The following is a 55,767-nucleotide window of genomic DNA, read 5'->3' as shown; positions in this document are numbered from 1 at the left end:
CTGCCTGCTGTCGGCCGCGACCGTGCCGCGCGCCTACTACCGGGTCCAGCGATGGGAGATCACCGACGAGGCGGTCTACGTCCGCTCCGGCTGGATCACCCACACCTGGAGGGTGGCGCCGATGTCGCGCATCCAGACCGTGGACACCGCGCGCGGCCCGGTGCAGCGCATGTTCGGGCTGGCCGACGTCACGGTGACGACCGCGTCGGCGGCGGGAGCGATCACGATCGAGGGGCTCGACCACGAGCTGGCCGCCGAGCTCGCCGCCAGGCTCACCGCCGTGACGCAGGCGACGAAGGGGGACGCCACGTGACCGCGCAATACCAGCACCAGGACGACGTGGCGTGGAGCGCGCTGCACCGCAGGATCCCGCTGGCCACGGCGGCCGTGTCGCTGACCGTCGCCGCGCCCGCCGCCTTCGGCGTGACGCGCCTCCTGACCGGCGCGGACCAGCCGCGCGAGCTGGTCATCGCGGGCGCCGCCGGCGTGGTGGCGCTGGTGGTGGCCGCCGCCTACGCCTACGGCGTCGCCCGGCTGCGCACCACCCGGTTCAGGCTCACCCGCGACCGGCTCGAGCTGCGGGCGGGCGTGCTGGTCCGCCAGCACCGGTCGATCCCGCGCGACCGGGTGCGCAGCGTCGACGTCAAGGCCGACGTCGTACGGCGGGCGCTCGGCCTGGCCGTCGTCAAGATCGGCACGGGCGAGCACACCACCGGCGAGCGCACCGAGCTCACCCTCAACGCGATCGCCGCCGCCGAGGCCGAGGCGCTGCGCCGTACCCTCCTGACGGGGGCGGGTGCGGCCGCACCGGCCTCACCGAGCGCCGGTCACCCCGGGCACCCAGAGCGCTTCGGGCACGCCGGGCCCGGCCATCGTGAGCACACCGAGCCCGGACACCCCGGTCACTTCGGGCACTCCGGGCACCCCGGGCACGCTGGACACGAGGAGAGCGTGCGGGTCGTCGCCGCTCTGCGGTGGGGCTGGATCCGCTACGCGCCGCTGTCGATCTGGGTGTTCGTCGGCGGCGCGATCGCGGCCGGCGCGCTGAAGAAGGTGCTCGACGTGGTCGGCATCGACCTGTTCAGCACCGCGGCGGCCACGGCGGCGTGGGAGTGGCTGATCGGCAACCCGTGGATCGCGGTGCCGATCGTGGCGGCAGGCAGCCTGCTGGTCGGGCTGGCCGGCGCGGTGGGGCTGTTCGCCGAGTCGTGGGGCAACTACCGGCTCGAGCAGGAGGCCCGGACGCTGCGGGTGCGCAGGGGGCTGCTCACCACACGGTCGCTCACCATGGAGACACGCAGGCTGCGCGGGGTGGCGGTGGCCGAACCGCTGCTGCTGAGGCTGGGCGGGGGTGCCAAGGTCAGGGCGGTGGCGGTGGGGCTGCGCAAGGCGGAAGGACAGGAGAGCGAGGAGGTCTCCGCGCTGACCCCGCCGGTCCCGCGGGCCGAGGCCTTCCGCGTCGCCTCCCACGTCCTGCACGCCTCACCGGCCGCCACCCCGCCCGGCCCCGCCGTCCAGGACGCACCCGCCACCCGCGGATTCCCCGGCACAGCGGACCACCACGCTGCCGCGGGCCGACACACCGTTTCCAGAACTCCGAACACCCATGGGCCCGACGGCGGACACACTCTTGCCGGCGCGCCGGACGCCCACGGGCTCGCCGGGGCCGCCGGTGGACCTACCGGGTCCATCGTTACGGCTCCGGTGGACGCGCGGGCGGCCGTGGCATGGGGCGAGCTGGAGCCGCACCCGAAGGCGGCCAGGAGCCGCCGCACGCGCCAGGCCCTCGGCGCGGTCGCCGTGCTTGCCGCCGCCATGGGCGTCACCGAGTGGCTGACCGGGTGGATCCCGCCGGTCGCCTGGGCGCTGCCCGTCCTCGCCCTTCCCGCCGGTCTGGCCCTGGCCGCCGACGCCTACCGAGGGCTCGGGCACCGGCTGGCCGGCGGCCACCTGCTGACCCGGGCCGGCTCGGCGGGCCGTACCACGGTGGCGCTCGACACCGGCGGCATCGTGGGCTGGCGGATCCGCCAGTCGGTCTTCCAGCGCCGGCTGGGCCTCATCACCGTGTCGGCCACGACCGCGGCGGGCGACGGCCACTACGACGTGCTGGACGTAGGCGTCACCGAGGGGCTCGACCTGGCGGCGCGTGCCGTACCGGGACTGCTGGAGCCGTTCCTGGCCCGGGTCCCGCGCCCCGCCCGGCCCAGGACCTGACCGCCCGCCCGGCCCAGGACCTGACCGCCGCGCCGCACAGACGGGCCGCGGCCCTACGCCGACAAACCGCCGCCCCGCGCAGACGGGACGGCGCGCCGCGCAGACGCCCCGCCGCCCCGCGCAGACGGTCCCGTCGCGCGGGGCGGGCGCGTCAGTCCTTCTGCGGGGTCGCCTGGGCCAGGGCGGCCAGCATCTCCTTCGCCACCGTCATGGCCGCCGCCCGGGCCTCCTTCTCGCCCAGCACCTCGACCTTCGGCGAGTTGGTCGGCTCGTCGGCACCCATCTCGGCCCCCGAGAAGGAGGCCTGGATGACGGTGAAGCCCTTCCTGACCACGACGTCGGCGGCGCCGTTGAAGACGGCGTTCTTCCTGTCGACCCGGTACTGGACGAAGGCGGCGTCACCGAGCCCCTGCGGCTTGTCGACCTTGCCCCAGGTGAAGCCGCCCAGCGAGCTCTCCGCCATGCCCACGGCGCCGGACAGCTCGGTGGAGTAGGCGCTCAGCGCCGCGGTCGGATCCCCGGCGCCCGCCCGGTTGCTGAACACCTGGACCGTGACGAGCGCGCTGCGGATCCCGCGCCGGCCCTGGCCGGCGGGGGCCTTCAGGTTGAGCCAGCGGCACTCGGTCTCCTTCACGCCGACGGCGTCGTTGCCCCTGGCCCGCTCGGTCGCGCCGGGCACCAGCTTGATCATCGCGGGCGCCATCCGCTTGCACGCCTCGGGCATCTGGGCCAGCACGGTGGGCGTCGACGACGGGGTCGGGGCGGGCGAAGGGGACGGCGACGCGCTGGGCGCGACCGTGGCCAGGACGGCCGGATGGGCCTTCTTCCACTCGGCCGCCGCCTTGGCCAGGTGGGTCAGCAAAACGCCGACCTCGCGCAGGGCGTTCTCCTCGCTGACCGACTGGACGCTCTCGTTGGTCAGCAGCTTGGCCTCCTTGCGCTGCTGGCTGGCCTGGTAGTGCACCTCGATGACGAGGTCGTCGACCCGGACGCGGCCCTCGCCGAACGAGTACCACAGCAGCTTGTCGCGCCGCCAGGTGTACTGGCCGAAGGCGCCGTCTCCCACCCCCGCGTACTCCTTGAGGGGCGAGTAGTAGTTCTTCTCCCCCGGCTTCGCGTCCTTGTCCTTGCTGGTCGCCTTGTAGGAGAAGAAGCCGCGCTCGGCCTCGTGCGCCTGCTGCGCCTCCGCCCTGCCCGTCTTGGGCCCGTCGGACCGGTACTGGGAGACGTTGATCCTGATCTCGCGGCTGCGCCAGAACTCGCCGTAGGAGATGCGGCGGTTGGTCCAGTCGCAGGAGGAGACGACGGCGTAGTCGGAGTCCCTGGAGCGCTTGTCCACCGTCGCGCCGGGCACCAGGCGCTCGGCCTCGGCGGGGGGAAGCATGGCGCAGGCGTCGAGCGTCGGCGCGGCGGCGGGCGCGGTGGCCGACCCCGTGGCCGATGCCGTGACGCCGGCCGAAGGGGAGACCGGTGTGGGCTTGGCGGGCTCGTCGGCGGCGGTGGGCCTGCCGTACAGGAGGAAGGCGCCCGCGCCGCCGGCGATCAGCACGACCGCGGCCCCTCCCGCCACCACCGGCAGCACCCATCCCCGTCGCTTCGGCGGCGGGGACGGTGGCTGCGCCGGCATCGTCGGCACCTGCTGGAACTGCCAGTCCGGTGCGCGGTACGGGTTGGTAGGCGGGGGATCGTCCTGATTCCAAGACATGGGCATGGATGCTAGCCGTCCTGATGGCGGTTGACTCGCACCTGTCAGCCTCGAAGCGAGGATGTGACCTGCCGCGCGGCCGTCTCGGCCACCCGCTGGCCAGCCGCGTCGGCCTGCCTCGCGTCCTGGATGTGGTAGACGACCTCCGCGGTGAGGTTGCTGTCGCGCAGGGCCACGCGGTACCACACCTGGCCGGTACGGCCCTGCCCCACCTGGTGGGTCTGGAAGCTGTCCTGGGCGAAGGCCGCCTCGCCCACCCCCTGGACGTCCCTGATCTTGTAGGTGGTCTTCCGGAACGACGTGCCGTCGGACGCGGCGGCGGCCCCACGGTCGGCGTCGAACACCAGCGCCGCCACCCCCGGCCCGTCGTGGCCGTCCTGCGGCCGGTGCGCGGTCAGCCGCAGGCTGATCGAGCGCTCCTCGCCGGATCCTCGCCACACCTTCCACCTGCAGCCGCCGGGCATCGGCGCGTCCCTGCGCATCTCGCCGCCCAGCAGGGCGCGGGCCTGGGCGTCGCTGAGCAGCGCGCAGGCGTCGGGCACGCCGGCGAACCTGCCCTGTCCGGCCTGCCCGGGCCCGGCGACGGCGAGGGCGTAGACCAGCCCGCCCACGGCGGCGGCCCCGGCGACCGCCAGCGCCGCGGGCAGCTTCCACCGGCGGCGCGGCCGGTAGGCGACCGGGGCGGTGTGCGCCGAGCTCGTCAGCCGCTCCCGGACCTCACGCGCGTGCGGGCGCCGTTCGGGCTGCTTGGCCAGCAGGTCGAGGATCAGCCTGCCCAGGTCGCGGCCCGCCCGCTCGGGCGGCGGCGGGTCGTGCAGCAGGACTGCGGCGGCCACCGCGGCCTGCATCTCCCGGTGGAAGGGCGGCTTCCCCTCGACCGCGGTGTAGAGGCTCGCGCCCAGCGAGAACAGGTCGGAGGCCGGGCCCGCGGGCAGGCCGTTGAGCCGTTCGGGCGCCATGTATCCGGGCGACCCGCCACCGCCGACGCCGCCCACGGGCGCGGCCACGCCGAAGTCGGTGAGCATCGCGGTGCCGTCGGCGTCCAGCAGGATGTTGGCCGGCTTGACGTCCTGGTGGAGGATGCCGTGCGCGTGGGCCACCTCCAGCGCCGACAGCATCTGCAGGCCGATGCGCGACACGATGTGCGGAGGCAGCGGCCCGGTCTCCTTGATGATCTTGTCGAGGGAGCGCCCCGTCGCCAGGTCCATGACGATCCACGGCAGGTCCTGGTCGAGCACCACGTCGTGGACCATGACGATCGAGGGGTCACGCAGCCGGCCCGCCGACCTGGCCTCGTGGATGGCCTGCTCGACGAAGGCCGCCCGGCCCGCCGCGTCGAGCTGCTGCGGGATGCGGACCTGCTTGACGGCCACCTCGCGGCCGAGCCGTTCGTCGAGGGCGCGCCACACCGTGCCCGCGCCGCCCTCGCCGAGCCGTTCGGTCAGCCGGTACCGGCCGGAGAGCAGGTAGTGCACGTCGCTAGCCCCCGCTCCGCAGCGCCTGCTCGGTGTGCCGGGCGATGGTCAGCGCGCTCTCCCTGACCTGCTCGTCGGTGGGCCTGCTGGCCAGCGTCGTGTACTCCACCTGCATGACCAGGTTGGCCACGCGGTACATGACGACGGCCGTGTGGACCCTGCCGTGGGCGCTCAGCTCGTAGGTGTAGGCCTCCTCGCCCACGCCCTGCAGCGGCTGCGCCTTGCCGATCTGCGCGGTGAACGGCCCCTTGGCGCCGATCTCCTTCCACGACCACTGCAGTTCCTTGTACTTGCCGATCCACACCCGCTGGCTCTCCATCAGCCGGTGGGCGGACTCGGCGGTCATCGCCCAGGGCTGCGGGGTGTCGGAGTCGCGCTGCGCGGTCAGCGACACGCCCCTGCCGTTGACGGTCCAGTCGCAGGCGACGCCGAGGCTGTCGTCGCCCTCCGCCACGTTCTGCGTGCCCTTGGGCGGCTGGCCGGTGCCCAGCGCCTCGCCGACCTGGGACGGGGTGAGCAGCCCGCACAGGTCCACGGGCAGTGTGAACGCGGTGGGCGTGGCCGTGGCGCCGCCCTTCCACAGGAACAGGACGGCGGCCACCGCGCCCGCGACCACCACGGCGCCCGCAGGCAGGAGCCACCGCAGGCGTCCGCGGCGCGGCCGGCCGAGCCTTCCGGGGACGGTCAGGTCCTGGCGCGTCAGCGACGGAGCCTCCTGCCCCGAGGCGATCTGGCGCAGCGCGTGGACGGTGCTCCACGGATCGGGCCGCGCCGCCGGGTGCCTGGCCATCATCGCGGTCAGCACGGGCGCCAGCGGCCCGGCCAGGTACGGCGGGCGCGGCGGCGCGGTCAGCGTCGCCCTGATCCGCTCCATCGCCGTGCCCTCGTAGGCGGAGACACCCTCGGCCGCGGCGAACAGCGTGGCGCCCAGGGACCACAGGTCGCTCGCCGGTCCGCCCGGCTCGCCTTCCAGGCGTTCGGGCGCGATGAACCCGGGCGAGCCGATCATCAGGCCGGCCTGGGTCAGCGTCGCCTGGCCCTCCTGCCTGGCGATGCCGAAGTCGGTCAGCACGACCCGGCCGCTGTCTGTGAGGAAGACGTTGCCCGGCTTGACGTCGCGGTGCTGCAGGCCGCGCGAGTGGGCGGCGGTCAGCGCCTCCAGCACGTCCGCGCCGATCCTGGCGACCGTCGCGGGCGGCATCGGGCCCTCCTGGGCGATCGCGTCGCCGAGCGTGCGGCCGCGCAACAACTCCATGATCAGCCACGGCCTGCCGTACTCGACCAGGACGTCGTGGAGCGCGACCACGCCGGGGTGCCGCAGCTGGGCGGTGGCCTGCGCCTCGCGTGCGGCCCTGGCCACGGCCTCGGCCCTGCCCTGCTCGTCGAGCCCTTCGGGCAGGGTGAGCTCCTTGACCGCCACCTCGCGGTCGAGCATCTCGTCTCTGGCCAGCCAGACCTTGCCCATCCCGCCGCTGCCCAGCGGCCTGATCAGGGTGTAGCGGCCGGCGAGTCGTCCCCCGGACATACAGGGGAGAGTAACGAATAATCTCCCATGATGAGGTCCGCCCGGATCGTCGCCCACCGCGAACCCGGGCGCGCAGATCAATCCGTCGATCGCCGGGTCGCCCCGATAACTGTCGGTCCGCCTCTCTATGGTCTTGGAACGTGGACGCGGTTCAAGGCACTCTCGACGAGCTCGGCACCCCGCTGAGCGAGGTCACCTTCGTGGTCTTCGACCTGGAGACGACCGGCGGCTCGGCGCAGGAGCACGCGATCACCGAGATCGGCGCGGTCAAGGTGCGCGCGGGCGAGGTGCTCGGCGAGTTCGCCACGCTCGTCGACCCCGGCGGTCCCATCCCGCCGTTCATCTCCGTGCTGACCGGCATCACCGACGCGATGGTGATGGCCGCCCCGCGCATCGAGTCGGTGCTGCCCAGCTTCCTGGAGTTCATCTCCGGCGCCACGCTGGTCGCCCACAACGCCGCCTTCGACACCGGCTTCATCAAGGCCGCCTGCGCCGCGCAGGGCTACCCGCCGCCCGCCAATCCGGTCGTCGACACCGTCGACCTGGCGCGCAGGGTGCTGACCCGCGACGAGATCCCCAACGCGAAGCTCTCCACGCTCGCCAGGTTCTTCCACAGCCCCGTCGAGCCCTGCCACCGCGCCCTGCAGGACGCCAGGGCGACCGTCGACGTGCTCCACGGCCTGATCGCCCGTGCCGGGTCCTTCCAGGTCCACACGCTCGAAGAGCTCAAGTCGTTCGTCCGCGCCCCCACGCCCGAGCAGCAGCGCAAGCGCCACCTGGCCGAGACCGTGCCCCACGCCCCCGGCGTCTACCTGTTCGAGGACGCCCGCGGCGAGGTCCTCTACATCGGCAAGTCCACCAACCTGCGCAACCGCGTCCGCTCCTACTTCACCGCCAGCGAGACCAGGCCCCGCATCCGCGAGATGATCGGCATCGCCGAGCAGGTCCGCCACATCGTCTGCGCCACCCCGCTGGAGGCCGAGGTCAGGGAGCTGCGCCTGATCGGCGGCGCCAAACCCCGCTACAACCGCAGGTCACGCTTTCCCGAGAAGGTGGTCTGGCTCAAGCTGACCGACGAGCCCTTCCCCCGCCTGTCGATCGTGCGCGAGCTCAAGGACGACGGCGCCGCCTACCTCGGCCCCTTCACCAGCGCCAAGGCCGCCGACGACGCCCGCACCGCGCTCCACGACGCCGTGCCGCTGCGCCAGTGCACCGAACGCCTCACCCTCAGGACCCGGCGGCCCGCCTGCGTGCTGCACGAGATGGGCCGGTGCGGCGCCCCGTGCGAGGGGCTGGAGACGCCCGCCGACTACGCCGTCCACGTCGCCAGCGCCCGCAGGGCCATGGCCACCGACGTCTCCCTCGTCTTCACCGCGCTCGAGGCCCGTATGGAGCGCCTGTCGGTCGAGCAACGCTACGAGGAGGCCTCCGTCGACCGCGACCGGCTCGCCTCCTACGTCCGCACCGCGGCCCGGATGCAGCGCCTCACCTCCCTGACCCGCATCCCGCAGATGGTCGCTGCCAGCCCCGCCTTCGACGGCGGCTGGGACATCCACGTCATCCGCTACGGCAGGCTCACCGCCGCCGCCCACATGCCGCGCGGCGCCCACCCCACGCCCTTCGTCGAGAAGCTCGTCGCCACCGCGGAGGTCGTCATCCCCGGCCCCGGCCCCATCCACGCCGCCAGCGCCGAGGAGACCGAGTGCATCCTGCGCTGGCTGGAGTCGCCGGGAGTGCGCCTGGTCGAGGTCGACGGCGAATGGGCGCTGCCCGCCCACGGCGCCGCCCGCCACAAGGCCCGCATCGACCTGGCCTACCAGCGCCTCGACCACCGCAGTCGCCGCGAGGGACGACCGTTGCGGTGACCCGATACAGTTGGTGCATGGTCACGGCAATCGTTCACATCAACGCCGAGGTCGACCGGATCCCGGAGATCGCGCAGACGATCGCCGAGATCGACGGCGTCAGCGAGGTCTACTCGATCACCGGCGAATACGACCTGCTGGCCATCGTGCGCGTCGCCGCCTACGAGGAGATCGCCGAGGTCATCCCCGGGCGGCTGAACAAGGTGCCCGGCGTGCTCGACACCTCGACGCACATCGCGTTCCGCACCTACTCCAAGCACGACCTCGACGCCGCCTTCTCCATCGGCCTCACCGAATCCGACTGACCCGAACGCCCCTTCTTCACCGGTCGACCGACCCGCGCGCCCCCTCCCCATCGGCGGCCCCCATCCGACCGCCCGCACGGCGGTCCCCTTTCTCCTCGGCGGCCCCAGCCCGAATGCCCGCACCGCCCGGCGGCACCGGGCGCCCCATGGTACGGCGGCCTCCCCATGGCGCAGCGGACCTCTCGCTCCCGGCACCCCGGTCTCCCTGGACGTGCCTTGATCCCCGGCGGGCACCGACCGTCGCCCGTCCATTCCGGCGTCCCTGACCTGCGTTGACCACCAGCAGGCGCCGGCCCTTGCGCGCCTCGACTCCTGACGTCCCTGACGTGTGCCGGTCCCCGACGAGCGCCGCTTCTCCCCGCGCTGACCCCGACGAGCGCCGACCCGTCGATCGTGGGCGCGCGTCCCTCCGCGCGCGTGCGTGAGTGCCGAGCGGGTGCCCGGCGCGCTTCGCTTCCAGGCATCCACCCGGCCCGTACGGCAAGCCGGGCCAGGCGCCACCCTCCGCACGTGGCCGGCCTCTTTCCAGGGATACGCGTCACCGAGCGCACGTGGCCGGCCTGGGAGACGGACAGCGGGCATCGCGGGCGACGTGACGGCGGCCGGCCGGAGTCCCGCTGGAGTGGCGTGATGGACGGGCCCCGGCCACGCGCCTGCGGTGGCGTTGACCCGGCTTGCCGTACGGGAGGGCGGACAACACGCCCGCGGCGAGGACACGGTGGGGGAAGGAAGCCGCCCGCGGTGGAAGACGTCGGGCGAAGGAAACCGCCCGCGCTGAAGAAGACGCCAGGCAAAGGAAGCCACTCGCCCTGAAGGGAACCGCATGCGGTGAAGGCCGCCGTGGAAGCGCCTGCGGTGAGGGGCCCAGGTGAGGGGCCCGTGGGAGGTGGTCGGCGGGAAAGGGAAACGCCCCGGCTCGGACGGATGGTGTCCGGGCCGGGGCGTTTCGTGTGGCGAGACTAGTGCGTCAGGCTGCGGTCGTCGCCGGAGGTGATCTCGGCGTGCTCGTCGCCGTGACCGTGTCCGTGACCGTCGTCCAGCGGGATCTTCTCCCCGCCGTACGCCTTCGACATGCTCCCGCGCAGCTTGCCGAGCGGGCCGCGCATCCCCTTGGGCGGGATGCCGTCGGTGTCGGCGTCGACGTCCACCTGCGGGATGGCTTCCTTGCCGCGCATGTGGGCCTCGATGTCGTCCGCCGCGGGCGTGTGGATCTCGATGAACTCACCGTGCGGCAGCCGCTTGATCACACCCGACTCCACGCCGTGCCCGATGATCGCGGCGTCGGAACGCTGCAGGCCGAGGCACATCCGGTAGGTCACGATGTAGGCGATCACCGGAGCCACGAACACCATGACCCGGCCGATGTAGGTCGTCCAGTTCAGGCTGATGTGGAAGTTGGCCGACAGTTCGTCGTTGGCGCCGAGCAGCCACAGCACGCCGTAGAAGGCGATGGCGGCCATGCCGATCGAGGTGCGGTGCGGGTTGTTGCGGGGACGGTCCGCGATGTGGTGCTCGCGGTTGTCGCCGGTGACCCACCGCTCGAGGAACGGGTAGAGGGCCAGCCCGGTCATGATGATGCCCATCGGCACCAGCGCCGGGATGATCACGCTCAGCGGCAGCGTGCCGGCCTCGCTGCTCCCGAACAGGTTGATCTCCCACGGCGGCATCAACCGCAGGGAGCCCTCCAGGAAGCCCATGTAGAAGTCGGGCTGCGAACCGGCCGAGATGTCGGCAGGCGTGTAGGGACCGAACGCCCAGATCGGGTTGATCTGCGCGAAGGTCGCCAGTCCAGCGATCACCGCGAAGGTGAACAGGAAGTACGCGCCGGCCTTGAGCATGAAGGCGGGGTAGAACGGCGCGCCGACCACGTTGTGGTTGTTGCGCGACTTGCCCGGCATCTGCGTGTGCTTCTGCACCCACATGAGCACCATGTGAGCCGAGATGAGGGCCAGCAGGATGCCCGGGATGAGCAGGATGTGCAGCGAGTAGAACCGGGAGATGACGTCCTCGCCCGGGTACTCCCCGCCGAACAGGAAGAAGGTGATGTAGGTGCCGACGAGCGGCAGCGAGATCGCCACACCCTCGGTGATGCGCAGACCCGCGCCCGACAGCAGGTCGTCCGGCAGCGAGTAGCCGGTCAGACCCTCGGCCAGCGCGAGCGTCAGCAGCAGGACACCGATCATCCAGTTCAGCTCGCGCGGCTTGCGGTATGCACCCGTGAAGAACACGCGGAGCATGTGCACCATCATGCCGGCCACGAACAGCAGGGCGGCCCAGTGGTGGATCTGCCGCATGAGCAGACCGCCGCGGACCTCGAAGCTGATCTCCAGTGCGGAGGCGTAGGCCTCCGACATCATCACGCCCTTGAGCGGCTCGTAGGGGCCGTCGTAGATGACGTGCATCATGCTGGGCTTGAAGAAGAACGTCAGGAACGTACCGCTCAGCAGCAGGATGACGAACGAGTAGAGCGCGATCTCACCGAGCAGGAACGACCAGTGATCGGGGAAGATCTTGCGCAGGTTGCGCTGGAGGAAGGTGCCCGCGCCGATCCGGTCGTCGATGTAGCTCGACGTGCCGCCGATGGCCTTGGGAACCGTCTTCAGGTCGTCGCTCACGCGTGGCCTCCCTCGGACCTGACCTTCGCCTCGGCGTCGCCGCGCTCCCAGAAGCTGGGACCGACGGGCACCGCGAAGTCGCCCTTGGCGATGAGGTAGCCCTGCTCGTCGACGCCGATGGGCAGCTGGGGCAGCGGCCTGGCGGCCGGGCCGAAGATGACCTTGGCGCCGTCGGCGGCGTCGAACGTCGACTGGTGGCAGGGGCACAGGATGTGGTGGGTGGTCTGCTCGTACAGGGCCGCGGGGCAGCCGACGTGCGTGCAGATCTTGGAGTAGGCCACGATCCCGTCGTGGGTCCAGTTCAGGTTCGTGCCCGACTTGATCTCCTCGGGACGGAACTTGATCAGGATGAGCGTGGCCTTCGCCAGGGCGTTGAGGTCGTGCTCGTAGCCCTCGGGAACCACCGACAGGATGCCGCCGGGCGAGTTGAAGTCGGCGGCGCGGATCGGCTGACCCGTGCCCTCGACGACGAGCTTGAGCGGCTTGCCCTCCTTGCTCTTGGTGCCCCACACGGTGTGGCGGAGCTCCTTCTGGAAGGCCGAGGCGGGCATCTTGGAGTTGTCGAGGTCACGCATCAGCACCAGCGGGATCAGCCCGAGCGGGGCCGAGGCCAGCAGCAGCGTACGGCGCAGCAGCGGCCGCTTGGCCAGGCCGCTCTCCTTGGCGCCCTGCAGGAACGTCTCGGCGACGTAACGCCTGGTGGGGTCGTCGGAGGCCATCGGGTGGCGCTCCTGGACCAGCGTGTACTTCGGCATGACCTGACGGACCCACACCACGATGCCGACCGCGAGGCCGAGCAGGGCCACGGTCAGCGGCGCGCCGAGCGCGAAGTTGGAGACCGCCGTGCTGTCGACGTCGCCTACCTGGAAGACCACGTAGTTGACGATGAACACGAGGGCGGCGATGAAGGTGATCGTGAAGCAGAGCGCCACGATCCTCTCGCCCTTGCGGGCCTTGCCCTCGTCGGGGAAGTAGACGCCGGGAACCTCCACGTCCACCGGCTTCTGCTCCGCGGGGATCAGGGTCTTGCCGTGCGGAGGAGTGCCGATGACGCGCTTGGGGACGCGCTCGTCCGGCTGCTCGATCTCATGTCCGTTGTCTGTCATGACGCCTGTCGCTTCTTAGCGGTGATCCAGATGGCGGCCAGCACGAGGGCGCTGATGCCCACGAGCCACGCCACGAGGCCCTCGGTGACCGGGCCGATGCGGCCGAGTCCGAAGCCTCCGGGGTCCTTCTGCTCGCGCACATCCACGATGTACGCGATCATGTCGCGCTTCTCCTTGGGAGTGATCGTGGAGTCGTTGAAGACCGGCATCGCCTGCGGTCCCGTGGCCATCGCCTCGTAGATCTGGGTGGGCGTCGCCTGGTTCAGGTTCGGCGCGTACTTGCCCTGGGTGAGCGCACCGCCGGCCCCCGTCCAGTTGTGGCACTGGATGCAGTTGGCGCGGAAGAGCTCACCACCCCTGGCCACGTCACCCTGCGCGGCGTCGACGGCGTTCTTGTCGGGCACGACGGGACCGCCGCCGAGCGACTGCACGAAGGCGCCGAGCTGGCGGGTGGTGTCCTCGTTGACCCAGGCGGGCACCGGCTTGCGCGGTGCCTGGGCACCAGGGTTGGCGGCGGGCATGCGGCCGCTGCTCACCTGGAAGTCGACTGCCGCCGCGCCCACGCCGACGAGCGTGGGTCCGGTGGAAGTGCCCTCGGCGTTGAGGCCATGACAGCTCGAGCAGTGCGCCTGGAACAGGCTCTTGCCTTCAGCGACGTCGTCGGCCTTGCCGGCCGCCAGAGCGGCGTCCGCCGGCCTGCCGGTCGGCGAGATGAGGGTATACACCCCCCCGACCAGCGCCAACGCGAAAAGCAGGACGGCGTATCTCGCGAGCGGATGCCGCCGCCGAGCGGTGATCCTAGTCACAGAGATCCCCGTTTCCTTACTGAATGATGTAGATGGTCGCGAAAAGGCCGATCCAGACCACGTCAACGAAGTGCCAGTAGTAGGACACGACGATCGCGCTGGTCGCCTGCTCATGTGTGAAGCGCTTCGCGGCGTACGTGCGTCCCAGCATGAACAGGAACGCGATCAGTCCACCGGTCACGTGGAGGCCGTGGAAGCCCGTGGTCAGGTAGAACACCGAGGTGTACGGGTTCGCGGAAAGCGTCGCGCCCTCATGAGCGAGCTGCATGTACTCGTAGATCTGGCCGCCGACGAAGACGGCGCCCATGATGAAGCTGACGAAGTACCAGAAGCGGAGCTTGCCGACCTGACCCTTTTCCGCGGCCCACACGCCAAGCTGACACGTCACACTCGACAGGACCAGGATGATCGTGTTGACCGTAGAGAACGGAATGTTCAGCTCTGCCTCGGGCCAGGCCTTGCCCTGGCCGAGACTCACTGACCGGATGGTGAAGTACATCGCGAACAGCGCCGCGAAGAACATGAGCTCAGAGGACAGCCACACGATCGTCCCGACGCTGACCAGGTTCGGTCGCCGGGACGCGTGAGCTGTCGTCGTCGTAATTGCGGATGCTGTCGCCACGGGCAGCATTATTGCGGCTCTGGTGGTCGGGTCGCCGCACGACCCCCCGTTAGGGGGTCCGCCCACACCCCCAGCCTGGGAGAATTAGTGCAAAACGCCCGCCGACCCCGGCGGCCTGGGTTTCCGCCTGAAGGCACCGGTACGATCCCAGGTGACCATACTGCTACCACTGATAGTGAGCTGTGACCGTGAGCACCGACGACACCATGAGGGTCCTCGTCTACAGCGACGACGCCAGGACCCGCGACCAGGTACGGCAGGCCATCGGGCGCCGTCCCGCAGCCGACGTCCCGCTGGTGGAGATCGTGGAGTGCGCCACCCAGCCGAAGGTCCTGCAGTTGCTCGACTCGGGCACGATCGACGTCGCCGTGCTCGACGGTGAGGCCCAGCCCGCCGGTGGCATGGGAGTCAGCAAGCAGGCCAAGGACGAGGTCTACGACTGCCCGCCGATCCTGCTGCTCGTCGCCCGCAAGGACGACCGCTGGCTGGCCAACTGGTCGCGCGCCGACGCCGTCCTGCCGCAGCCGCTGGAGCCGATCGCGGTCGCCGACGCCGTCGCGACCCTGATGCGGCAGCGCTCCTCGACCCGACTCAACGCGAAGTAGGTTCTCCCATGGACGCTCGCACCACCTGGCCCGCACTGCTGTCAGCCCTCCTGGCGGGGGAACACCTGACCGCCGACGAGACGGCGTGGGCGATGCGGGAGATCATGTCGGGCTCGGCCACCCCCGCGCAGATCGCCGGGTTCGCGGTCGCGCTGCGGGCCAAGGGCGAGACCGTCGCCGAGGTGACCGGCCTGGCCAGGACGATGCTCGAGCTGGCCACCCCGTTGCGGGTGGAGGGGCCCGTCGTCGACATCGTGGGCACGGGCGGCGACCGCGCGCACACGGTCAACGTCTCCACGATGGCGGCCATCGTCGCCGCCGCCGCCGGCGCGCGCGTGGTCAAGCACGGCAACCGCGCCGCCTCCTCCTCCTGCGGCGCCGCGGACGTCCTGGAGTACCTCGGCATCAAGCTCGACCTGCCGCCCGAGGCGACCGCGCGGGTGGCGGCCGAGGCGGGCATCGCGTTCTGCTTCGCGCCCGTCTACCACCCGGCGCTGCGCTTCGCCGGTCCGCCGCGCAAGGAGCTGGGCGTCCCGACGATCTTCAACTTCCTGGGCCCCCTGACCAATCCGGCCCGCCCGTCCGCGCAGGCCATCGGCGTCTACGACGCCCGCATGCTGCCCGTCCTGGCCGGCGTCTTCGCCGAGCGCGGCGTCTCGGCCCTGGTGTTCCGCGGCGACGACGGGCTCGACGAGCTGACCATCGCCACCACCTCCACGGTGTGGGTGGTGCGCGACGGCAGCGCGACGCAGACCGTGTTCGACCCTGCGGTGCTGGGGATCCCCCGCGCGGAGGTGGGCGCGCTGCGCGGCGGCGACGTGGCGTTCAACGCCCAGGCGGTGCACGACCTGCTGCGCGGGAAGACCGGCCCGGTGCGTGACGCGGTGCTGCTCAACGCCGCGGCCGCGCTGGTGGCCGCCGACGGTCCCGGCGACGACCTCGACTCGGCGATGATCGACGGCTACGCGCGTGCCGTACAGGCGGTCGACTCGGGGCGCGCCGCGGCGACGCTCGACCGGTGGGTCGAGGTCAGCCGCGCCCTCAGCATGGCCTGAGCCCCTTCCCCGGCCCGGTGGTGGCCGCGCCGGGCCGCCGAGGAGCCACCCGCGACGGCCCGCCCTACGCTCGGGGGTGGAGTGAAGATCCACCGCCGAGCGGATGCGCCGCACGGGACCCGCGCCTACGCTCCCGGCCATGCCGCCTCTCCTGTCATGGCTGGCCGCCGTGACCACGGTAGTCCTGTGCCCCGCAGTCGTCCTTCTGCTCCGGCTGCGCGCCCGTTCCGCGGCCGAGCTGGCCGCCGAACGGCGCGCCCGCGCGCAGACCGTACGGCGCGCCCTGATCGTGCAGGAGCTGCACGAGGTCGTGGCGCACCGGGTCAGCGTCATGACCCTCGGCATCGGCGCGGGCCGGATGACCATGGGCAGGGACGCGCGCAGGGCCGCCGACACGCTCAAGGACGCGGAGGAGTCAGGCCGCCAGGCGCTCGGCGAGCTGCAGCGCATGCTCGGCGTCCTGAGCGCCTTCACCGGTGTTCCGCCCTCGCGCACCCCGCAGCCCTGTCTCGACGACCTGCCCGACCTGCTTCAGGAGATGCGCGGGAGGGGCCTGCCGGTGGACCTCGTCCAGGACGGCTCCCCCGCGCCGGCCGCGCCGGGGGTGGAACTGTCCGCCTTTCGGATCGTTCAGGAGGCCCTCAGAGACGCCGAGGGCGCGTCCAGGGCCACGGTGACCCTGCGGGTGGCGGCGGCGCCTCCTGGAGGTCCTGGTGAGCGACGACGGGCCTTCCAGGCCCATCGGGCAGGCGGCGCGGGAGCGGGCCGCCTTCGTCGGCGGCTCCCTCACGGTCGAGGGGCACGCCGACGGGCACGCGGTGCGCGCCCGTCTCCCGCTCCACTAGGGCGACGGCGCTACAGCGCCTCGGTGGTCATCGACTTCAGCGAGCTCCACTGCAGCCACTCCTTCCAGTTCTCCTGCCAGTGGCCCCACCCGTTGGTCGGCTCGAGCGGGCGCGGGGACCCGGTGATGACGATCGGGTCACCGATCAGGGTGTTCTTGATGAACCACGCCGCGTTCTCGGGGCTGACGTTCACGCACCCGTGGCTGACGTTGGAGTACCCCTGCGACCCGACCGACCAGGGCGCGCTGTGCACGTACTCGCCCGAGTTGGAGATCCGCACGGTGTTGTAGACCGTCAGCTGGTAGTAGCCGGCCTGCCCGGGCCCGATCCCCGGCGAGGTCATGACCGTCACCGGTTCCCTCGACATCGCCAGGTGGATGCCGGAGGTGGTGTAGTACTTCCACTCCCCGCCCTGGCCGGCGCTCATCGGCATGTTCCTGACGACCTTGCCGTCGCGCTTCACCACGAGGTGGTGGTTGCCGGTGCTGCCGGAGGTGATCTGCGACCTGCCGACGGTGAAGTCGAGGGTGTAGTCGCGCTTGCCGTAGATGCCGGGGGCGCCGGGCACGTTGGCCAGGCGCGCCTCGAGGCGGACCTTGGTGCGGGCGGGCCAGTAGGTCTTCGGCCGGAAGTCCACGTGCCGGTCGTCGAACCAGTGCCAGGCGCCCTGGACCGGCTTGGACGTCTTGACGACCAGGTTCCGCTCGACGGCCACGCGGTCCGTGACGTCCTTGTCGAACGTGATCATGATCGGCATGCCGACGCCCACCGTCAGGCCGGTGTCGTCCTTGTGCGGCAGCAGCTGCTCGATGCCGAAGGTACCGTGCGCCTTGACCGTGGTGAAGGTGCTGGTGGTCCTGGTCGTCTGACCGGCGGGGTTGGCCACGAGCGCGCTCACGGTGTAGGTCGTGCCGGGGCGGCTGTACCGCTTGCTGCGCCACTTCGTGCGGTCCGCGCTGAGCTCGCCCTCCAGACCGCCGGACGGTCCGGTGACGGTGACGTCCCTGAGCGTGCCACCGCGGGCCGTGACCAGGACGGTCTGGCCGGTCGGCACGTTGCCCGACCTGTCGGCAGGGACGATCGCCACACTCGCGGGCGGTGGCGCCGCGCTGGGCGAGGCCCCGCCCGTGGTGCTGCCTGCCGAGCACGCTGCGAGTACGGCGAGGGCCAGAACTCCAGCCGATCCTTGAGTCATCCGCCCCACGGGTACTCCCCTCTCCGTCGAAGCCCTAACGCCCCCTTACTACCCGCAGTGATCGTTTCGCCACATTCGGCATGGAGTAAAAAACACCAAAAGCGGGCGCCCTCGGACAGGGCACCCGCTTCTGTGCTGGTCGGATCAGTGGGAGAAGTTACCCCGGTAGTACTGGAAGACGAAGCCGACCATCGCCATGATCACCATGAAGACGCCGATCAGGAACATCCACAGGCCGATCACGAAGCCGACGAACGCGAACGCCGCCGCGAGGCAGACGAACAGCGGCCACCAGCTGCTCGGGCTGAAGAAGCCGATCTCCCCGGCGCCGTCGCTGATCTCGGCCGTCTTGTTGTCCTCCGGCTGGTCGCCGATACGGCGAGCCGTGAACATCAGGTAGTAGCCGATCATGAAGGCGAAGCCGACCGAGATGGCCATGGCCGTGGTGCCGACGGGCTCCTTAGACCAGAACCAGTAGACGACGTCCACGCCCGCGAAGAACAGTCCGCAGAGCAGGAACAGCCAACCCTGAACCTTCATCAGGCCTCAACCTCCTGCGGCTTGGCCGACACGTGCGGGTAGTGCAGGTCGAACGCGGGACGCTCGGACCTGATGCGCGGCAGCGAGGTGAAGTTGTGCCGCGGCGGCGGGCAGGAGGTCGCCCACTCGAGCGAGCCGCCGTAGCCCCACGGGTCGTCGACGGTGACCTTGGGCGCGCTGCGCCAGGTCTTCCAGACGTTGTAGAAGAACGGCAGGGTCGAGGCGCCGAGGATGAAGGCGCCCACCGACGAGATGAGGTTCAGGTCGGTGAAGCCGTCGGTCGGAGCGTAGTCGGCGTAACGGCGGGGGAAGCCCACCATGCCCAGCCAGTGCTGGACGAGGAAGGTGGTGTGGAAGCCGATGAACAGCAACCAGAAGTGCACCTTGCCGAGCTTGTCGTTGAGCATCCGGCCGGTGAACTTCGGCCACCAGAAGTAGAAGCCGGCGAACATCGCGAACACGACGGTGCCGAAGACCACGTAGTGGAAGTGGGCCACGACGAAGTAGCTGTCGCTGATCTGGAAGTCCAGCGGCGGGGAGGCCAGGATGACGCCGGTCAGACCGCCGAGGAGGAAGGTGATCAGGAAGCCCACCGAGAACAGCATCGGCGACTCGAAGCTCAGATGGCCTCGCCACATCGTGCCGATCCAGTTGAAGAACTTCACGCCCGTCGGAACCGCGATGAGGAACGTCATGAACGAGAAGAACGGCAGCAGGACCTGGCCGGTGGCGAACATGTGGTGCGCCCACACGGTGATCGACAGACCGGCGATGGCGATGGTCGCGGCCACGAGGCCGATGTAACCGAAGATCGGCTTGCGGCTGAAGACCGGCAGGATCTCGGTCACGATGCCGAAGAACGGCAGCGCGATGATGTAGACCTCGGGGTGGCCGAAGAACCAGAACAGGTGCTGCCACAGCATCGCGCCACCGGTCTCGGAGGCGAAGATGTGGGTGCCGAGCTTGCGGTCGGCCTCCAGCGCGAGCAGCGCGGCGGCCAGCACCGGGAAGGCCATCAGCACGAGCATGCTGGTCAGCAGGATGTTCCAGGTGAACATCGGCATCCGGAACATCGTCATGCCGGGCGCGCGCATGCAGATGATGGTGGTGATGAAGTTCACCGCGCCGAGGATGGTGCCCAGACCGGACAGCGCCAGACCCATGATCCACAGGTCACCGCCGACGCCGGGCGAGCTGATCGCGTTCGACAGCGGGGTGTAGGCGAACCAGCCGAAGCTGGCCGCGCCGTTCGGGGTCAGGAATCCGCTGACCGCGATGATGCTGCCGAACAGGTAGAGCCAGTAGCTGACCATGTTGAGCCGGGGGAACGCCACGTCGGGCGCGCCGATCTGCAGCGGCATCAGCTCGTTGGCGAAGCCGGCGAACAGCGGCGTCGCGAACATCAGCAGCATGATCGTGCCGTGCATGGTGAACAGCTGGTTGAACTGCTCGTTCGTGGTGACCTGCAGCCCCGGCTGGGCGAGCTCGGCGCGCATGATCAGCGCCATCACGCCGCCGATGAGGAAGAACACGAACGACGTGATGAGGTAGAGATGCCCGATGACCTTGTGATCGGTGGAGGACATCCACTTGGCGATGGCCAGGCCCTTGCGGGTCGGCCGCGCCGAGACTGAGGGTGCTTGGATGGCGGTCACTGGGCTCTCCCAGCCTGGGTCGTCATGTACTGGTCGAACTCGGCCTGCGAGACGAGCTTGACCCTGAAGAGCATGCGGCTGTGGTCGACGCCGCACAGTTCGGCGCACCGGCCCGCGTAGACACCAGGCTTGTTCAACGTGGTGATCATGAACTTGTTCTTCTCGCCGGAGATGCCGGGGATCACGTCGCGCTTGAACATGAACGCGGGCACCCAGAACGAGTGGATCACGTCGTCGGCGTCGAGCTTGAACAGCACCTTCTTGTTCACCGGCAGCACCAGCTCCGGCGACTGGGGCGCCTGGTAGTCGCTGACCGGCATGCCGACGACCTTGGCGGTCTTGCCACCGGCGTCGGTGGTGAACCGCCAGCTCCACTGGAACCCTTCCACGTGGACCGTGACGTCAGGCTGCGCCGAGGTGTCCATGAGCACGTTCTCGTCGCGGGCGGTGAAGAAGAAGAACACCGACACCATGACGAGCGGCACGACCGTGTACAGGATCTCGATCGGCAGGTTGTAGCGAACCTGCGGAGGAAGCTCGGCCGACGCCTTGCGCTTGCGGTGGAAGGCGCACGCCCACAGGATCAGCACGATGACGACGAGCCCCGTGGCCAGCGCCGCGATCCAGGCCCCGTTCCACAGATTCGTGACGATGTCAGCCTGCTCGGTGGCACCCTCAGGAAGAAGACCACGCGACCAGTCGGCCTCGGGCACGTCATTTGCACAGGCCGTCGCGGAGGCCAGCAGCAACGCCAAACCGGCGGCGCTGGACACTCTGCGCCGGCCCAACGGACGCCGCTCAGTACGGCGGGTCGGACTCACGGATCGCCTACCCCACAGATGAAGCCCAGAAGTCTCTCCTGGGCGCTCGTATTTCCATATGCACAGCTGATTGCAGACACATTAGCGTGGGGGGTGGTCGGCTCCCCGCTCGCCCCCGTTAATGTCTCGATGTGGCTTACTTCGACGCGGCATCGACCGAGCCCCTGCATCCCCAGGCACGCGAGGCGCTGATCGCGACCCTGGACGCGGGCTGGGCCGACCCCGCGCGGTTGTACGGCCAGGCCCGCCGTGCCCACCTGCTTCTCGAACAGGCGCGCACGGAGGTGGCCGAGGCGCTCGGCGCCAGGCCGGACGAGGTCTCCTTCACCTCTTCCGGCACCCAGGCCGTGCATCTCGGCGTCCTGGGCACCCTACACGGCAGGCGGAGGGCCGGACGTCACCTCGTCACCAGCGCGGTGGAGCACTCCAGCGTCCTGCACGCAGCGTCGGTCCACGAGAGCCAGGGCGGCACGGTCACCACCGTCGGCGTCGACCTGGCGGGCCGCGTCGATCTCGACGCCTTCACCGCGGCGGTCTCGGCCGAGGGCACGGCGCTGGCCTGCCTCCAGACGGCCAACCACGAGGTGGGAACGCTGCAGCCGGTCGCCGAGGCCGCGGCGGCGTGCCGGCGGCTGGAGGTGCCGCTTTTGGTCGACGCCGCCCAGACCGCGGGCCGGCTGCCGGTGCCGGAGGGCTGGTCGGTGCTGACCGCGAGCGCCCACAAGTGGGGCGGGCCCGCGGGGGTCGGGGTGCTGGCCGTACGCAAGGGCACCCGGTTCCGCTCGTTCCTGCCGGAGGACGAGCGTGAGCGGCGCCGGGTGCCGGGCTTCGAGAACGTCCCGTCGATCGTCGCGGCGGCGGCGGCGCTGACGGCGATGCGGGAGGAGGCGGCGCTGGAGAACGCCCGCCTGTCGGCCCTCGTCGACACGATCAGGGAGCGGATCCCCACGCTCGTGCCCGACGTGGAGGTGATCGGCGACCCGGTCGGCAGGGCGCCGCACATCGTCACCTTCTCCTGCCTCTACGTCGACGGGGAGGCGCTGCTCACCGAGCTGGACAAGGCGGGTTTCGCGGTATCGTCCGGGAGTTCGTGCACGGCTAGTACGCTTCGTCCATCGCACGTTTTGGAGGCGATGGGCGTGCTCACTCATGGAAACGTCCGGGTATCGCTGCCCAGGGGCGCTTCCGCCGCCGAGGTGGACCGGTTCCTGGCCGTCCTCCCTGAGATGGTGCGCCGGATACGTCAAGACGCAGGGGTCGTATGACCGGGTTCGGGGTCGTCGTTCATGGACGCGGCACGGGGGTCATGAGACCGACGAAGGGGGCCTCGTGACCGTCGCAGCTCAGCCGACCCTGACCATCGACGCGCTCGGCAAGAAGTGCCCGATTCCGATCATCATGCTCGCCGAGCGGATCAACCACGTCCCGCTGAACGCCATCGTCGCCGTCCTGGCCGACGATCCGGCCGCCTACACCGACGTGCCCGCCTGGTGCAGGCTCAAGTCGCATCCCCACGTGGGCACCTACGAGCTGCCCGCGGGCGGCTGGGCGATCCACGTGCGGCGCAACTACTGACCTGCCGGCGTTCCCGGGGCAGGACCCGCTCGCGCGGGAACCTGCGGTCGGCCCTGAGTTCTGTGCCGACGGTGCAGGCCACGGGCACGAACGCGGCCGGCATCACCTCGTCGTACGGCACGCCCGGCACCGCCGCCGGTTCGCGCTCCTGAGGCGCCCGCGCGTCGACATGGTCTGCGCTACAAACGGTATGAGCACAGACGATCTGGTGTCAAACGAAGAGTGCTAGGCTGGACCTCCAGGGTGATGAGAGGTTTCGATGCAGGTCAGGCCGACGTACTTTCCCAAGCTGGCCGGCGAGCGGCTCGACATCGCGCTGTGCCGGGCCTCGGCCTCTGTCGCCCGTGCGGCCGACGCCCACGCGGCCGGGCAGGGCCTCGGTGTGGGCCAGCACCTGGTGCTGAAGATGCTCGACGACGTCGGCCCCTGCTCCCAGCAGGCGCTCAGCGAGGAGCTGCGCATCGACCGCAGCGTGATGGTGACGATCTGCGACGACCTGGAGCGGGCGGAGTGCGTCAGGCGCGAGCGCAATCCCCGCGACCGGCGCTCCTACGCGGTCACCATCACCGACGCGGGACGGCACCGGCTGGCCGCGGCGGAGGGGGCCGTTCCCGCGTTCCTCCACGACACCTTCCAGGTGCTCACCCCCGACGAGCGCTCGCAACTGGCGGCGCTCCTCGGCAAGCTGCTCAACCTCCCCGGCTGACGCCAGCCGCCGGGCCTGTTCCCGCGGCAGCCGACCCGAGCATGTCGGCGACATGGCGGAGAGGTGCCTTCCCAGGGTCACAAAGGGTGCAAATGGGTAGAAACCTCACGGACCACCGTCATCGACTTCAGGGGGGATCACATGACAAGCGGACATCCGCACAACACCGCGCGTGACCTCATGAACCCGGGCGTGGAGTGCATCGCCGCTCACGAAACCCTCGACCGCGCGGCTCAGATGATGCGCGAGATGAACGTCGGCGCGCTGCCCGTCTGCGGGCCCGACGACCGCCTCAAGGGCATCATCACCGACAGGGACATCGTCGTGAACTGCATCGCGTCGGGACGCGACCCCTCCCGCACGACGGCCGGCGACATGGCGACGGGCCTCGTCTGGGTCCCCGCCGACGCGACGGTGGAAGAGGCGCTGTCCCGCATGGAGGAGCACCAGATCAGAAGGCTGCCGGTGATCGACCAGCACCGCATCGTCGGCATGATCACCGAGGCGGACCTCGCCAAGCACCTGCCCGACGACAAGCTCGCCGAATTCTGCCACCGGGTCTACGCGACCTGACCGCGCCCGCGGCCACGGCGGAGACCGAAAGGTAGGCCGGGGACGGCCCGGCCTACCTGACCGCCCAGGAGGCGGGCGCCCCGGCGTGCAAGCCGGAAGGAAGCGACATGCCGCCGCAGCGGCGTGAAGGACCGACGGCCACCGGTGAACCCGGTGGCCGTCGACCGGTGGTCAGGCGTAGTGGCAGCGGAGGTGCTGGGCGACCTCGTCGGCGGCCGGCTGGCCGTACGCGGCGGCGAACCGCTCGAGGAACACCCGCTGGCCCAGCTCGTACTCCTGGCAGCCCACCCGCTCCAGGACGTGCGTGGCCGTCAGGTTGCCGATCTGGCCCGCCCGCTCCAGCGGCAGCCCCCAGGCGACGCCCGCGAGGAAGCCGGCCCTGAACGCGTCGCCGACACCCGTCGGGTCGGCCTTGCCCAGCTCGGGAGCGGGGGTCACGTGGAGCGAGGGCTCCCCCTTGCGGTCGATGACCGCGCCCTTCGGGCCGAGCGTGGTGACCCGGACGCCGACCCGGTCGAGCACCTCGGCGTCGGACCAGCCGGTCTTCTGCTCGATGAGGCCCTTCTCGTAGTCGTTGGAGAACAGGTACGCCGCGCCGTCGACGAGCTGGCGGATCTGCTCGCCGGACATCCTGGCCAGCTGCTGCGACGGGTCGGCGGCGAACGGGATGCCCCGCTGGCGGCACTCGTCGGTGTGGCGCAGCATGGCGTCGGGGTCGTTCGGGCTGATCAGCACCAGGTCGAGGCCGCCCACCCGGTCGGCGATCGGCTGCAGCTCGATGAGCCGCGCCTCCGCCATCGCGCCGGTGTAGAACGAGGCGATCTGGTTGTGCTGCTCGTCGGTGGTGCACAGGAAACGAGCGGTGTGGTGGGTCTCGGAGACGTGAACCGAGTCACAGTCGACCCGATGGCGCTCCAGCCACGAGCGGTAGTCGGCGAAGTCCGCCCCGACCGCTCCCACAAGGATGGGGCTGAGGCCCAGACAGCCCATCCCAAAGGTGATGTTTGCCGCGCAACCACCGCGCCTGACCTGCAGATCGTCGACAAGGAACGACAGGGAGACCCGGTCGAGCTGGTCGGCGATGAGCTGGTCCCCGAAGCTTCCGGGGAAGGTCATCAGATGGTCGGTCGCGATGGAGCCGGTGACGGCGATGCGCACGGGGTTCTTCTTCCTCGTTGTCAGCAAGCCAATGAGCCCCAAGAGAATACGCGAAGGTCCCGCGCGCACAAAGGCGAGCGGGACCTGGAGGCGCCGACCTAGTTGAACGAGTCGCCGCAGGCGCAGGAGCCCGTGGCGTTCGGGTTGTCGATCGTGAAGCCCTGCTTCTCGATCGTGTCGACGAAGTCGATGGTGGCGCCGATGAGGTACGGCGCGCTCATCCTGTCGGTCACGACACCGACGCCGCCGAAGTCGGACACGATGTCGCCGTCCATCGAGCGGTCGTCGAAGAAGAGCTGGTAACGCAGACCGGAACAGCCGCCCGGCTGCACGGCCACACGCAGCTGGAGGCCCTCTTCACCCTGCTGCTCCAGCAGGCTCTTGACCTTGGCCGCGGCCGCGTCGGTCAGGATCAGGCCCTGCGCCGTGGTCTCGCTGCTCTCAACCGTCATGTGCTGACTCCCGCGTCTGGATCAGCCGCAGTGTCACGGCTGTCTGTTTCTGACGTCCTACTAAGACGCTACCAACACCGGAGGCGAGCTATGCATTCCGCGTCTGCGGGGTTGTTATGGATCGTCCAGAAGAACCGGAAACCGACCCCTTCCCGTGACGCGCCCCACGGACGCGGACCGGCGCCCACCTGCTCCTCCCGATACGGCAGGCACGACCGGACCCCCTCCGGCCTGCGGCGATCACCCGAAACGGGTGGCCGGAACAAATCGCCCCAAGCCGTGTGTCATCATTAGTCGTCACTTCGACGATAAGGGGGTACGGCCATGGCCACCCAGACAGGGCTGCCGCTCTTCGTCCTCGGGCAGGGCACCGATCCGCACAGCGAGAAGGGCGTCGACTGTCCCGGCGAGCTTCCCCCGGCCTCCGACCCGGGGCTGGTGGAGCGCGCGCGCAAGGCGAAGGAGGCGCTGGGCGACAGGCTGTTCGTCCTCGGCCACCACTACCAGCGTGACGAGGTCATCCAGTTCGCCGACGTGACCGGCGACTCCTTCAAGCTCGCCCAGCAGGCCGCGGCCCGCCCCCAGGCGGAGTACATCGTCTTCTGCGGCGTGCACTTCATGGCCGAGTCCGCCGACATCCTGACCGGCGACTCCCAGAAGGTGATCCTGCCGGACCTGGCGGCGGGGTGCTCGATGGCCGACATGGCCACGTTCGACCAGGTCGAGGAGGCGTGGGAGCTGCTGGAGGACGCCGGCATCGCCGACGTCACCGTGCCCATCACGTACATGAACTCCAGCGCCGACATCAAGGCCTTCTGCGGCCGGCGCGGCGGCGCGGTGTGCACCTCGTCCAACGCCAGGCGGGCTCTCGAGTGGGCCTTCGAGCAGGGCCAGAAGGTGCTCTTCCTGCCCGACCAGCACCTGGGCCGCAACACCGCCGTGCTGGAGATGGGCATGTCGCTGGACGACTGCGTCGTCTACAACCCCCACCGGCCGCCGAGCGTGGAGGAGTTGCGCCGGGCCAAGATGATCCTCTGGAAGGGTCACTGCTCGGTGCACGGCCGCTTCACCGCCGACTCCGTCGACGACGTACGGCGCCGCATCCCCGGCGTCAACGTGCTGGTCCACCCCGAGTGCAAGCACGAGGTCGTGCTGAAGGCCGACCACGTCGGCTCGACCGAGTACATCATCAAGAAGCTCGAGGCGGCGCCGGCCGGCTCCCAGTGGGCCATCGGCACCGAGCTGAACCTGGTCAAGCGCCTGGCGCAGATGTTCCCCGACAAGGGCGTCTCGTTCCTCGACAAGACGGTCTGCTACTGCTCCACGATGAACCGCATCGACCTGCCGCACCTGGTGTGGGCGCTGGAGTCGCTGGTGCTCGGCGAGGTGGTCAACCAGATCACGGTCGACGCCGACACCACCCACTGGGCCAAGGTCGCCCTCGACCGCATGCTGGCCCTGCCGTAGACCGCCGGATGCGGGCCCTCCCGCGTGGGAAGGGCCCGCACCACCGTTCTTCGGCGGGCTACCTCAGCTCGTAGACCACCCGGACGTTGATGCCAAGGTTCTGGCGTCCGGGGTTCACCGACGCCTTGTCCTCCGCGAGCGTGGCGGAGACGTGCATCGGGATGGGGCCGCCGGTGATCTCCTCGGTGATCTCGACCACGTCGCCGAGCCGCCGTCCGGCCAGCGCCGCGTAGTGCCTTGCCTTGTCCGCCGCGTCCTTGAAGGCGGCGGCGCGGGCCGCCTCCATCAGCCTGGTGCGGTCGGAGACCTCGAAGGAGACGCCGTTGAGCCTGACCTCCTCGCCGACGGCGGCGGCCGCGTCGATGATCCGGTCGGCCTTGGAAAGGTCGCGGACCACCGCCTCGACGCCCTGGGCGCCGCGGTAGCCGGACACCTTCGGGTAGCTCTCGTACTCGGGGCCGAGCGACAGCTCGTTCGTCGTAAGGTCGTCGGCGGCCACACCGGCCCCGATCAGCGTCCTGGTGAGCTTCGCCGCCGCCGCCCTGGCCGCGGCGAACGCCTCGCCCGCCGTCGCCCTGCGGACCTCGACGCCCGCCGTCAGGCGCATGACGTCAGGAGCGGCCGAGACCGCGCCCTGCCCGACGACCGCGATCTGGTTTCTCGTCTCTTCCACAACCACCCTCGCTGATTCCGGCGCCGCATGAGCCGTACCGCCGAGCGTGCTCGTCATTCCGATCGCGACGGCCGAAGCCGCGAGCGCGACAGCAAGTTTGATCATAGGCGCCATGTCACCATCGGTCCCGCCTGTCCCCATCGACCGACACGACCACTTGACCAGATCATGGAATGGTCTGCCCACCAGATGGCGGTTCGATCCTCGAACAGGCGGCCCGGCGCGGGCGGGAGCGTCACAAACCGGGCGCGCCCCAGACGGGGAACCACCGGCCGAGGTCCTCCTCGATCCTCAGCTCGCCCGCCAGCACCCCGCGCACCTGGAGTTCGAGCGCGGTGTCCCTGGTGTGGCCCGGCAGCGGGGCGAACGGATAGAACGTCCCCCGCTTGTACAGGTAGACGACCGCCAGGCGACGCTGCTGCGGGTCGGCGAAGGACACCAGCGAGCACAGCAGGGACGGCCCGAACCCCGCCCCCTCCAGCGAGGAGTTGACCGCGTGCAGCTCGGTGACCAGGTCGCCGACCGCGTCGGGGTCGCGCCTGACCACCAGCCACGAGTACCCGTACTCGTCGCGCGTCTCCTCCACCCTGTCCCCCAGCAGCGCCTTGACGTCGGCGCTGAGCGTCGCGAAGGCGCTGCCCTCGGCCGCGCGGAAACTGACCGAGCCCACCCCCGTGGGCGCCAGACCGGTGGCGGCCTGCAGCGTGACGGCCGCCGACGGCAGCGCGAAGAGCGCGTCGAGGTTGGGCCGGACCGGCTTGGACCTGCCGAGGATCACGTCGAGCCAGCCCATCGCTCAGCCTTTCCCGAGTTGCGCGGAGATCTTCTCCAGGTTCTCCAGGCGCCGCTCGAGCGGCGGGTGCGTGGAGAACAGCTGCGCCAGCGCCTTGCCGGGAGCCAGCGCCGGCGCGAAGTAGAAGGCGTTGAACGGCTCGGCCTCGCGCAGGTCGCGCGTGGGGATCCTGGCCATCTCGCCGCTCACCTTGACCAGCGCGCTGGCCAGCACCGACGGCTGCTGCGTCAGCAGCGCGCCCGCCCGGTCGGCGGCCAGTTCCCGGTAGCGGGACAGGGCGCGGGTGAGCAGGAAGCTGACGGCGTAGACGGCGATGGAGACCAGCATCACGATCAGGCCGATGGGCAGGCCGCCCTGGTTGCTGTCGCGGCTTCTGCCCAGCCCGCTGTAGAGGGCGAAGCGGGTCATGAGGCCGGCCAGGATGCCGAGGAAGGAGGCGATGGTCATCACGGCGACGTCGCGGTGGGCGACGTGCGAGAGTTCGTGCGCCAGCACGCCTTCGAGCTCGCGGGGCTCCAGCCGGCGCAGGATGCCGGTCGTCACGCAGACGACGGAGTGCTGCCTGTTACGCCCCGTCGCGAAGGCGTTGGGCACGTCGGAGTCGGCGATGGCGACCCTCGGCTTGGGCATGTCGGCCATCGCGCACAGCCTGTCGATCAGGCCGTGAAGGGCGGGCGCCTCCTGCGGCGAGACCTCCCGCCCGCCCATCGCGAACAGCGCGATGCGATCGGACAGGAAGTACTGCACCAGCAACATGCCGCCGGCGATCAGCAGCACGCCCAGCGCCCGCACGCCCAGGGCGATGAGGGCGCCGACGAAGACGACGTAGAGCAGACCCAGCAGGAACATCGTCATGACCATGCGGACGGTGAGACCGCGGTCGGACGCGAACCGGGTGCTCACGGGCTATCCCGGGATGAGCCCCGAGTCGCCCAGCATCTCCCTGACTTCCTCGATCGAGGCGTCAGCGGGGGGAAGGATCAGCTCGGACGGCTCCAGGCTGTCGTCCGGCAGCGCCTTGCCCACATGGCGCACCTTGTCGAGCAGAGCGTGGAGCTTCTGACGGAATTCGGGCTCGTCGCCGGCCTCGATGGCCGTCTCGAGCTCGCCGTCGAGTTCGTTGAGCACGCCGAGGTCGGACTCGTCGATCTGGACCTGGCCCTCGCCCATGATGCGCACGATCATGCGGGCTCCCCCGGCTGGCGCAGCTGCTGGGTCTGCTGCTGCGGCTGGGCCTGCGGCTGCCCCTGCTCGATGGAGGCCTGGGGCGCCGGGCCCTGGCCGAGCTCGGCCTTCATCCTGGCCAGCTCCAGCTCGATGTCCCTGCCGCCGCCCATGCGGTCGAGCTCGGCCTGGATGTCGTCGCTGCGGCTGCCGCTGAAGTCGTCGAGCGCGCCGGAGGCCAGCAGCTCGTCGATGGCGCCGGCGCGGGCCTGCATCTGCGCGGTCTTGTCCTCGGCGCGCTGGATCGCCAGGCCGACGTCGCCCATCTCCTCGGAGATGCCGGAGAAGGCCTCGTTGATGCGCGTCTGCGCCTCGGCCGCGGTGTAGGTGGCCTTGATGGTCTCCTTCTTGTGACGGAAGGAGTCGACCTTCGCCTGCAGCCGCTGGGAGGCGGTGGTGAGCTTCTCCTCCTCGGCCTGCAGGTTGTCGTGCTGGACCCGCAGGTCGGCGATCTGCGTCTGCAGGCTCGAGCGACGGGTCAGCGCCTCGCGGGCCAGGTCTTCGCGCCCGACGGACAGCGCCTTGCGCCCCTGGTCCTCCAACCGGCTGGCCTGCTGCTCGATCTGGTTGATCTGCAGCTCCACCCGCTTGCGCGAGGTGGCGACGTCGGCCACACCCCTGCGCACCTTCTGCAGCAGCTCGAGCTGCCGCTGATAGGAGTAGTCAAGGGTCTCGCGCGGATCCTCCATCTTGTCCAGGGCCTTGTTGGCCTTGGACTTGAAGATCATCGAAAGTCTCTTCATCACGCTCATGCGCGTCGGCCGTCCCCTTCTTAGGTCGTGCTGTGATCACCCAGTGCAGCGCAGCCGCCTTGGGATTACCCTACGCATAACGCACGGGGGCGTCACTAAGTTGCACTCCAGGTAGGGTTGACGCTGTGTTGCGACGCCGAACCCAGACCTCAGTGGACGAATCCCCCGTCCCCACTGACGATCCTAAGCCCCAGGGCAAAGGTCGTCCCACCCCGAAGCGCCGTGACGCCGAAGGGCGTCGGCGCCAGCCGGTGACCGCGCCTGCCAACCGCAAAGAGGCCTACAAGCAGATGCGGGCCAGGCAGACGGCCGACCGGGACAAGGCACGCCAGGGCATGCTGCGCGGCGAGGAGCGCTACCTGCCGGCCCGCGACAAGGGCCCGGTGCGCAAGTTCGCTCGCGACTGGGTCGACTCGCGCCGCGTCCTCAGCCAGTACTTCCTGCCCTTCTCTCTGGTCATCCTGCTGCTGACGTGGATCCCGTTCCCGCCGGCGGCCCGCCAGTGGGTCTACTTCGGCGTCATCACGGTCGGCTGGCCGGTCATGATGGTGGGCGTGCTGGCCACGTCGTTCTGGGTGTCGTGGAAGGTGAAGAAGGCCGCCGCGGACAAGTTCCCGAACGAGGACATCAAGGGCATCGGCTTCTACGCGGCCATGCGCGCGCTGCAGATCCGCAGGCTTCGCTTCCCGCCGCCGCAGTTCCTGCCCGGCGGAAAGCCGGCGCCGCCCAAAGCCTGAGCTCGCTTCATACCAGTACGGCCCGCGTCCCGCAGGACGCGGGCCGTACTGGTATGTGCGCCTGCCATCAGGAACTTAAAATTTCCTGAAAATCCAGCAAACCTGGGAGTCGTCACGTTCGTCCCACCCGTTGGGGTCCGGTTCTTCATTCACGGGGAGACCAGGTGCGAACGACAAGACGAGGGTTCCTCGGCGTCGCCGCGGGGGCCGCGGCCGCGGTGACCACGACCACGGCGGCCGCCGCCGAACCCGAACCACTCATCGGAGACGGCCCGGAGCTGGACGGCGTCGACCGGCCGACCACCGCCACGCTCACGCCGTTCCTCGACGTCCTGCCCGTCCCTCGGGTGCTCAGGCCCAAGGACAGGGAGGTCGTGCTCGAGATGCGCTCGGTGCGCAGGAGGCTGCACTCCCAGTTGCCGCCCACACGGCTCTGGACCTACGCCGGCAGCTTCCCCGGCCCGACCATCGAGGTACGGCGCGGCCAGAAGGTCAAGGTGGCGTGGACCAACACGATCAAGGACGAGACCGTGCCGGTCACCGCGGTCCAGGTGCCGGCCGGTCCGACGATCCCGATCAACCAGCCGGGAAGGGACGGAGCCACGCCGCGCGCCGACGTGGCGGCGATCCCGCCCTGGCTGGCCGTCCACCTGCACGGCGCGATCACCAACGCGGGCAACGACGGCTGGAGCGAGAACGGGCTGCTGGCCGGTGAGGCCGAGGCCGTGGAGTACCTCAACGACCAGCCGTGCACCGGGCTCTGGTACCACGACCACGGCATGCACGTGGGCACCTGGACGGTCTTCTCCGGCCTGCTGGGCGCCTACCTGGTCAGGGACGAGGAGGAGGACGCGCTCGGGCTGCCCGCCGGCAGGCACGAGGTCCCGCTCATCCTGTGCGACCGCAACTTCGATACCGACGCGGCCGGGCTCCTCACCGGGGACCTGCTGCACAAGGTGCAGATCGCCGCGACCACGCCGAAGGTGGTGACCAGGCCCTTCGCCGGGCCGTACACGCTGGTCAACGGGGTGGTCTGGCCGTACATGGACGTCGAGCCGCGGTGGTACAGGTTCAGGGTGCTCAACGCGGCCAACGCCAGGACGTTCAGGCTGCGCCTGCTGGACGAGGCGAGCGGGCAGCCGGTGACCGGCGTGGTCAAGCAGATCGGCAGCGACGGCGGGCTGCTGCCCGCGCCGGTGGCGATCGACGGGGATCTGGTGCTGGCGCCCGCCGAGCGGGCCGACGTGCTCGTCGACTTCCGGGCGCTGGCCGGTAGGCGGGTCAAGCTGGTCAACTGCGGGCCGGGCGCGCCGGGCCAGCCCGCGCCGCAGGCGAACATCCCCTTCCCCGACGTGATGCAGTTCCGGGTGGCCGACCGCAGGCCGCACGACTCCTTCACGCTGCCCGCGGTGATCTCGCCGAGCTTCGTGCGCACCACGCACGACAACCTGCCGGCCGACCACGGGCACCGGGTGGTGCTCACGATGGTGGGCGGCGGCGACCACGCGCAGATGTGGGAGATGGCCGAGGATCCTGCGGCGCCGGTCGGCACGGAAGGCGTCGTCCAGATCAAGGACGCCTCGGGCACGGTCAGGACGTACCGGCGGGTGGCGCGGATGCCCGACGACGCCGTCAACTTCTTCGCCGCGCTGGGCGGGACCGAGGCGTGGACGTTCGTCAACGTCGCTCCCGCGATGCACCCCATGCGCATCCACCTGATGCGCTTCCAGATCCTCAGTCGCGACGTCTACGACATTTCCGGATTCAAGGTGGACAGGGGGACGACGGAGACGCCGGTGACCTTCAAGCAGGCGGGCGTGCTCGACCCGAACGAGCAGGGATGGAAGGACGTCGTCAGGGTCGGCGGGGCGGAGGTCGTCAAGGTCGCGGGACGGTTCGAAGGCGGCAGCGGGCGCTTCGCCTACCACTGCCACCTGCTCGAACACCAGGACGAGGGCATGATGCGGCCGCTGGTCGTCTTCCCGCCCGCCGTCCTGGCCCTGCGCGGGCAGCACGGCCACCACCGGCACGCCCTGGTGGACCAGGCCCGGCTGCGCGGGCGCTAGGTCACTCGGTCACTCGGACTAGGTCACGCAGACTCGGTCACTCAGACTCGGTCACCCGGACTCGGTCACCCGGACTCGGTCGCCTCCGAGGAGGGCGGCCGCTTGACCACGCCCGAGTACCACCCGTCCGGCGACTCCAGCATGTCGGCCACGGCGCTCAGCAGTGCGAGGTACGAGGGCCACCGGACGTCCCGCATGCCCGGAGCCTTGACGTCGCCCACGACGGAGTCGATCACCCCGAAGTCGGGGCGCCGGTCGGTCCCGTTGCGGGCGGCGTAGGGGATCATCCGGCCGTTCCACGTCTCGGCGCGCGGGTCGCCCCCGCTGTCGGTGGGATCCAGCGCGCACATCTGCCGCCACGCGTCGCGGATGCCCCTGATGCTGAGGTTGTGCGTGCCCTTCTCGGCGAAGCCGAAGCCGAAGGGGCCGGTCGAACCGTCGTGCCGGAGCAGGGAGGCCCGCAGGTCGTCGGGGAACTCCAGGCCCATCTGCGACTCGGCGACGGCGATCGTGCGCGCCCTGCCGGGACCGCGCAGGGAGGCGTAGCCGGCCGGGTCGTTGCGCCGCAACCACCGCTCGATGCGCCGCCACTGCGCGTTCACCTGCCGCTGGACCTGGCGGTCGAGGGGCCTGATCGTCACCGGACGCCGTTCAGGAGAGCAGGCGGGATCGGGCCGCGGCGTGGCCCCCGTCGCCGGAGACGACAGCCGGGACGGCTGGGGTGACGGCTGCGGGACGGCGGTCGCCGCGGGCTGCCCGGGGGGCTGGGGCGCCCCGCTCCTGGCGGCCTCGCCGGCCATCGGCATCCGCCCTGCCCGGACGTCGGCCTCGCGCGGCGAACGACCCGCGAGCGCGTACAGCCCGGCGGCCACCACACCGGCGACGAGCACTCCCACCAGCGCTCCCGCGAGGAAGCGGGCGTCCAGCCGCCGCCGGCGGCGCTCTGGCTGTCCCGGCTGCCCCGGCTGCCCCGGCTGCCCCGGACGTGCTGGACGCCCCGGACGCCCTTGATGCCCTGGATGCCCGGTGGCAGGGAGGCCGGGCGCCGGCTCCTGGTCGGGAGCGGCCGTCCTGGTCCTTGTGTCGATCCTGATCGCGATCGCGGCGAGCACGGCGGCGGTCAGGGCCATCCGCAGGAGCTTGAGCACGCGCGGCACCCTACCGGACCCGCCCCGGGACCGGCGCCACGGAGATCACCGCCGACCGGTCTCGGCGTCTCTCCCTGCGCCCGCGTCTTGCCTTACATCTGCGCCGTGCCCTACGTCGGCGCCGCGCCCCGCGTCGGCGCCTTTCCCTGCGTCCGCGTCTTTCGCTGCGCCTGCGCCTTCCCCGTGCCCGGCGACGCCGACATGCGGCGGCGCAGCCGTACGGCGATCGCGGTCAGGATGGCGGCGGTCAGCGCATGCCGTACAACCTTCACCACGCTGGGCACACTATCCCGAACCGATACAGTCGGGCGCATGGAATTCCGTCACCTCGGCCGCAGCGGTCTCCTGGTCAGCGAGATCAGCTACGGCAACTGGATCACCCACGGCTCACAGGTCGAGGAGGAGGCCGCCATCGCGTGCGTGAAGGCGGCGCTCGACGAGGGGATCACGACCTTCGACACCGCCGACGTCTACGCGGGCACGCGCGCCGAAGAGGTGCTCGGCAGGGCGTTGAAGGGCCTGCGCCGCGAGTCGCTGGAGATCTTCACCAAGGTCTACTGGCCGACGGGCCCCGGGCCCAACGACCGCGGCCTGTCCCGCAAGCACATCACCGAGTCGATCAACGGCTCGCTGCGTCGCCTGCAGACCGACTACGTCGACCTCTACCAGGCTCACCGCTTCGACTACGCCACTCCGCTCGAGGAGACCCTCAAGACCTTCGACGACCTCGTACGGCAGGGCAAGGTCCTCTACGTCGGCGTCAGCGAGTGGACCGCCGACCAGATCGCCCAGGCGCTGAAGATCGCCGACGAGATGGGCTTCGACCGGATCGTGTCCAACCAGCCGCAGTACAACGCCATCTGGCGGGTCATCGAGACGGAGATCGTGCCGCTGAGCGAGAAGGAGGGCGTCAGCCAGATCGTCTGGTCGCCCATCGCTCAGGGCGTGCTGACCGGCAAGTACCTGCCCGGCCAGCCCGTTCCCGCAGGTTCGCGCGCCACCGACGAGACCGGCGCCAAGATGATCGACAGGTTCATGACCGACGACGTGCTCGCCCGGGTCCAGGACCTCAAGCCGATCGCGGCCGACCTCGGGCTCAGCATGGCCCAGCTGGCGATCGCGTGGGTGCTGCAGAACCCGAACGTCGCCAGCGCCATCGTCGGGGCCTCCAGGCCGGAGCAGGTGCGTGACAACGTCAAGGCGTCCGGCGTGAAGCTCGACGCCGAGGTGCTCCAGAAGATCGACGACGTGCTCGGCCCGATCGTCGAGCGTGACCCGGCCAAGACGATCTCGCCGGCCACCAGGCCATAGCGGTTACGCATGAAAGAAAAACCCCTTGGCTCCCAAGGGGTTTTTTCATTCACTCCGTTCGCAACGACATACCCGCATATTCCACCCGGTCCTCCTCGAGCAGAGCCACCCGCTCGACCCCGGATTCCAGCAGCTCACGGTAGTTCTCACCGAGCCAGGACTCCGCGTCGGCCTGGCTGGGAAAAACCTCGCGCGGCAGCAGGCGGTCGGTCACTTCACCACCATTCGCGTTTTCATAACGCCAGCGCCAAGTCATGCCATACGCTCCTTTTCCGCGGGATCGCCCGAGCTCACATCGGCACCCGCACCATACCCCTGGAGCATGGAGGTTGATCGATGCTGCGCGCATTCGGGCTCGCCTTCGCGGCGACCCTCACCGTCTCCACCCCTGCCCTCGCCATCTCCCCCTCTATCTCTCCTTCAGCCACGACCGCTACCTCTCCTTCAGCCGCGACCGTCTCGGCCCTGGCCGCCGCTCCCCCAGCCTCCGCCTCCGCCGTTCCCTCCACCTCGACCGTCTCCACCCTCGCCGCCGCCTCCACCGCGACCGTCTCGGCCCTGGCCGCCGCTCCCCCAGCGACCGCCTCCGCCCTCGCCGCCCCCTCCGCCTTGGGTCATCCCGGCTTGGGTCATCGCGGCTCGGGTCATCGCGGCCGTGTCCTGGCCGATCCCGTCACGGGCGGGGTGGATCCGAACGCCGCCCGCCGGTGGAGCTACTGGCACAGCGACGGCACCGCATGGCTGTCCGGCGAGGCGGGCGCCGCCGTACGCGACGGGGCGGTGATCGGCTGGCGGTTCGCCGCGGCTCCCGACGGCTCGGCGCCGGAGTCCCCCCGCGGCGAGCTGCCCGCCTTCGACCAGGTCTGCGGCAAGGAGCCCGACGCCTCGGGGCACCAGCGCGTGGCCGTCGTGACCGACTTCGGCGACCCGGACCTCGACGCCTACCCCGGCGAGCGACCGCCCGCGTCGCTCACCGCGTGCGTCACCGCTCCCGAGGGAGCGACGGGGGTGCAGGCGCTGGCCCTGGCCACCAGGGTGCGCGCGGAGCCGGCTGGAACGGTCCTGGCCGTCAACGACTATCCAGCGCGCGCGAAGGGCGGCGCCGCGCCGTCCCTCCCCGCCACGCCCTCCGCCCCCTCCGTGGAGGATGGCGGACTGCCGGTGGCATGGATCGCCGGCGGCGTGGCCGCGCTCGTACTCGTGGGCGCCGGGGTATTGGCGGCGCGCAGGTCCCGCAGGCGCACCACGCTGTGACACGTGCCGCTCAGGTTCAGCGGCGGGGCGCAGGTCGCGGAGGCGCGCCACGCTGCGACGCGTGCCGCTCAGGTTCATTGGCGGGGTGCGGGTGGCGCGCGGGTTCCGCGGGCGTGCCACGCTGTGACGCGTGCTTGTCAGGTTCATCGGTACGGCGGGGCGGGACGGCTGGCCCTCGCCCGGGTGCGCGTGCGCGTCGTGCGCGGGGTTGCCGCCGGGGTGGCGTTCGCCGCTGCGTGTGGAGGTCGACGGGATACCGTGGCCGGGCGGTGGGGCGTGTCCCCCCGGCTATGCGGCGACGGGCCCGCTCCTCGTCGCCCCTGACGGCTCCCGGCTGCTCGACCTGTCCGGCATCCGCTCCCTGACCGACCTCGGCTCTGCTCTCAGCGCTCTCAGCGGTCTTCCGGCCGGCTGTCGGCACGGCGGCGGTTCTCCTGGGTCGCGTGAGGTGCCGGGATCCGGGAATCCGACGTCCGGCGGCGAGAGCCCCTCGTGCGACCTCGTCCTGGTGGACCTGCTCGACGACCCCGCCGTCCTCGGCGACCTGCGACGGCGCGGGCTCGTGACCGCCGGGACCCACGTCGTCGCCGTCGGCTTGGACCACCGTGTCAGGTCGGAGTCCGAGCTGGCCAGACGGCTGGCGCTGTGGGGGGCGCGGGCCGTACCGGACGGGACGGTCGTGGACACCGCGCAGGCTCCCCCGCCCCGCCCGGCCCCGCCGCGCCGCACGTTGCTGCTGGGCGGCTCCCGGTCGGGCAAGTCCGACGAGGCCGAGCTGCGGCTGGCGGCCGAGCCGCAGGTCACCTACCTCGCCACGGGACCCTCGGGCCACGGCGACCCCGAGTGGGCCGCGCGGGTCGCCGCCCACCAGGCCAGGCGTCCGGCGCACTGGGCGTGCGAGGAGACCACCGAGCTGGCCGAGGCGATCGCGCGGGCCACGACGCCGCTGCTGGTCGACGGGCTGGGGACGTGGCTGGCGGCGGTGTTCGACCAGGCGGGCGCGTGGGAGGAGCCCGCGCGTCGCGAGGAGGTCGTACGGCGCTGCGACGAGCTCGTGGCGGCCTGGCGCTCGACCCGGCACCGGATCGTCGCGGTGTCGGACGAGGTCGGGCTCGGCGTCGTTCCCTCCACCTCCAGCGGGCGGGCCTTCCGCGACGCGCTGGGCCGCCTGAACCAGCGGCTGGCGGCCGAGTCGGAGGACGTCACGCTCGTCGTGGCGGGCCGCCTCCTCCCCCTCGGCTGAACGCCACCCGCCGCCGAGCGAAAACAAGACGCGGCCGCGATCAAGGCGGGCCGGGCCAGGGGTGTCGGATCAGGCGGGCCGGACCAAGACGGGCCGGACCAAGACGGGCCGGATCAGGGGTGTCGGGTGCGGACGGCGCGGGCGGACCAGCGGCCGTCCAGCCGGTCGACGCGCAGCCTGCGGCCGAAGCACTCCGACAGCGCCTCCTCGGTCAGCGTCTCCTCCACCGGCCCCGCCGCCAGGATGCGGGTGTCGCGCATGAGCAGCGCGTGCGTGGTCGTGGCGGGCACCTCCTCCAGGTGGTGCGTGACGGTCACCGTGGTCAGCCCGTCGCGTGCCGCCAGGTCCTCGATGGAGGTGATGAGGTCTTCACGGGCGGGGAAGTCCAGTCCAGCGAACGGTTCGTCCAGCAGCAGCATGGCCGGGTCCGCCATGAGCGCCCTGGCCACCCTGATCCGGGCGCGCTCTCCCTGCGAGCACACCACGAAGAGCCGGTCGGCCAGGTCCTTGCAGCCCATCTCGGCCAGCAGCGCGTGGGCCCTGTCGTGCTCGGCCTGGCCGTACCTGTCCCAGAGCGGCGCGCTCGTGCCCGTGTGCCCGGTGAGGACCACGGTGTGCGCGGTCGCCGCCTCTTCCTCCAGCAGCCCCTCGTCGACCAGGCGCTGGCTGGCGGCGACCAGGCCGATGTCCCTGCGCAGCTCGCGCAGGTCCACCCGGCCCATGCGGCGGCCGAGGATGGTGGCGGTGCCCTCGCTGGGATGCCGTACGGCGGCGGCCAGGGACAGCAGCGTGGTCTTGCCTGCCCCGTTCGGGCCGAGGATCACCCAGTGCTGGCCGTAGGCGACCCGCCAGTCGATCTCCGCCAGCAGTGTCCTGGCGACCACCCTGACGCTGACACCTTCGAGTTCCACGGCGTGCATCCGGACACCCTAGCGACCGCGCGACCGCGCCGTTCCCCCGGGTGCGCCGGGAAACGCCGCCCTTTCGGTGTGCGCGGGCGGTGACGTCCACGTCCCCCGGATGCGCCAGGAAGCGCCGCCTTCGGTGTGCTCGCGGACGGTGACGGCCGCGTTCCTCCGGGTGCGCCGGGAAGCTCCCCGCATGCGCCGGGCTGCCCGGAAAGGGAGGCCAGGAGGCCAGGGAGCCGGGCCGCAGGGGAAGTCTGGGGGGACCGTAGGATCGACGCTCATGGCCGGGTGGGTGGACGGGATGCGGTTCGCGGTGGGGACGTTGAGCGTCTTCCCCGTCAGGGTGAACCGGGTCGACCGTGAGGTGGCCGGGCGGGCGATGCTCCTCGCGCCGCTGGCCGGGCTGCTGCTCGGTGCCGTGAGCTGCCTGCCGCTGGCGCTGCCAGGTTCGCCGCTGCTCGGGGCGGCGCTGGCGCTGGGCCTGCTCGCGCTGCTGACCAGGGGCCTGCATCTGGACGGTCTCGCCGACCTGGCGGACGGTCTCGGCAGCGGCAGGCCCGCCGTCCAGGCGCTCGAGGTGATGAAGAAGTCGGACATCGGGCCGTTCGGCGTTCTGACGCTGGTGTTCACGCTGATCGTGCAGTGTGCGGCGCTGGCCGAGGCGGGTCCGGTCGCGCTGGTGGCCGCCTGCGTGACCGGGCGGCTGGCGCTGACGTGGGCGTGCACGCGCGGGGTGCCGCCGGCGCGGCCCGAGGGGCTCGGCGCCATGGTGGCGGGCACCGTACGGCCGGCCGCCGCGCTGGTCGCCACGCTGGTCGTGGTGGGCGCGGCGGTGCTGCTGGGAGGGCCGTGGGGGCCGGCGGGAGGGTACGGGTTGGTCCTCCCGCTGGCCGTGCTCGCCGGGCTGGGGACGGCGAGCGGGTTGCTCGCCCACGCGGTGCGCAGGCTCGGCGGGATCACGGGCGACGTGCTGGGCGCGCTCGTCGAGACCGCGACCACCGCCGTGCTGGTCGTGTGCGCGGTGTTCGGCTAGACCGGCTGCGGCTGCCGTACGGGCCAGCGCCTGAATACGAGGGCCGCGAGGACGGCGAGCACGGCCCAGCCGACCAGCCCGGTGATGCCCGCGAAGAGGGCGTTGGGCGGGGCGGCCGCGTCTCCCAGCATCAGGGCGAGCGAGGCGGCGGGGTTGAGCGCCGCGTGGCCGATCACGGCGGGCCAGATGCTGCCGGTGCGCAGGCGCAGCCAGCCGAAGAGCATCCCGGCCGGCACGCAGAATCCCACGAACAGCAGCGCGGCCCACGGGCCGACGGCCGGGTAGTTGTAGCCGAGGCCGGTGGCGGGGGCGTGCCAGAGCCCCCAGATCACTCCGGAGAGGACCAGCCCGCCGAAGACGCCGCGCGATTCGACCAGCTTGGGCAGCAGCCAGCCGCGCCAGCCCCATTCCTCGCCCACCATGGGGATGATGTTGACGATCGGGGCCACCAGGGTCGTCACCACCAGTTGGACGATCAGGGCGGTGTGCGGGTCTCCCGGCGCTCCCGACGCGGCGCTGAAGAGGCTCAGGCGGTCGAGGTCGAGGGAGACCAGGCCGAGGGCGGCGGTGAGGGCGAGCGTGCCGTACACGACCAGGGGGACGGCCGCCCACGTGGCGAGCAGCAGGCCGACGGTGCGGCCGGGGCGCTCGCCGAAGGTGAGGCCGGTCTCCTTCGCCCAGGCGCGGAACGGCGTGCGCCTGGCGAGCCAGACGGCCAGGACGCCGAGGCTCGGGGTGAACATCATCAGCCCGACCAGCGGGCCGAACAGGGGGTCGGCCAGGCCGCCGCCGAGCCAGAGGGGAAGCGCGGCCAGCCACGCCGCGCCGAAGGCGACGGCGAGGAACAACACGATCATCTGGGACTCCAGGTGTAGGGGGGATCAGGACGGGGGCCCGAAGTCATGGGGATCGGCGGGCAGGAAGGGCTCGTGGCGGCGGGTCACGCGCCGGCTCTCTCCTCGATGAGGGCGTTGAGCAGGGCGGCGCCGCGCTCGGCGTCGTCGATGCTGATCAGCAGCTGGCCGCCCGAGCGGTAGCGAAGGACGAGGCAGTCGCCGCCGCGCAGCATGATGGCCGCCGCGCCGGGGACGCCGCGGATGCCCCAGCCGCCCACCTGGCTGGGGAAGCGCTGCTCCGACCAGGCGCTGTCGATCTTGGAGAGCCTGATCCTGCGCACCGGCCAACCGAACGGCCCGAAGCCGATGGCGAGGCCGTCATCGGTGATCCGCGCGGTGATGGAGGAGGTCAGCAGCCCGACGGTGAGCAGGAGCACCGACACGCCGAGCAGCGACCAGCCCGCGCCGCTCGTCAGCCCCATGAGGGTCAGGACGCCGACGGTGGCCGTCAGCAGCGCCGATCCCGCGGTGAGCGCGACCAGCCACGGGTTGGAGACGCGGCTGACCCACACCGAGCGCTGTCCGGAGCGCAGCCGCAGCCTGGGCGGCGCCTCGCCCTCGGGTGCGGCCTGGTCGGGCTCGCCCCTGAGGAGGAAGCCCGCGAGCACGCCGACGGCGGCGGCCCCGGCCATGACGGCCACGGGGGCCCAGCCGAGGCCGCCGGCCTGGGTCCAGACCTGGACGTCGAGGTTGGCGCGGAGGATGGACCATTCCATGCCGATGACGAAGACCGCGGAACCGAAGAGGACGCCCCACCAGTAGCCGCGGCTCAGCCTGCGCTCGAAGGCCTTGCCGTGGACGGCGATGCCCGCCATGACCACCAGGATCACGGCGGCCATGGTGACGCTGAACAGCATGTTCTGGGTGAAGGACATGTTCCCGTCGGGCGTGGCGCCGCTCCAGTGGGTGGCGAGCGGTTCGGGCAACCTGTCTCTCAGGGAGAGGGGGAGTGCCACGAGGGCGGGGATGACGGTCAGCCCCCACACCCCGGTGGCGAGCAACGCACGGGTCCTGCTGGTCATGACAGCTCCTTCAGTACTTCGATGAGGTCGTCGCGGCTGTAGCCGTACTTCTTCGCCTCCTCGAGCAGGTCGCGGGCGCGCTGGACGATGAGCGCGCGGCCCGTGGGCACGCCCGCGACGCTCACTCCCCTGCCTCTCCTGAACTCCAGGAGGCCCTCGTCGCGCAGGTCGCGCAGGGCACGCAACACGGTGTTGGCGTTGATGCCCAGCGCGTCGGCGAGGTCCTTGGCCGGCGGGAGGCGGTCGCCTGCCTGGTAGGAGCCCTCACCGATGGCGCGTCTGATCGCCCCGGCCACCTGTTCGTGCAGCGGCCGGGGATCGTTGAGATCGAGCGTGAGCAACATAGTGCTATTAACACTAGCACCATTTGGCGACGCCGTATTGGTGGGATGAACCCCTGTTTATGAATAAGCCGCCAACCGTGGATAGCATCGGTCTACGTGACCACTGTGCGGCTGAACTCAGCAGATCCCGTCTCGTTCGACACCGACGCGCTGGTCGTCGGTTTCCTGTCAGGTTCGGAGGGCCCGCGCCCCACTGCCAAGGGCCTCGACGCCGCCTTCGACGGCAAACTGGCCGCCTCTCTGGACGCCGTCGGCTTCACGGGAAAGCCCGGCGAAGTGTCCAAGATCCCGACGTTCGGCGCCATCACCGCGCCGCTGCTGGTCGCCGTCGGGCTCGGTGAGTCCGCCGACGTCGAGGGGCTGCGCCGCGCCGCCGGTGCGGCCACGCGCGCCCTGGCCGGTACGGCCCGCGCCGCGCTCGCCCTGCCCGCCTCCTCCGCCGGCGAGGCCGAGGCGGTGGCGCTCGGCGGCCTGCTGGGCGCCTACAGCTTCGACAGGTACCGCACCAACGGCGAGCAGAAGGCCCCCGTCGGCGAGCTGGTCGTGCTGACCGCCGCCGAGGGCTCGGCCGAGCGGGCCGCCATCGTGGCCGACGCGGTCACGCTGGTGCGCGACCTGGTCAACACCCCGCCGAAGGACCTGTGGCCGGCCAAGTTCGCCGAGATCGCCGAGCAGGAGGGCGCCAAGGCGGGCCTGACCGTCGAGGTCCTCGACGAGAAGCAGCTCAAGGAGGGCGGCTACGGCGGCATCGTCGGCGTCGGGCAGGGCTCTGCCAACCCGCCGCGGCTGGTCCGCCTGTCCTACTCCCACCCCGAGGCGACCCAGACGCTGGCCTACGTCGGCAAGGGCATCACCTTCGACTCCGGCGGCCTGTCGCTCAAGCCGTCCGCGGCCATGGACTGGATGAAGTCCGACATGGGTGGCGCGGGCGCGGTGTTCGGCGCGCTGCTCGGCATCGCCCGCCTCGGCGTCAAGGTGAACGCCGTCGGCTACCTCTGCCTGGCCGAGAACCTGCCGAGCGGCACCGCCACCCGCCCCTCCGACGTGCTGACCAGCTACAGCGGCAAGACCGTCGAGGTGCTCGACACCGACGCCGAGGGCCGCCTGGTCCTCATGGACGGCATCGCCCGCGCCCTGGAGGACGACCCCGACCTGATCGTCGACGTCGCCACCCTCACCGGCGCGCAGATCGTCGCGCTCGGCTGGCGGACGGCCGGCGTCATGTCCAACGACGACGCCGTCCGCGAGCTGGTCGTCTCGGTCGCCGGCGAGGCGGGCGAGGGAGCATGGGGCATGCCGCTGCCGGAGGAGCTCCGCAAGGGCCTCGACTCGCCGATCGCCGACATCGCCAACCTGCAGCCCGAGCGCTGGGGCAGCATGCTGGCCGCGGGCCTGTTCCTCAAGGAGTTCGTGCCCGACGACCGGCGCTGGGCCCACATCGACATGGCCGGGCCCGCCTTCAACAAGGGAGAGCCGCACGGCTACACCCCCAAGGGCGGCACGGGCGCCATCACCCGCACGCTCATCGGACTGGCCGAGAGGGCCGCGACGGGCTTGAACAAGTGAAAAGATGACGGCATCACCATCCGACAAGGAGCTTTCCTGTGGCCTACGACATCGTCGTCCTAGGTGGCGGTAGCGGCGGCTACGCCTGCGCTCTGCGGGCGGCAGAGCTGGGCAAGACCGTCGCGCTGATCGAGAAGGACAAGATCGGCGGCACCTGCCTCCACCGCGGCTGCATCCCCACCAAGGCCCTGCTGCACTCGGCCGAGATCGCCGACGAGACCCGCGAGAGCGAGGCCTACGGCGTCAAGGCGCGCTTCGACGGCATCGACGTCCCCGGCGTCCACGCCTTCAAGGACAAGATCGTCAATCGGGCGTGGAAGGGCGTGCAGGGCCTGCTGAGGTCAGCGGGTGTCACGATCGTCGAGGGCGAGGGCAGGCTCGCCGGCTCCAACCGCGTCCAGGTCGGCGGCGAGGTCTACGAGGGCGGCAGCATCGTGCTGGCCACCGGCAGCACCCCGAAGACGCTGCCCGGCCTCGAGATCGACGGCGAGCGGATCATCACCAGTGAGCACACGCTGCGGATGGAGCGCGTGCCCACCTCGGTCATCGTGCTGGGCGGCGGCGTCATCGGCGTCGAGCTGGCCAGCGTCTACCGCTCCTTCGGCGCCGAGGTCACCATCGTCGAGGCCCTGCCCCACCTGCTCCCGGCCGAGGAGGAGTCGAGCTCCAAGCTGCTGGAGCGCGCCTTCCGCCGCAGGGGCATCTCCTACCAGCTGGGCGTCTTCTTCGACAGCGTCAAGACCACCGACACCGGCGTGATCGTCACGCTGGCCAACGGCAAGACCCTCGACGCGGAGCTGCTGCTGGTGGCCGTGGGCCGCGGCGCGGTGAGCGAGGGCATGGGCTTCGAGGAGCAGGGCGTCGCGATCGAGCGCGGCACCGTGGTCGTCGACGAGCACTGCCGCACCAGCGTGCCGGGCGTCTACGCGATCGGCGACCTGATCGCCACCCCGCAGCTGGCGCACGCCGGGTTCGCCGAGGGCATCCTGGTGGCCGAGCACATCGCGGGCCTCAACCCGCCGCCGATCGACTACGACGGCGTGCCGCGCATCACCTACTCCGACCCCGAGGTCGCCTCCGTGGGCATCACCTCCAAGCAGGCGGCCGAGCGGGGCATCGAGATCGTCGAGCAGGTCTACGACCTGGCGGGCAACCCCAAGAGCCAGATTCTCGGCACCGCGGGGGCCGTCAAGGTGCTGGCCAGGAAGGACGGCCCCGTCGTGGGCGTCCACATGGTCGGCCGCCGCATCGGCGAGCTCGTCACCGAGGGCCAGCTGATCTACAACTGGGAGGCGCTCCCCACCGAGGTCGCCCAGCTGATCCACGCGCACCCGACCCAGTCCGAAGCCATGGGCGAGGCCATGCTGGCGCTGGCCGGCAAGCCCCTGCACGTCCACAACTAAGAACTCGAGGAAGACATACCCATGCCGGTCTCCGTACAGATGCCCCAGCTCGGCGAGAGCGTGACCGAGGGCACGGTAACCCGTTGGCTGAAGAAGGAGGGCGAGCGCGTCGAGGCCGACGAGCCGCTCCTCGAAGTGTCGACCGACAAGGTCGACACCGAGATCCCGTCGCCCGCGGCGGGTGTGCTGACCAAGATTGTCGTCGCCGAGGACGAGACCGTCGAGGTCGGCGCCGAGCTTGCGATCATTGACGAGGGTGGCAGCGCCGGCGCCGCCGCTCCCGCTCCCGAGGCGGCGGCCGCCCCGGCGCCCGCTCCGGCTCCGGAGCCCGAGCCCGAGCCGGCTCCCGCGCCCGTCTCCTCGATCCCGCAGCCGGCCCCGGCCCCCGCTCCGGCCCCGGCTCCCGCGCCCGCCCCGGCCCCGGTGCAGGCGCAGGCTCCCGCGCCGGCGACGACGACGCCCGCCACCGTGCCGGCACCGCTGCCGTCCTCGGGCGAGAGCCCCTACGTCACGCCGCTGGTGCGCAAGCTCGCCAACGAGCACGGCGTCGACCTCGACGCGCTGACCGGCACCGGCGTCGGCGGCCGCATCCGCAAGCAGGACGTGCTCGAGGCCGCCAAGGCGCAGCGTGAGCAGGCCGCTCCGGCCGCCCAGGCTCCCGCTCCGGCCCAGGCGGCGCCCGCCGCTGCTGCCCCCGTCGCGCCTGCGGCGCAGGCTCCGGTGGCGGCCACGCCCGAGCCGGTCCAGGTCGACACCACGCTGCGGGGCCGTACCGAGAAGATGTCGCGCCTGCGGCAGACCATCGCCAAGCGCATGGTCGAGTCACTGCAGACCGCGGCCCAGCTCACCTCGGTCGTCGAGGTCGACGTCACCAAGATCGCCAAGCTCCGCGCGAAGGCGAAGGACGAGTTCCTGCGCCGCGAGGGCGTCAAGCTGACCTTCACGCCGTTCTTCGCGATGGCCACGGTCGAGGCGCTCAAGCAGCACCCGAAGCTCAACGCCACGATCAACAACGAGACCAACGAGGTCACCTACTTCGACGTGGAGAACCTCGGCCTCGCGGTCGACACCGAGCGCGGCCTGCTGGCCGCGGTGGTGAAGAACGCCGGCGACCTCAACCTGGCCGGCCTGGCCAGGAAGATCACCGACCTGGCCGAGCGCACCCGCGACAACAAGGTGACGCCCGACGAGCTGACCGGCGGCACGTTCACGCTGACCAACACCGGCAGCCGTGGCGCGCTGTTCGACACGCCGATCCTGAACCAGCCGCAGGTCGGCATGCTCGGCACCGGCGCGGTCGTCAAGCGTCCCGTCGTGGTCGACACGCCGGAGGGCGAGGTCATCGCCGTCAGGTCGATGGTCTACCTCGCGCTCACCTACGACCACCGCCTGGTCGACGGTGCCGACGCGGCGCGCTTCCTGACCACGATCAAGCGCCGCCTCGAGGAGGGCCGCTTCGAGGCGCAGCTGGGTCTGGCGTAACACCCGGTACACCCGGTTCGGACGCGGGGCGCCCGCGGAGTCTCTCCGCGGGCGCCCCGCCCGTTTTCCGCGACTTCCCCCCACTGTTCCCCCGGCTGTTCCCTCCACTGTTCCCGCGGCTGTTCCCGCGAAGGGGCGTCCTCACCGGCACGGGCCGTTCCCCGGCCGCGGCGCGGGCCGGCGGGGCCGGGTCCGCGGGTGTGCGGACGCCTGCGCGTAGGGTGGAGGAATGGCGATCATCGTGACGGGCGCGTCAGGTCTGCTCGGCAGGGCGCTGGTCGGCGCGCTCACCGCGGAGGGCGAGAACGTCGTCCGGCTGGTACGGCGGACGCCGCGCCGTACCGACGAGTCGTTCTGGCAGCCCGACAAGGGCGTCGTCGACCGGGCCGTGCTGGAGGGCGCCCGGGCGGTGGTCCACCTGGCGGGCGCGGGCCTCGGTGAGCGGCGGTGGAGCGACGACTACCGGCGCGAGATCCTCGACAGCCGCGTGACGGGCACCAGGACGCTGGTCACCGCGCTGAAGGAACTGGAGAGCCCGCCGGAGGTGCTGATGTCCGCCTCTGGAGCGGGCTTCTACGGCGACACGGGCGACCGGGTGACCGACGAGAGCGGCCCGCGCGGCGAGGGCTTCCTGGCCGAGCTGTGCGAGCGCTGGGAGGCCGAGGCCGGCCAGGCGACGCAGGCGGGCGTCAGGACCGCGACCCTGCGAACCGCGATCACGCTGTCGGCGCAGGGCGGGGCGCTCAAGCAGATACTGCCGATCTTCAGGATGGGGCTCGGCGCGCCGCTGGGCTCGGGCAGGCAGTGGTGGTCGTGGATCACGCTCGACGACTGGGTCCGCGCGGCCCTTCACATCCTGAACAACCGGGCCCTGGAGGGGCCGGTGAACGTGGCCGCGCCGGAGCCGGTGACCAACAAGGAGTTCACGCTGGCGCTGGGCAGGGCGCTGAAGCGGGCGACGATGCCGATCGCGGTTCCCGGGTTCGCGCTTCGGGCGGGGCTCGGCGGTTTCGCGGACGAAGGACTGCTGATCGGACAGCGCGCCGTTCCGTCGAAACTGCTTGACAGCGGCTTCAGGTTCCTTCATCCGACCCTCGACGAGGCGCTGGCGGCCGTACTCTAGTGAGCCGTTCGTCCGACTCACCGTGGGGGTAGCACATGACCAGGTCAGGACAGTCCCATATCCTCGCCATCGGCGGCGGGTCCTTCAAGCCGACGGAGCGCTACGGCTTCCTGCAGGCCAGCCCGTTGCTGCGCTACGCGCTCGACCTCACCGGCCAGGACCGGCCCAAGCTCGGCCTGCTCGCCACCGCGACGGGCGACGACTCCGACTGGCTGCTGAAGATGTACGGCGCCTTCGCCGGTTGGGATGTCGAGGTGAGCCACCTGACGGTCTTCCCGATGCCCAACGTCGAGGATCCGCGGGCGTGGATCCTCGAGCAGGACATGATCTACGTCAGTGGTGGCAGTGTGGCCAACCTGGCGGCGTTGTGGCGCCTGCACGGCCTTGACGAGGCCTTCGAGCAGGCATGGCGGTCCGGTGTGGTGCTGGCGGGGCAGAGCGCGGGCGCGCTGTGCTGGCACGTCGGCGGCAACACCGACTCCTTCGGCCCGAAGCTTCAGGTGTGGGCCGACGGCCTGGGCCTGCTGCCCTACTCCTGTGGCGTCCACTACAACTCCGACCCGCAGCGCAGGCAGCTGCTGCACGAGTCGGTGGCCAGCGGCGAGCTGCCCGACGGCTACGCCGCCGACGAGGGCGTCGGCCTGCACTACGTCGGCACCGAGTTCATCCAGGCGGTCACCGTCGATCCCGCGGGCTACGCCTACCGGGTGGAGCACGACGGCGCGGGCGGCGTGAAGGAGTTCAGGATCGAGCCGAGGCTGCTCACCGCCTGACGACGGTCGCGCCCACGGGGTCGTGATGACCTGGCGAGCAGGCCAGAGGAACCTCATTGCGGTCCCGTGGTCGTTTCTTGTGAGTAACCTTTATCTGTGGCGAAGCTGACGATTGTCCGTCTTGGTGTGGACGTGCCGTACGAGCAGGCCTGGACACTCCAGAGACGCGTCCACGCCCACAGGGTGACCGGCACGCTCGGCGACACCGCGCTGCTGCTGGAGCACGCGCCGGTCTACACGGCGGGCAGGCGTACGGCGGCGCACGAGCGGCCCGCCGACGGCACGCCCGTCGTCGACGTCGACCGGGGCGGCCGCATCACCTGGCACGGCCCTGGTCAGCTCGTCGGCTATCCGATCATGCGGGTGGGCGACGTCGGCGCCTACGTCCACGCGCTCGAAGAGGCCATGATCCAGATCTGCGCCGACTTCGGGGTGGCCGTCCACCGGGTCGCGGGGCGCAGCGGCGTCTGGGTCCGCGACGAGGGCGGCCCCGAGCGGGCGCTCGGCGCGGTGGGCATCAGGATCGTGGGCGGCGTCACCATGCACGGCTTCGCGCTCAACTGCGCCAACGACCCGAGCTGGTTCAGCAGGATCGTGCCGTGCGGCATCACCGACGCGGGTGTCACCTCGCTGTCGCAGGAGTCGGGCCGGCGGATCGTGGTCGACGAGGTCATGCCGTACGCGGAGAAACGTCTGGCGGAGGCGTTGGAAGCCGAGCCGCACGACATGCACGAGGAGGACCTTCTCCAAGCACTGGCAAAGCTGCGCTGACATCGGGGTGCGCCGCTTCTAGTATCGGCGACATGCGAAGGATTGCCGCTCTTGTCCTATCCCTCGCTGTCCATGCCCTGACGCTGGGGTTCGTGGTGCTCGGCGTGTCGATCATCCTCAACGGGCCGACCCGGATCGTGTCCTGGTTGATGGGCGCCGTGCTGGTGGGGATCGGGGTGCTGCTGCGCCCGCGCCTCGCCCGCCTGCCCGCCGACGCGGAGGTGCTCGACCGGGACGCCGCCCCCGCGCTGTACGGCCTGGCCGAGCGCGTGGCCGACGAGGTGGGGGTGGCCAGACCCGCCCAGGTGGCGGTGCTGGACCTGGCCACCGTCGCGAGCTGCCCCCGGATCGGGCTGCGCAGGACCCCCACGCTGGTCATCGGCCTGCCGTTGTGGCTGGCGCTGTCGCCGCGGCAGCGCGTGACGGTGGTCGCCGGCGCGTACGCCGCGGCCGAGACGCTCGACGGGCCGATCGTGGAGGGCGCGCTGTCGACGCTCGGCGAGTGGCGCCACACCCTGCTGGGTTCCGAACCGCTGAGCGCCCGCACCGAGGCGGACGTGGCCATGGCGTTCACGCTCGGCGCCTGGGCCCCGAGCAGTTCCTACAACGTGGCGGGCATGCTCGGCCGTACCGTCGGCAGGATCTTCGGCTGGCCCGTGCTGGCGGCCGAGCACCTGCTGCGGTGGCTGATCCGTTCGGGCGACCCGCGCGCGGCCGAGCGGCGGCGGGCGATCACGCTGCGCGCGGTGACCGAGAAGGACCTGACCGAGCTGCAGGAGCTGATCGCGGGCCGCAGCTATCTGGCGCCGATGCAGGCGGCGGTGCTGCGCGGCGAGAGCGTGGAGCAGATCAGGCAGGCGGCGCTGACGCGGGCCCGGCTGTCCGACGACGGCGTGCTCACCTCCGCGCCGGGTTCGCGGCTGCTCGGCGCGGCCGAGTCGGCGGTCATCGACACCGAACTCGCCGGCCACTATGCCAGGGCGGCCCGCGGGTTCGGTCTCATAAGTTGAGCGACGTAAGCTTTAACGGTGACCGTTGCTCCTGATGGCCGTAAGCTCCTCCGCCTGGAGGTGCGCAACGCCGAAACCCCTATTGAGCGCAAGCCCCCGTGGATCAAGACCAAGCTCAAGACCGGTCCCGAGTACACCGAGCTGAAATCGCTGGTGCGCCGGGAGGGCCTGCACACGGTCTGTGAAGAGGCGGGCTGTCCCAACATCTACGAGTGCTGGGAGGACCGCGAGGCGACCTTCCTCATCGGCGGCGACCAGTGCACCAGGCGCTGTGACTTCTGCCAGATCGACACGGGCAAGCCCAAGGAGTACGACAAGGACGAGCCGCGCCGGGTGGCCGAGTCGGTCCAGCAGATGGGCCTGAAGTACGCCACGGTGACCGGTGTCGCCCGTGACGACCTGCCCGACGGCGGCGCCTGGCTCTACGCCGAGACGGCCAGGCAGATCCACTCGCTGCTGCCGGGCTGCGGCGTCGAGCTGCTGGTTCCCGACTTCAACGCCAACCAGGAACAGCTGGAGGAGGTCTTCTCCAGCAAGCCCGAGGTGTTCGCGCACAACATCGAGACGGTGCCGCGGATCTTCAAGCGCATCCGTCCCGCCTTCCGCTACGAGCGCTCGCTGCTGGTGATCACCAAGGCGCGCGAGGCGGGGCTCGTCACCAAGTCCAACCTGATCCTGGGCATGGGCGAGGAGCGGGAGGAGGTGATCCAGGCGATGCGCGACCTGCACGAGGCGGGCTGCGACCTGCTGACGATCACCCAGTACCTCCGCCCGACGCCGCGCCACCATCCCGTCGACCGGTGGGTGAAGCCGGAGGAGTTCGTCGAGCTGCAGGCCGAGGCCGAGGCGATCGGCTTCGCCGGCGTCATGTCGGGTCCGCTGGTGCGCTCGTCGTACCGCGCGGGCCGGCTCTACCAGCAGGCCATGGCGGCCCGCCAGAACGCCTGACCACCGCACCGAGAAAAGGCCGCACGCCGTGCGGCCTTTTTCTTTTGCCCGGACACCCCGCTACAGGTAACGCAATAGTAACAAACCTAGTAAGCGGTAAGTTTTCTGGTTAACACTGGCTGCGTGGACTTCGACGAACTGATCACCCAGCTGGACCTGGCCACCAAGATCCGCCTGCTCACCGGCGCGGACATGTGGTCGCTGCCCGCCGTCCCCGAGATCGGCCTCGACCGGCTCGTCATGAGCGACGGGCCCATCGGCGTGCGCGGCGAGCAGTGGAGCTCCGCCGACCCCTCCATCGCGCTGCCGAGCCCCACCGCGCTGGCCGCCACCTGGGACGTCGGCCTGGTCCGCCAGGTCGGCCGGCTGCTCGCCCAGGAGGCCAGGCGCAAGGGCGTGCACGTGCTGCTGGCGCCGACCATCAACCTGCACCGCTCCCCGCTCGGCGGACGCCACTTCGAGTGCTTCTCCGAGGACCCCTACCTGACAGGGGAGCTGGGCGCCGCCTACGTGGAGGGCGTGCAGGAGGGTGGCGTCGCGACCACGCCCAAGCACTTCGTGGCCAACGACTTCGAGACCGACCGGTTCACCGTCGACGTCAAGGTCACCGACCGGGTGCTGCGGGAGGCATACCTGGCCCCCTTCGAGCGGGTGGCGAAGGCCGGGGCGTGGGGCATGATGACCGCCTACAACGCGGTCAACGGCACCACGATGACCGAGCACTCGGCGCTGGTCAACGGTGTGCTCAAGGACGAGTGGGGCTTCGACGGCTACGTCGTGTCCGACTGGACGGCGGTGCGGTCCACCGAGGCGGCGGCGGTCGGCGGCACGGACGTGGCCATGCCAGGCCCGTTCGGGCCGTGGGGCGACAAGCTGGAGGAGGCCGTCCGCGAGGGCCGGGTACCCGAGTCCGTCATCGACGACAAGGTACGCCGCATCCTGCGCCTGGCCGCCCGCGTGGGGGCGCTGCGCCCGCGCGAGGCGAACGCGGCCGCCCCGGCCGACCAGACCGTCCAGGCAGAGCAGGCCCCGCGGGCAGAGCAGGCCCTGCGGGGCGCGCGGGCCGGGTCGATCGACGGGGTGGCGCTGGCCCGCGAGGTGGCGGCACGCTCCTTCACGCTGCTGAAGAACGAGGGCGGGCTGCTTCCCTTCGCCGGGACGCCGACCCTCGCGCTCATCGGCTCGGCCGCCGACGAGGCGCGGATCATGGGTGGCGGCAGCGCCCAGGTCTTCCCCGACCGCACCGTCTCCCCCCTGGAGGGGCTGCGCGCCCGCGGCGAGGTCAGGTACGCGCTCGGCACCGACCCCCGCGTACGGCTGGCGCCGCTGGCCGTACCGACGGCGGCGCAGTTCCTGGACGACGGCGGCCAGGTGCTGGCCGAGCATCCGCTGGCCGCCACGGAGGCCCGGTGGGTCGGCCAGCTGCCGTCCGACGTGGACGGCGAGCGGCTGCGCGCGGTGCGGCTGCGCGCCGCCTACACGCCCGAGCTCACCGGGGGGCACGAGCTGTCGGTGGCCGGGGTGGGCCCCTTCACGCTGCGGGTGGACAGCGCGACGGTGCTCGACGAGACGATCGAGCTGGAGGGCGACGACCCCGCCGCGGCGTTCCTGGCGCCGCCCGAGAAGCGCGTCGTCGTCGAGCTCACCGCGGGCAGGCCGTACGAGGTGGAGGTGACGCATCCGGCCGGCGCCTTCAGCGGCATGGCCTTCGTCGCCTTCACCCTCGGCCACGCCAACCCCTCCCCCGGCCAGGACGCGCTCATCGCCGAGGCCGTGGCCGCGGCGCGCGCGTGCGAGGTGGCCGTGGTCGTGGCCTCCACGACGCTGGAGGTCGAGAGCGAGGGCTTCGACCGCAAGGACCTGCGCCTGCCCGGCCGCCAGGACGAGCTGATCGCCGCCGTCGCCGCCGCCAACCCGCGCACGGTCGTCGTGGTGAACGCGGGCTCGCCGGTGGAGATGCCGTGGGCCGCCGACGTGGCGGCGGTGCTGCTCACCTGGTTCCCCGGCCAGGAGGCGGGATCGGCGCTCGCCGACGTCCTGTACGGCGACGCCGAGCCTGGGGGCCGCCTGCCGACCACCTGGCCGGTACGGCTGGCCGACAGCCCCGTCGTCGACGTCACGCCCGTCGACGGGGCCGTCGCCTACGAGGAGGGCGTCTTCATCGGCTACCGGGCCTGGGAGCGGCTGGGCCGTACCCCGGCGTTCTGGTTCGGGCACGGCCTCGGCTACACCGACTGGTCGTACGACACCATCGCGGCCGAGGGGTCGACCGTGACGGTCGCGGTCACCAACGCCGGCACGCGCCCAGGGCGGGAGGTCGTGCAGCTGTACGTGTCGCCGGTGACGCCCGACGAGCGGCCCGCGCGGTGGCTGGCCGGTTTCGACGTGGTGGAGGCGGCGCCGGGCGAGACGGTGCTGACCACCGTGTTCCTGCCCGAGCGGGCCTTCCAGGTGTGGGCGGAGGACGGCTGGCGCACCGTGCCAGGCGAGTACACGATCGCGGCGGGCCGCAGCCTTGCCGACCCGCGGGTGGCGGTCACCGTCAAGGTCTGAGCGCCGTCAAGACCCGAGCCGCCGACTGGGCCGCCGACCGGGCGGCCACCAGGACGCGCGCCAGGATCGGCGCGCCGGTGGGGCGGGCGGGCTGCCGGTCATTTCCGCCGGGTTCGGCGTCGCCCGGCGGGTTTTGGTGACCGTTCGATCCGCGCCTGAAGGGCAGGAAAACCCCGCTGTTCGAGGGGCCGCGCCGGCTTTTCCGCGAGGTACGGCCGGCCCCGGAGAAAAACGTGGAGGGTCACGTTTTCATCTCCGGCGGGGGGTGTTTGTATCCTTCACAACATGGCGAAGCCCGTAGACCCAGAAAAGCCGGGGCGCATCAAGCAGCTCCGCATGATCGCGAAGATCATCCAGCAGGCCAATCCCAAGGGGATGCCGATCGTCTTCCTCTCGGCGGTCGCCACGCTGGCCGTGGTCATCGTGATCGGCCTGGTCACTGGCTTCTTCTGGTATTCCATCTTCATCGGCGTCATGCTCGCGTTCACCGTGGGCCTGGTCGTCTTCGGCCAGCTCGCGCAGCGCGCCCAGTACAGCCTGCTCGACGGCCAGACCGGCGCGGCGGCCGCGGTGCTGCAGGGCATGCGGGGCAACTGGGAGGTGACCCCGGCGATCGCCGCCAACCGTGACCAGGACCTCGTGCACCTGGTCGTGGGCCACCCGGGCATCGTCCTGGTCTCCGAGGGGCCGGGCAACCGCGTGCAGAAGATGCTCGTCGGCGAGAAGAAGCGCCTGCAGCGCGTCGCCATGGACGTGCCCGTCTACGACATCCAGTGCGGTGACGGCGAGGGGCAGATCCCGCTCGGCAAGCTCCAGCGCCACCTGATGAAGCTGCCGCGCAACCTCAAGAAGCCCGCGGTCAACCAGGTGAAGGACCGGCTGCGCTCGCTGCCGAAGAACCTGCCGATGCCCAAGGGCCCGATGCCCAAGGGCGCGCGGATGCCGCGCGGCCCGAAGATGCGCTAGTGCTGTCGGCTTCGTCGCGGGCCAACCGTTCCTGGTGGGACGGCAACGCGGACGACTACCAGGTGGAGCACGGCGAGTTCCTGCGGGACGCCGGCTTCGTGTGGTGCCCCGAAGGGGTCGACGAGGCCGAGGCGCACCTGCTCGGTGACGTCGCGGGCAAGGACGTGCTGGAGATCGGCTGCGGCGCCGCCCAGTGCTCGCGCTGGCTGAGCACGCGGGGCGCGCGCGTCGTGGCCTTCGACATCTCCCACCGGCAGCTTCGCCACTCGCAGCGGATCGACCTGGAGACGGGGTCGCGGGTGCCCGTGCTGCAGGCCGACGCCGAGAGCCTGCCGTTCGGGGCGGCCGTCTTCGACCTGGTGTGTTCGGCGTTCGGGGCGCTGCCGTTCGTGGCGGCGCCTGCGCGCGTCTTCGCCGAGGTCAAGCGGGTGCTCAGGCCGGGCGGCAGGTTCGTGTTCTCGGTGAGCCATCCGATCAGGTGGGCCTTCCCCGACGACCCGAGCGAGCGCGGCCTCACCTCCGACCGCTCTTACTTCGACCGCACGCCGTACGCCGAGACCGACGACGAGGGCAGGCTCGCCTACGTCGAGCACCATCGGACGATGGGCGACTGGATCGGCCTGATCGTGGCCGGCGGGCTCAACGTGGCCTCGCTCATGGAGCCGGAGTGGCCGGAGGGCCACGACCGCGTCTGGGGCGGGTGGAGCCCCCTCAGGGGCCGCCACCTCCCGGGCACGGCGATCTTCACCTGTAGCGCGTAGCCGCCCCGCCGGCCGCGGGGGGGCGGGGGGGGGGGGGGGCGGGGGGGGGGGGGGGGGGGCCGCCCCCCCCCCCCCCCCGGGCCGGCGGCGGGGGCCGGGGGCCCCCGCCCCGGCCCCCGGCC

The 55,767-nt window shown here is 71.2% G+C and carries 55 protein-coding genes and 1 pseudogene (1 of these 56 running past the window's edge); 30 read left to right on the top strand and 26 right to left on the bottom strand.

The genetic code is table 11. From position 1 onward, the window contains the following. Both ACWENQ_RS04995 and ACWENQ_RS04990 read left to right on the top strand, forming a co-directional pair. Positions 1-313, top strand: partial view of a PH domain-containing protein gene (locus ACWENQ_RS04995; RefSeq protein WP_449921333.1) — the 3' portion only. The gene continues 179 nt to the left of window position 1, outside the view; the window shows 313 of its 492 coding nt (coding positions 180-492); its start codon lies beyond the left edge, outside the window; its stop codon occupies positions 311-313. Next, complete coding sequence (locus ACWENQ_RS04990; protein WP_452412907.1) at positions 310-2,214, top strand: PH domain-containing protein; 1,905 nt, start codon at positions 310-312, stop codon at positions 2,212-2,214. The genes ACWENQ_RS04995 and ACWENQ_RS04990 overlap by 4 nt, the downstream gene beginning before the upstream one ends. A 151-nt stretch (positions 2,215-2,365) precedes the next feature. Here ACWENQ_RS04990 and ACWENQ_RS04985 read toward each other — a convergent pair whose 3' ends face one another. Genes ACWENQ_RS04985 through ACWENQ_RS04975 form a run of 3 tightly spaced genes read right to left on the bottom strand, consistent with a single transcriptional unit; the run spans position 2,366 to position 6,919 of the window. Next, entirely contained in the window at positions 2,366-3,919 is a 1,554-nt protein-coding gene (locus ACWENQ_RS04985) for a hypothetical protein (RefSeq protein WP_452412906.1), read from the bottom strand. Positions 3,920-3,963: 44 nt separating this feature from the next. Beyond that, positions 3,964-5,394, bottom strand: a complete 1,431-nt coding sequence (locus tag ACWENQ_RS04980) for a serine/threonine-protein kinase (RefSeq protein WP_449921340.1) — start codon at positions 5,392-5,394, stop codon at positions 3,964-3,966. A gap of 4 nt (positions 5,395-5,398) precedes the next feature. Then, the gene (locus ACWENQ_RS04975) at positions 5,399-6,919 is read right to left on the bottom strand and encodes a serine/threonine-protein kinase (RefSeq protein WP_449921342.1); all 1,521 of its coding nucleotides are present in this window, start codon (positions 6,917-6,919) and stop codon (positions 5,399-5,401) included. 140 nt (positions 6,920-7,059) lie between these two features. Here ACWENQ_RS04975 and ACWENQ_RS04970 point away from each other — a divergent pair, with 140 nt between their 5' ends. Then, the gene (locus tag ACWENQ_RS04970) at positions 7,060-8,784 is read left to right on the top strand and encodes a DEDD exonuclease domain-containing protein (protein WP_452412905.1); all 1,725 of its coding nucleotides are present in this window, start codon (positions 7,060-7,062) and stop codon (positions 8,782-8,784) included. A 17-nt stretch (positions 8,785-8,801) separates the two neighbouring features. After that, a complete protein-coding gene (locus tag ACWENQ_RS04965; RefSeq protein WP_354919433.1) occupies positions 8,802-9,089 on the top strand; it encodes an Lrp/AsnC family transcriptional regulator in 288 nt (95 codons plus the stop codon). Positions 9,090-10,048: 959 nt separating this feature from the next. Here ACWENQ_RS04965 and qcrB read toward each other — a convergent pair. The 4 genes from qcrB to ctaE are packed head-to-tail and all read right to left on the bottom strand — an operon-like array spanning position 10,049 to position 14,247. Further along, complete coding sequence (gene qcrB / locus ACWENQ_RS04960; protein WP_452412904.1) at positions 10,049-11,704, bottom strand: cytochrome bc1 complex cytochrome b subunit; 1,656 nt, start codon at positions 11,702-11,704, stop codon at positions 10,049-10,051. Then, a complete protein-coding gene (gene qcrA, locus ACWENQ_RS04955) occupies positions 11,701-12,810 on the bottom strand; it encodes a cytochrome bc1 complex Rieske iron-sulfur subunit (RefSeq protein WP_452412903.1) in 1,110 nt (369 codons plus the stop codon). Before qcrA ends, qcrB begins: the two co-directional genes overlap by 4 nt. Beyond that, entirely contained in the window at positions 12,807-13,616 is an 810-nt protein-coding gene (gene qcrC, locus ACWENQ_RS04950; protein ID WP_449921349.1) for a cytochrome bc1 complex diheme cytochrome c subunit, read from the bottom strand. Before qcrC ends, qcrA begins: the two co-directional genes overlap by 4 nt. 16 nt (positions 13,617-13,632) lie before the next feature. Beyond that, positions 13,633-14,247 carry an aa3-type cytochrome oxidase subunit III gene (ctaE, locus tag ACWENQ_RS04945; protein ID WP_354919444.1) on the bottom strand — a complete coding sequence of 205 codons (615 nt, stop codon included), beginning with the start codon at positions 14,245-14,247 and terminating at the stop codon, positions 13,633-13,635. Positions 14,248-14,444: 197 nt separating this feature from the next. On the opposite strand from ctaE, the gene ACWENQ_RS04940 reads away from it, so the two are divergent. Both ACWENQ_RS04940 and trpD read left to right on the top strand, forming a co-directional pair. Further along, complete coding sequence (locus tag ACWENQ_RS04940; RefSeq protein WP_354919574.1) at positions 14,445-14,843, top strand: hypothetical protein; 399 nt, start codon at positions 14,445-14,447, stop codon at positions 14,841-14,843. Positions 14,844-14,851: 8 nt separating this feature from the next. After that, positions 14,852-15,898, top strand: a complete 1,047-nt coding sequence (gene trpD / locus ACWENQ_RS04935) for an anthranilate phosphoribosyltransferase (RefSeq protein WP_449921351.1) — start codon at positions 14,852-14,854, stop codon at positions 15,896-15,898. Between the two features lie 154 nt (positions 15,899-16,052). On the opposite strand, the gene ACWENQ_RS04930 is transcribed toward trpD, so the two are convergent. After that, a complete protein-coding gene (locus tag ACWENQ_RS04930; RefSeq protein ID WP_452412995.1) occupies positions 16,053-16,217 on the bottom strand; it encodes a hypothetical protein in 165 nt (54 codons plus the stop codon). A gap of 12 nt (positions 16,218-16,229) precedes the next feature. On the opposite strand from ACWENQ_RS04930, the pseudogene ACWENQ_RS04925 reads away from it, so the two are divergent. Together ACWENQ_RS04925 and ACWENQ_RS04920 are read left to right on the top strand one after the other, a co-directional pair. Next, positions 16,230-16,301 (top strand): annotated as a pseudogene (locus ACWENQ_RS04925) (hypothetical protein); the annotation flags it as partial. 310 nt (positions 16,302-16,611) lie between these two features. Further along, the gene (locus ACWENQ_RS04920; protein ID WP_452412994.1) at positions 16,612-16,743 is read left to right on the top strand and encodes a hypothetical protein; all 132 of its coding nucleotides are present in this window, start codon (positions 16,612-16,614) and stop codon (positions 16,741-16,743) included. Positions 16,744-16,753: 10 nt separating this feature from the next. Here ACWENQ_RS04920 and ACWENQ_RS04915 read toward each other — a convergent pair whose 3' ends face one another. The 4 genes from ACWENQ_RS04915 to ctaC all read right to left on the bottom strand — a co-directional run bounded on the left by ACWENQ_RS04915 (position 16,754) and on the right by ctaC (position 20,888). Then, positions 16,754-17,830, bottom strand: a complete 1,077-nt coding sequence (locus ACWENQ_RS04915) for an Ig-like domain-containing protein (protein ID WP_449921357.1) — start codon at positions 17,828-17,830, stop codon at positions 16,754-16,756. 252 nt (positions 17,831-18,082) lie between these two features. Beyond that, positions 18,083-18,478 (bottom strand): cytochrome c oxidase subunit 4, encoded by a 396-nt coding sequence (locus ACWENQ_RS04910; RefSeq protein ID WP_354919456.1) that lies wholly within the window; start codon positions 18,476-18,478, stop codon positions 18,083-18,085. Beyond that, a complete protein-coding gene (gene ctaD, locus ACWENQ_RS04905) occupies positions 18,478-20,133 on the bottom strand; it encodes an aa3-type cytochrome oxidase subunit I (protein WP_354919458.1) in 1,656 nt (551 codons plus the stop codon). The genes ACWENQ_RS04910 and ctaD overlap by 1 nt, the downstream gene beginning before the upstream one ends. After that, positions 20,130-20,888, bottom strand: coding sequence for an aa3-type cytochrome oxidase subunit II (gene ctaC / locus ACWENQ_RS04900; RefSeq protein WP_449921361.1), 759 nt, complete (start codon positions 20,886-20,888; stop codon positions 20,130-20,132). The genes ctaD and ctaC overlap by 4 nt, the downstream gene beginning before the upstream one ends. Positions 20,889-21,085: 197 nt before the next feature. Between ctaC and ACWENQ_RS04895 the strand changes: the two genes are divergently transcribed. From ACWENQ_RS04895 to ACWENQ_RS04880, 4 genes are all read left to right on the top strand, one after another. Then, a complete protein-coding gene (locus tag ACWENQ_RS04895; protein WP_452412902.1) occupies positions 21,086-22,219 on the top strand; it encodes a cysteine desulfurase family protein in 1,134 nt (377 codons plus the stop codon). A 64-nt stretch (positions 22,220-22,283) separates the two neighbouring features. Then, positions 22,284-22,529, top strand: a complete 246-nt coding sequence (locus tag ACWENQ_RS04890) for a sulfurtransferase TusA family protein (protein WP_354919466.1) — start codon at positions 22,284-22,286, stop codon at positions 22,527-22,529. A gap of 259 nt (positions 22,530-22,788) precedes the next feature. Continuing rightward, positions 22,789-23,235, top strand: coding sequence for a MarR family winged helix-turn-helix transcriptional regulator (locus tag ACWENQ_RS04885; protein ID WP_449921366.1), 447 nt, complete (start codon positions 22,789-22,791; stop codon positions 23,233-23,235). Between the two features lie 141 nt (positions 23,236-23,376). Further along, positions 23,377-23,808: a CBS domain-containing protein gene (locus tag ACWENQ_RS04880; protein ID WP_354919472.1), complete on the top strand. Its 432-nt coding sequence runs from the start codon at positions 23,377-23,379 to the stop codon at positions 23,806-23,808. Positions 23,809-23,979: 171 nt separating this feature from the next. Here ACWENQ_RS04880 and ACWENQ_RS04875 read toward each other — a convergent pair whose 3' ends face one another. Together ACWENQ_RS04875 and ACWENQ_RS04870 are read right to left on the bottom strand one after the other, a co-directional pair. After that, complete coding sequence (locus ACWENQ_RS04875) at positions 23,980-24,966, bottom strand: carbohydrate kinase family protein (RefSeq protein WP_354919474.1); 987 nt, start codon at positions 24,964-24,966, stop codon at positions 23,980-23,982. A 98-nt stretch (positions 24,967-25,064) separates the two neighbouring features. Continuing rightward, entirely contained in the window at positions 25,065-25,418 is a 354-nt protein-coding gene (locus ACWENQ_RS04870) for a HesB/IscA family protein (protein WP_354919477.1), read from the bottom strand. 324 nt (positions 25,419-25,742) lie between these two features. On the opposite strand from ACWENQ_RS04870, the gene nadA reads away from it, so the two are divergent. After that, positions 25,743-26,885 carry a quinolinate synthase NadA gene (gene nadA, locus ACWENQ_RS04865; protein ID WP_449921369.1) on the top strand — a complete coding sequence of 381 codons (1,143 nt, stop codon included), beginning with the start codon at positions 25,743-25,745 and terminating at the stop codon, positions 26,883-26,885. A 58-nt stretch (positions 26,886-26,943) separates the two neighbouring features. Here the strand turns inward: nadA and ACWENQ_RS04860 are convergent, their stop codons facing one another. The 5 genes from ACWENQ_RS04860 to ACWENQ_RS04840 form a co-directional block, all read right to left on the bottom strand. Beyond that, the gene (locus tag ACWENQ_RS04860) at positions 26,944-27,558 is read right to left on the bottom strand and encodes an SIMPL domain-containing protein (RefSeq protein WP_449921372.1); all 615 of its coding nucleotides are present in this window, start codon (positions 27,556-27,558) and stop codon (positions 26,944-26,946) included. A gap of 235 nt (positions 27,559-27,793) precedes the next feature. Beyond that, the gene (gene pspAB, locus ACWENQ_RS04855) at positions 27,794-28,351 is read right to left on the bottom strand and encodes a PspA-associated protein PspAB (protein WP_449921374.1); all 558 of its coding nucleotides are present in this window, start codon (positions 28,349-28,351) and stop codon (positions 27,794-27,796) included. 3 nt (positions 28,352-28,354) lie between these two features. After that, on the bottom strand, positions 28,355-29,254 hold the full coding sequence (htpX, locus tag ACWENQ_RS04850; RefSeq protein ID WP_449921377.1) for a zinc metalloprotease HtpX: 900 nt from the start codon (positions 29,252-29,254) through the stop codon (positions 28,355-28,357). A gap of 3 nt (positions 29,255-29,257) precedes the next feature. Beyond that, positions 29,258-29,536, bottom strand: a complete 279-nt coding sequence (gene pspAA, locus ACWENQ_RS04845; RefSeq protein WP_449921379.1) for a PspA-associated protein PspAA — start codon at positions 29,534-29,536, stop codon at positions 29,258-29,260. Beyond that, positions 29,533-30,327, bottom strand: coding sequence for a PspA/IM30 family protein (locus tag ACWENQ_RS04840; protein WP_452412901.1), 795 nt, complete (start codon positions 30,325-30,327; stop codon positions 29,533-29,535). Before ACWENQ_RS04840 ends, pspAA begins: the two co-directional genes overlap by 4 nt. A gap of 152 nt (positions 30,328-30,479) precedes the next feature. On the opposite strand from ACWENQ_RS04840, the gene ACWENQ_RS04835 reads away from it, so the two are divergent. Continuing rightward, the gene (locus ACWENQ_RS04835) at positions 30,480-31,064 is read left to right on the top strand and encodes a DUF3043 domain-containing protein (protein WP_449921457.1); all 585 of its coding nucleotides are present in this window, start codon (positions 30,480-30,482) and stop codon (positions 31,062-31,064) included. 164 nt (positions 31,065-31,228) lie between these two features. Then, positions 31,229-33,130 carry a multicopper oxidase family protein gene (locus tag ACWENQ_RS04830; RefSeq protein WP_452412900.1) on the top strand — a complete coding sequence of 634 codons (1,902 nt, stop codon included), beginning with the start codon at positions 31,229-31,231 and terminating at the stop codon, positions 33,128-33,130. Between the two features lie 65 nt (positions 33,131-33,195). Here the strand turns inward: ACWENQ_RS04830 and ACWENQ_RS04825 are convergent, their stop codons facing one another. Both ACWENQ_RS04825 and ACWENQ_RS04820 read right to left on the bottom strand, forming a co-directional pair. Then, positions 33,196-34,278, bottom strand: coding sequence for a hypothetical protein (locus ACWENQ_RS04825; protein WP_452412899.1), 1,083 nt, complete (start codon positions 34,276-34,278; stop codon positions 33,196-33,198). Positions 34,279-34,388: 110 nt separating this feature from the next. Then, positions 34,389-34,553, bottom strand: a complete 165-nt coding sequence (locus tag ACWENQ_RS04820; RefSeq protein WP_449921388.1) for a hypothetical protein — start codon at positions 34,551-34,553, stop codon at positions 34,389-34,391. A gap of 37 nt (positions 34,554-34,590) precedes the next feature. On the opposite strand from ACWENQ_RS04820, the gene ACWENQ_RS04815 reads away from it, so the two are divergent. After that, entirely contained in the window at positions 34,591-35,589 is a 999-nt protein-coding gene (locus ACWENQ_RS04815) for an aldo/keto reductase family protein (RefSeq protein WP_354919508.1), read from the top strand. A gap of 49 nt (positions 35,590-35,638) precedes the next feature. Here the strand turns inward: ACWENQ_RS04815 and ACWENQ_RS04810 are convergent, their stop codons facing one another. Next, a complete protein-coding gene (locus ACWENQ_RS04810; protein WP_354919511.1) occupies positions 35,639-35,845 on the bottom strand; it encodes a hypothetical protein in 207 nt (68 codons plus the stop codon). An 80-nt stretch (positions 35,846-35,925) separates the two neighbouring features. Here ACWENQ_RS04810 and ACWENQ_RS04805 point away from each other — a divergent pair, with 80 nt between their 5' ends. Both ACWENQ_RS04805 and ACWENQ_RS04800 read left to right on the top strand, forming a co-directional pair. Then, positions 35,926-36,843: an SCO2322 family protein gene (locus ACWENQ_RS04805; protein ID WP_452412898.1), complete on the top strand. Its 918-nt coding sequence runs from the start codon at positions 35,926-35,928 to the stop codon at positions 36,841-36,843. A gap of 130 nt (positions 36,844-36,973) precedes the next feature. Further along, a complete protein-coding gene (locus ACWENQ_RS04800) occupies positions 36,974-38,086 on the top strand; it encodes a bifunctional adenosylcobinamide kinase/adenosylcobinamide-phosphate guanylyltransferase (RefSeq protein WP_452412897.1) in 1,113 nt (370 codons plus the stop codon). 113 nt (positions 38,087-38,199) lie between these two features. Here the strand turns inward: ACWENQ_RS04800 and ACWENQ_RS04795 are convergent, their stop codons facing one another. Further along, positions 38,200-39,006 carry an ABC transporter ATP-binding protein gene (locus tag ACWENQ_RS04795; protein ID WP_449921396.1) on the bottom strand — a complete coding sequence of 269 codons (807 nt, stop codon included), beginning with the start codon at positions 39,004-39,006 and terminating at the stop codon, positions 38,200-38,202. A gap of 268 nt (positions 39,007-39,274) precedes the next feature. Between ACWENQ_RS04795 and ACWENQ_RS04790 the strand changes: the two genes are divergently transcribed. Then, positions 39,275-40,027 carry an adenosylcobinamide-GDP ribazoletransferase gene (locus ACWENQ_RS04790; RefSeq protein ID WP_452412896.1) on the top strand — a complete coding sequence of 251 codons (753 nt, stop codon included), beginning with the start codon at positions 39,275-39,277 and terminating at the stop codon, positions 40,025-40,027. On the opposite strand, the gene ACWENQ_RS04785 is transcribed toward ACWENQ_RS04790, so the two are convergent. The 3 genes from ACWENQ_RS04785 to ACWENQ_RS04775 form a co-directional block, all read right to left on the bottom strand. Then, positions 40,024-40,884: a CPBP family intramembrane glutamic endopeptidase gene (locus tag ACWENQ_RS04785; protein ID WP_452412895.1), complete on the bottom strand. Its 861-nt coding sequence runs from the start codon at positions 40,882-40,884 to the stop codon at positions 40,024-40,026. The two genes, ACWENQ_RS04790 and ACWENQ_RS04785, sit on opposite strands and share 4 nt — an antisense overlap. An 83-nt stretch (positions 40,885-40,967) precedes the next feature. Continuing rightward, entirely contained in the window at positions 40,968-41,945 is a 978-nt protein-coding gene (locus tag ACWENQ_RS04780) for a hypothetical protein (RefSeq protein ID WP_452412894.1), read from the bottom strand. Then, a complete protein-coding gene (locus ACWENQ_RS04775) occupies positions 41,942-42,289 on the bottom strand; it encodes a GntR family transcriptional regulator (protein ID WP_354919531.1) in 348 nt (115 codons plus the stop codon). The genes ACWENQ_RS04780 and ACWENQ_RS04775 overlap by 4 nt, the downstream gene beginning before the upstream one ends. Before the next feature lie 96 nt (positions 42,290-42,385). Here ACWENQ_RS04775 and ACWENQ_RS04770 point away from each other — a divergent pair, with 96 nt between their 5' ends. The 11 genes from ACWENQ_RS04770 (at position 42,386) to ACWENQ_RS04720 (ending at position 55,645) form a co-directional block, all read left to right on the top strand. After that, positions 42,386-43,855, top strand: a complete 1,470-nt coding sequence (locus ACWENQ_RS04770; RefSeq protein WP_449921403.1) for a leucyl aminopeptidase — start codon at positions 42,386-42,388, stop codon at positions 43,853-43,855. A gap of 38 nt (positions 43,856-43,893) precedes the next feature. Continuing rightward, positions 43,894-45,258, top strand: a complete 1,365-nt coding sequence (gene lpdA / locus ACWENQ_RS04765) for a dihydrolipoyl dehydrogenase (RefSeq protein ID WP_449921406.1) — start codon at positions 43,894-43,896, stop codon at positions 45,256-45,258. Positions 45,259-45,279: 21 nt separating this feature from the next. Next, entirely contained in the window at positions 45,280-46,740 is a 1,461-nt protein-coding gene (gene sucB / locus ACWENQ_RS04760) for a 2-oxoglutarate dehydrogenase, E2 component, dihydrolipoamide succinyltransferase (protein WP_452412893.1), read from the top strand. Positions 46,741-46,969: 229 nt separating this feature from the next. Beyond that, on the top strand, positions 46,970-47,863 hold the full coding sequence (locus tag ACWENQ_RS04755) for a TIGR01777 family oxidoreductase (RefSeq protein ID WP_452412892.1): 894 nt from the start codon (positions 46,970-46,972) through the stop codon (positions 47,861-47,863). 35 nt (positions 47,864-47,898) lie between these two features. Then, positions 47,899-48,636, top strand: a complete 738-nt coding sequence (locus ACWENQ_RS04750; protein ID WP_354919546.1) for a Type 1 glutamine amidotransferase-like domain-containing protein — start codon at positions 47,899-47,901, stop codon at positions 48,634-48,636. Between the two features lie 96 nt (positions 48,637-48,732). Next, positions 48,733-49,407 (top strand): lipoyl(octanoyl) transferase LipB, encoded by a 675-nt coding sequence (gene lipB / locus ACWENQ_RS04745; RefSeq protein ID WP_354919549.1) that lies wholly within the window; start codon positions 48,733-48,735, stop codon positions 49,405-49,407. Positions 49,408-49,439: 32 nt separating this feature from the next. Next, entirely contained in the window at positions 49,440-50,417 is a 978-nt protein-coding gene (locus ACWENQ_RS04740; RefSeq protein WP_449921415.1) for a M48 family metallopeptidase, read from the top strand. A gap of 18 nt (positions 50,418-50,435) precedes the next feature. Beyond that, positions 50,436-51,365 (top strand): lipoyl synthase, encoded by a 930-nt coding sequence (gene lipA / locus ACWENQ_RS04735; RefSeq protein ID WP_449921417.1) that lies wholly within the window; start codon positions 50,436-50,438, stop codon positions 51,363-51,365. Between the two features lie 123 nt (positions 51,366-51,488). After that, positions 51,489-53,918, top strand: a complete 2,430-nt coding sequence (locus ACWENQ_RS04730) for a beta-glucosidase H (RefSeq protein ID WP_452412891.1) — start codon at positions 51,489-51,491, stop codon at positions 53,916-53,918. Between the two features lie 285 nt (positions 53,919-54,203). Beyond that, positions 54,204-54,884 (top strand): DUF4191 domain-containing protein, encoded by a 681-nt coding sequence (locus ACWENQ_RS04725; protein WP_449921419.1) that lies wholly within the window; start codon positions 54,204-54,206, stop codon positions 54,882-54,884. Further along, positions 54,884-55,645 carry a class I SAM-dependent methyltransferase gene (locus ACWENQ_RS04720; protein ID WP_452412890.1) on the top strand — a complete coding sequence of 254 codons (762 nt, stop codon included), beginning with the start codon at positions 54,884-54,886 and terminating at the stop codon, positions 55,643-55,645. Before ACWENQ_RS04725 ends, ACWENQ_RS04720 begins: the two co-directional genes overlap by 1 nt. Positions 55,646-55,767 lie beyond the last annotated feature (122 nt).

The organism is Nonomuraea sp. NPDC004354 (assembly GCF_053602555.1).
This window is presented reverse-complemented; position numbering and strand designations above follow the sequence as displayed.

What these genes read in the sequence shown, in the direction of transcription:
- ACWENQ_RS04795 (WP_449921396.1), bottom strand. Translation starts at nt 39,006, where the DNA reads ATGCACGCCGTGGAACTCGAAGGTGTCAGCGTCAGGGTGGTCGCCAGG.
- pspAB (WP_449921374.1), bottom strand. Translation starts at nt 28,351, where the DNA reads ATGGGCTGGCTCGACGTGATCCTCGGCAGGTCCAAGCCGGTCCGGCCC.
- ACWENQ_RS04805 (WP_452412898.1), top strand. Translation starts at nt 35,926, where the DNA reads ATGCTGCGCGCATTCGGGCTCGCCTTCGCGGCGACCCTCACCGTCTCC.
- ACWENQ_RS04910 (WP_354919456.1), bottom strand. Translation starts at nt 18,478, where the DNA reads ATGAAGGTTCAGGGTTGGCTGTTCCTGCTCTGCGGACTGTTCTTCGCG.
- ACWENQ_RS04775 (WP_354919531.1), bottom strand. Translation starts at nt 42,289, where the DNA reads ATGTTGCTCACGCTCGATCTCAACGATCCCCGGCCGCTGCACGAACAG.
- nadA (WP_449921369.1), top strand. Translation starts at nt 25,743, where the DNA reads ATGGCCACCCAGACAGGGCTGCCGCTCTTCGTCCTCGGGCAGGGCACC.
- ACWENQ_RS04880 (WP_354919472.1), top strand. Translation starts at nt 23,377, where the DNA reads ATGACAAGCGGACATCCGCACAACACCGCGCGTGACCTCATGAACCCG.
- ACWENQ_RS04975 (WP_449921342.1), bottom strand. Translation starts at nt 6,919, where the DNA reads ATGTCCGGGGGACGACTCGCCGGCCGCTACACCCTGATCAGGCCGCTG.
- ACWENQ_RS04940 (WP_354919574.1), top strand. Translation starts at nt 14,445, where the DNA reads ATGAGGGTCCTCGTCTACAGCGACGACGCCAGGACCCGCGACCAGGTA.
- trpD (WP_449921351.1), top strand. Translation starts at nt 14,852, where the DNA reads ATGGACGCTCGCACCACCTGGCCCGCACTGCTGTCAGCCCTCCTGGCG.
- ACWENQ_RS04810 (WP_354919511.1), bottom strand. Translation starts at nt 35,845, where the DNA reads ATGACTTGGCGCTGGCGTTATGAAAACGCGAATGGTGGTGAAGTGACC.
- ACWENQ_RS04750 (WP_354919546.1), top strand. Translation starts at nt 47,899, where the DNA reads ATGACCAGGTCAGGACAGTCCCATATCCTCGCCATCGGCGGCGGGTCC.
- ACWENQ_RS04780 (WP_452412894.1), bottom strand. Translation starts at nt 41,945, where the DNA reads ATGACCAGCAGGACCCGTGCGTTGCTCGCCACCGGGGTGTGGGGGCTG.
- ACWENQ_RS04785 (WP_452412895.1), bottom strand. Translation starts at nt 40,884, where the DNA reads ATGATCGTGTTGTTCCTCGCCGTCGCCTTCGGCGCGGCGTGGCTGGCC.
- ACWENQ_RS04725 (WP_449921419.1), top strand. Translation starts at nt 54,204, where the DNA reads ATGGCGAAGCCCGTAGACCCAGAAAAGCCGGGGCGCATCAAGCAGCTC.
- ACWENQ_RS04985 (WP_452412906.1), bottom strand. Translation starts at nt 3,919, where the DNA reads ATGTCTTGGAATCAGGACGATCCCCCGCCTACCAACCCGTACCGCGCA.
- ACWENQ_RS04870 (WP_354919477.1), bottom strand. Translation starts at nt 25,418, where the DNA reads ATGACGGTTGAGAGCAGCGAGACCACGGCGCAGGGCCTGATCCTGACC.
- ACWENQ_RS04740 (WP_449921415.1), top strand. Translation starts at nt 49,440, where the DNA reads ATGCGAAGGATTGCCGCTCTTGTCCTATCCCTCGCTGTCCATGCCCTG.
- ACWENQ_RS04815 (WP_354919508.1), top strand. Translation starts at nt 34,591, where the DNA reads ATGGAATTCCGTCACCTCGGCCGCAGCGGTCTCCTGGTCAGCGAGATC.
- ACWENQ_RS04965 (WP_354919433.1), top strand. Translation starts at nt 8,802, where the DNA reads ATGGTCACGGCAATCGTTCACATCAACGCCGAGGTCGACCGGATCCCG.
- ACWENQ_RS04840 (WP_452412901.1), bottom strand. Translation starts at nt 30,327, where the DNA reads ATGAGCGTGATGAAGAGACTTTCGATGATCTTCAAGTCCAAGGCCAAC.
- ACWENQ_RS04885 (WP_449921366.1), top strand. Translation starts at nt 22,789, where the DNA reads ATGCAGGTCAGGCCGACGTACTTTCCCAAGCTGGCCGGCGAGCGGCTC.
- qcrA (WP_452412903.1), bottom strand. Translation starts at nt 12,810, where the DNA reads ATGACAGACAACGGACATGAGATCGAGCAGCCGGACGAGCGCGTCCCC.
- ACWENQ_RS04755 (WP_452412892.1), top strand. Translation starts at nt 46,970, where the DNA reads ATGGCGATCATCGTGACGGGCGCGTCAGGTCTGCTCGGCAGGGCGCTG.
- ACWENQ_RS04790 (WP_452412896.1), top strand. Translation starts at nt 39,275, where the DNA reads ATGGCCGGGTGGGTGGACGGGATGCGGTTCGCGGTGGGGACGTTGAGC.
- ctaE (WP_354919444.1), bottom strand. Translation starts at nt 14,247, where the DNA reads ATGCTGCCCGTGGCGACAGCATCCGCAATTACGACGACGACAGCTCAC.
- pspAA (WP_449921379.1), bottom strand. Translation starts at nt 29,536, where the DNA reads ATGATCGTGCGCATCATGGGCGAGGGCCAGGTCCAGATCGACGAGTCC.
- sucB (WP_452412893.1), top strand. Translation starts at nt 45,280, where the DNA reads ATGCCGGTCTCCGTACAGATGCCCCAGCTCGGCGAGAGCGTGACCGAG.